The 53,920-nt window shown below is 70.4% G+C and carries 59 protein-coding genes (1 of these 59 cut by a window edge); 17 read left to right on the top strand and 42 right to left on the bottom strand.

From position 1 onward, the window contains the following. The 17 genes from AB0I15_RS20015 to AB0I15_RS19935 all read right to left on the bottom strand — a co-directional run. Nucleotides 1-391, bottom strand: the 5' portion of a protein-coding gene (locus AB0I15_RS20015; protein WP_358097232.1) for a hypothetical protein. The gene continues 62 nt to the left of window position 1, outside the view; only the first 391 of its 453 coding nucleotides appear in the window; its start codon is at nucleotides 389-391; its stop codon lies off the left edge, out of view. A 277-nt stretch (nucleotides 392-668) separates the two neighbouring features. Next, a complete protein-coding gene (locus AB0I15_RS20010; RefSeq protein WP_358097229.1) occupies nucleotides 669-1,034 on the bottom strand; it encodes a hypothetical protein in 366 nt (121 codons plus the stop codon). Next, entirely contained in the window at nucleotides 1,031-1,525 is a 495-nt protein-coding gene (locus tag AB0I15_RS20005) for a hypothetical protein (RefSeq protein WP_358097227.1), read from the bottom strand. Before AB0I15_RS20005 ends, AB0I15_RS20010 begins: the two co-directional genes overlap by 4 nt. Then, a complete protein-coding gene (locus AB0I15_RS20000) occupies nucleotides 1,522-2,127 on the bottom strand; it encodes a hypothetical protein (protein ID WP_358097224.1) in 606 nt (201 codons plus the stop codon). Before AB0I15_RS20000 ends, AB0I15_RS20005 begins: the two co-directional genes overlap by 4 nt. Continuing rightward, nucleotides 2,114-2,770, bottom strand: coding sequence for a hypothetical protein (locus AB0I15_RS19995; protein ID WP_358097221.1), 657 nt, complete (start codon nucleotides 2,768-2,770; stop codon nucleotides 2,114-2,116). The genes AB0I15_RS20000 and AB0I15_RS19995 overlap by 14 nt, the downstream gene beginning before the upstream one ends. Then, the gene (locus AB0I15_RS19990; RefSeq protein WP_358097218.1) at nucleotides 2,770-3,039 is read right to left on the bottom strand and encodes a hypothetical protein; all 270 of its coding nucleotides are present in this window, start codon (nucleotides 3,037-3,039) and stop codon (nucleotides 2,770-2,772) included. Before AB0I15_RS19990 ends, AB0I15_RS19995 begins: the two co-directional genes overlap by 1 nt. Next, entirely contained in the window at nucleotides 3,036-3,335 is a 300-nt protein-coding gene (locus AB0I15_RS19985; RefSeq protein ID WP_358097216.1) for a hypothetical protein, read from the bottom strand. The genes AB0I15_RS19990 and AB0I15_RS19985 overlap by 4 nt, the downstream gene beginning before the upstream one ends. After that, nucleotides 3,332-3,784: a hypothetical protein gene (locus AB0I15_RS19980; protein ID WP_358097213.1), complete on the bottom strand. Its 453-nt coding sequence runs from the start codon at nucleotides 3,782-3,784 to the stop codon at nucleotides 3,332-3,334. The genes AB0I15_RS19985 and AB0I15_RS19980 overlap by 4 nt, the downstream gene beginning before the upstream one ends. Next, nucleotides 3,777-4,550 (bottom strand): hypothetical protein, encoded by a 774-nt coding sequence (locus AB0I15_RS19975; protein ID WP_358097210.1) that lies wholly within the window; start codon nucleotides 4,548-4,550, stop codon nucleotides 3,777-3,779. The genes AB0I15_RS19980 and AB0I15_RS19975 overlap by 8 nt, the downstream gene beginning before the upstream one ends. Beyond that, entirely contained in the window at nucleotides 4,547-4,948 is a 402-nt protein-coding gene (locus AB0I15_RS19970) for a hypothetical protein (RefSeq protein WP_358097207.1), read from the bottom strand. The genes AB0I15_RS19975 and AB0I15_RS19970 overlap by 4 nt, the downstream gene beginning before the upstream one ends. Beyond that, complete coding sequence (locus tag AB0I15_RS19965; RefSeq protein WP_358097204.1) at nucleotides 4,945-5,205, bottom strand: hypothetical protein; 261 nt, start codon at nucleotides 5,203-5,205, stop codon at nucleotides 4,945-4,947. Before AB0I15_RS19965 ends, AB0I15_RS19970 begins: the two co-directional genes overlap by 4 nt. Before the next feature lie 83 nt (nucleotides 5,206-5,288). Further along, entirely contained in the window at nucleotides 5,289-5,456 is a 168-nt protein-coding gene (locus AB0I15_RS19960) for a hypothetical protein (protein WP_358097201.1), read from the bottom strand. 16 nt (nucleotides 5,457-5,472) lie between these two features. After that, a complete protein-coding gene (locus AB0I15_RS19955; protein ID WP_358097199.1) occupies nucleotides 5,473-5,607 on the bottom strand; it encodes a hypothetical protein in 135 nt (44 codons plus the stop codon). Next, nucleotides 5,604-5,927, bottom strand: coding sequence for a hypothetical protein (locus AB0I15_RS19950; RefSeq protein WP_358097197.1), 324 nt, complete (start codon nucleotides 5,925-5,927; stop codon nucleotides 5,604-5,606). Before AB0I15_RS19950 ends, AB0I15_RS19955 begins: the two co-directional genes overlap by 4 nt. Further along, nucleotides 5,924-6,769 carry a hypothetical protein gene (locus tag AB0I15_RS19945; protein WP_358097195.1) on the bottom strand — a complete coding sequence of 282 codons (846 nt, stop codon included), beginning with the start codon at nucleotides 6,767-6,769 and terminating at the stop codon, nucleotides 5,924-5,926. Before AB0I15_RS19945 ends, AB0I15_RS19950 begins: the two co-directional genes overlap by 4 nt. Beyond that, nucleotides 6,766-6,945 (bottom strand): hypothetical protein, encoded by a 180-nt coding sequence (locus tag AB0I15_RS19940; RefSeq protein ID WP_358097193.1) that lies wholly within the window; start codon nucleotides 6,943-6,945, stop codon nucleotides 6,766-6,768. The genes AB0I15_RS19945 and AB0I15_RS19940 overlap by 4 nt, the downstream gene beginning before the upstream one ends. Next, on the bottom strand, nucleotides 6,942-7,181 hold the full coding sequence (locus AB0I15_RS19935) for a helix-turn-helix transcriptional regulator (RefSeq protein ID WP_358097191.1): 240 nt from the start codon (nucleotides 7,179-7,181) through the stop codon (nucleotides 6,942-6,944). The genes AB0I15_RS19940 and AB0I15_RS19935 overlap by 4 nt, the downstream gene beginning before the upstream one ends. A gap of 212 nt (nucleotides 7,182-7,393) precedes the next feature. Here AB0I15_RS19935 and AB0I15_RS19930 point away from each other — a divergent pair, with 212 nt between their 5' ends. Both AB0I15_RS19930 and AB0I15_RS19925 read left to right on the top strand, forming a co-directional pair. Beyond that, nucleotides 7,394-7,882, top strand: a complete 489-nt coding sequence (locus AB0I15_RS19930; RefSeq protein ID WP_358097188.1) for a hypothetical protein — start codon at nucleotides 7,394-7,396, stop codon at nucleotides 7,880-7,882. Between the two features lie 221 nt (nucleotides 7,883-8,103). Continuing rightward, on the top strand, nucleotides 8,104-8,508 hold the full coding sequence (locus tag AB0I15_RS19925) for a hypothetical protein (protein WP_358097186.1): 405 nt from the start codon (nucleotides 8,104-8,106) through the stop codon (nucleotides 8,506-8,508). A gap of 762 nt (nucleotides 8,509-9,270) precedes the next feature. Here the strand turns inward: AB0I15_RS19925 and AB0I15_RS19920 are convergent. From AB0I15_RS19920 to AB0I15_RS19895, 6 genes are all read right to left on the bottom strand, one after another. Continuing rightward, nucleotides 9,271-10,725, bottom strand: coding sequence for a recombinase family protein (locus tag AB0I15_RS19920; RefSeq protein WP_358097183.1), 1,455 nt, complete (start codon nucleotides 10,723-10,725; stop codon nucleotides 9,271-9,273). Continuing rightward, on the bottom strand, nucleotides 10,685-11,134 hold the full coding sequence (locus AB0I15_RS19915) for a ComEA family DNA-binding protein (protein ID WP_358097180.1): 450 nt from the start codon (nucleotides 11,132-11,134) through the stop codon (nucleotides 10,685-10,687). The genes AB0I15_RS19920 and AB0I15_RS19915 overlap by 41 nt, the downstream gene beginning before the upstream one ends. A gap of 1,226 nt (nucleotides 11,135-12,360) precedes the next feature. Beyond that, on the bottom strand, nucleotides 12,361-13,143 hold the full coding sequence (locus tag AB0I15_RS19910; protein WP_358097177.1) for a DegV family protein: 783 nt from the start codon (nucleotides 13,141-13,143) through the stop codon (nucleotides 12,361-12,363). A gap of 419 nt (nucleotides 13,144-13,562) precedes the next feature. Continuing rightward, on the bottom strand, nucleotides 13,563-14,771 hold the full coding sequence (hutI, locus tag AB0I15_RS19905; protein WP_358097174.1) for an imidazolonepropionase: 1,209 nt from the start codon (nucleotides 14,769-14,771) through the stop codon (nucleotides 13,563-13,565). Nucleotides 14,772-15,225: 454 nt separating this feature from the next. Next, entirely contained in the window at nucleotides 15,226-16,638 is a 1,413-nt protein-coding gene (gene hflX / locus AB0I15_RS19900) for a GTPase HflX (protein WP_358097171.1), read from the bottom strand. 87 nt (nucleotides 16,639-16,725) lie between these two features. Then, nucleotides 16,726-17,418, bottom strand: coding sequence for a DUF4097 family beta strand repeat-containing protein (locus AB0I15_RS19895; protein ID WP_358097168.1), 693 nt, complete (start codon nucleotides 17,416-17,418; stop codon nucleotides 16,726-16,728). Between the two features lie 155 nt (nucleotides 17,419-17,573). Between AB0I15_RS19895 and aceB the strand changes: the two genes are divergently transcribed. Genes aceB through AB0I15_RS19870 form a run of 5 tightly spaced genes read left to right on the top strand, consistent with a single transcriptional unit; the run spans nucleotide 17,574 to nucleotide 23,743 of the window. Further along, on the top strand, nucleotides 17,574-19,151 hold the full coding sequence (gene aceB / locus AB0I15_RS19890) for a malate synthase A (protein ID WP_358097165.1): 1,578 nt from the start codon (nucleotides 17,574-17,576) through the stop codon (nucleotides 19,149-19,151). 27 nt (nucleotides 19,152-19,178) lie between these two features. Next, entirely contained in the window at nucleotides 19,179-20,615 is a 1,437-nt protein-coding gene (locus tag AB0I15_RS19885) for an FAD-linked oxidase C-terminal domain-containing protein (RefSeq protein WP_358097163.1), read from the top strand. A gap of 8 nt (nucleotides 20,616-20,623) precedes the next feature. Continuing rightward, nucleotides 20,624-21,790: an FAD-binding oxidoreductase gene (locus AB0I15_RS19880; RefSeq protein WP_358097161.1), complete on the top strand. Its 1,167-nt coding sequence runs from the start codon at nucleotides 20,624-20,626 to the stop codon at nucleotides 21,788-21,790. A 1-nt stretch (nucleotide 21,791) separates the two neighbouring features. Further along, entirely contained in the window at nucleotides 21,792-22,994 is a 1,203-nt protein-coding gene (locus AB0I15_RS19875) for a heterodisulfide reductase-related iron-sulfur binding cluster (RefSeq protein WP_358097158.1), read from the top strand. Further along, nucleotides 22,991-23,743: an IclR family transcriptional regulator gene (locus AB0I15_RS19870; RefSeq protein WP_358097155.1), complete on the top strand. Its 753-nt coding sequence runs from the start codon at nucleotides 22,991-22,993 to the stop codon at nucleotides 23,741-23,743. The genes AB0I15_RS19875 and AB0I15_RS19870 overlap by 4 nt, the downstream gene beginning before the upstream one ends. Here AB0I15_RS19870 and AB0I15_RS19865 read toward each other — a convergent pair. Next, nucleotides 23,718-24,458 (bottom strand): VOC family protein, encoded by a 741-nt coding sequence (locus tag AB0I15_RS19865; RefSeq protein WP_358097153.1) that lies wholly within the window; start codon nucleotides 24,456-24,458, stop codon nucleotides 23,718-23,720. The genes AB0I15_RS19870 and AB0I15_RS19865 overlap by 26 nt on opposite strands. Before the next feature lie 46 nt (nucleotides 24,459-24,504). Here AB0I15_RS19865 and AB0I15_RS19860 point away from each other — a divergent pair, with 46 nt between their 5' ends. The 3 genes from AB0I15_RS19860 (at nucleotide 24,505) to AB0I15_RS19850 (ending at nucleotide 27,441) form a co-directional block, all read left to right on the top strand. Then, nucleotides 24,505-25,245 (top strand): IclR family transcriptional regulator, encoded by a 741-nt coding sequence (locus tag AB0I15_RS19860; RefSeq protein WP_358097150.1) that lies wholly within the window; start codon nucleotides 24,505-24,507, stop codon nucleotides 25,243-25,245. A 3-nt stretch (nucleotides 25,246-25,248) separates the two neighbouring features. Beyond that, nucleotides 25,249-25,461: a DUF2277 domain-containing protein gene (locus AB0I15_RS19855; protein WP_237103634.1), complete on the top strand. Its 213-nt coding sequence runs from the start codon at nucleotides 25,249-25,251 to the stop codon at nucleotides 25,459-25,461. Nucleotides 25,462-25,524: 63 nt separating this feature from the next. After that, a complete protein-coding gene (locus tag AB0I15_RS19850; RefSeq protein WP_358097146.1) occupies nucleotides 25,525-27,441 on the top strand; it encodes a hypothetical protein in 1,917 nt (638 codons plus the stop codon). An 18-nt stretch (nucleotides 27,442-27,459) separates the two neighbouring features. Here AB0I15_RS19850 and AB0I15_RS19845 read toward each other — a convergent pair whose 3' ends face one another. Further along, nucleotides 27,460-27,879 (bottom strand): hypothetical protein, encoded by a 420-nt coding sequence (locus AB0I15_RS19845; RefSeq protein WP_358097143.1) that lies wholly within the window; start codon nucleotides 27,877-27,879, stop codon nucleotides 27,460-27,462. A gap of 92 nt (nucleotides 27,880-27,971) precedes the next feature. Between AB0I15_RS19845 and AB0I15_RS19840 the strand changes: the two genes are divergently transcribed. The 3 genes from AB0I15_RS19840 to AB0I15_RS19830 are packed head-to-tail and all read left to right on the top strand — an operon-like array spanning nucleotide 27,972 to nucleotide 30,301. Continuing rightward, entirely contained in the window at nucleotides 27,972-28,649 is a 678-nt protein-coding gene (locus AB0I15_RS19840; RefSeq protein WP_358097141.1) for a response regulator transcription factor, read from the top strand. Continuing rightward, on the top strand, nucleotides 28,646-29,893 hold the full coding sequence (locus AB0I15_RS19835; RefSeq protein ID WP_358097138.1) for a HAMP domain-containing sensor histidine kinase: 1,248 nt from the start codon (nucleotides 28,646-28,648) through the stop codon (nucleotides 29,891-29,893). The genes AB0I15_RS19840 and AB0I15_RS19835 overlap by 4 nt, the downstream gene beginning before the upstream one ends. Nucleotides 29,894-29,950: 57 nt before the next feature. Further along, nucleotides 29,951-30,301 carry a PepSY domain-containing protein gene (locus AB0I15_RS19830; protein WP_358097135.1) on the top strand — a complete coding sequence of 117 codons (351 nt, stop codon included), beginning with the start codon at nucleotides 29,951-29,953 and terminating at the stop codon, nucleotides 30,299-30,301. 133 nt (nucleotides 30,302-30,434) lie between these two features. On the opposite strand, the gene AB0I15_RS19825 is transcribed toward AB0I15_RS19830, so the two are convergent. Genes AB0I15_RS19825 through AB0I15_RS19800 form a run of 6 tightly spaced genes read right to left on the bottom strand, consistent with a single transcriptional unit; the run spans nucleotide 30,435 to nucleotide 38,953 of the window. Next, nucleotides 30,435-31,217, bottom strand: coding sequence for an endonuclease/exonuclease/phosphatase family protein (locus AB0I15_RS19825; RefSeq protein WP_358097132.1), 783 nt, complete (start codon nucleotides 31,215-31,217; stop codon nucleotides 30,435-30,437). A gap of 38 nt (nucleotides 31,218-31,255) precedes the next feature. Beyond that, nucleotides 31,256-31,927: an HNH endonuclease family protein gene (locus tag AB0I15_RS19820; protein ID WP_358097129.1), complete on the bottom strand. Its 672-nt coding sequence runs from the start codon at nucleotides 31,925-31,927 to the stop codon at nucleotides 31,256-31,258. Between the two features lie 60 nt (nucleotides 31,928-31,987). Further along, nucleotides 31,988-35,128, bottom strand: coding sequence for a 2Fe-2S iron-sulfur cluster-binding protein (locus AB0I15_RS19815; RefSeq protein WP_358097126.1), 3,141 nt, complete (start codon nucleotides 35,126-35,128; stop codon nucleotides 31,988-31,990). Continuing rightward, nucleotides 35,125-35,367: a sarcosine oxidase subunit delta gene (locus AB0I15_RS19810; RefSeq protein WP_358097123.1), complete on the bottom strand. Its 243-nt coding sequence runs from the start codon at nucleotides 35,365-35,367 to the stop codon at nucleotides 35,125-35,127. The genes AB0I15_RS19815 and AB0I15_RS19810 overlap by 4 nt, the downstream gene beginning before the upstream one ends. Next, nucleotides 35,367-36,569: a sarcosine oxidase subunit beta family protein gene (locus AB0I15_RS19805; protein WP_358097120.1), complete on the bottom strand. Its 1,203-nt coding sequence runs from the start codon at nucleotides 36,567-36,569 to the stop codon at nucleotides 35,367-35,369. The genes AB0I15_RS19810 and AB0I15_RS19805 overlap by 1 nt, the downstream gene beginning before the upstream one ends. After that, nucleotides 36,566-38,953, bottom strand: a complete 2,388-nt coding sequence (locus tag AB0I15_RS19800) for an FAD-dependent oxidoreductase (RefSeq protein WP_358097119.1) — start codon at nucleotides 38,951-38,953, stop codon at nucleotides 36,566-36,568. The genes AB0I15_RS19805 and AB0I15_RS19800 overlap by 4 nt, the downstream gene beginning before the upstream one ends. Before the next feature lie 140 nt (nucleotides 38,954-39,093). On the opposite strand from AB0I15_RS19800, the gene AB0I15_RS19795 reads away from it, so the two are divergent. Further along, nucleotides 39,094-40,095, top strand: a complete 1,002-nt coding sequence (locus AB0I15_RS19795) for a helix-turn-helix domain-containing protein (protein WP_358097116.1) — start codon at nucleotides 39,094-39,096, stop codon at nucleotides 40,093-40,095. A gap of 87 nt (nucleotides 40,096-40,182) precedes the next feature. Here AB0I15_RS19795 and AB0I15_RS19790 read toward each other — a convergent pair whose 3' ends face one another. From AB0I15_RS19790 to AB0I15_RS19765, 6 genes are all read right to left on the bottom strand, one after another. Next, nucleotides 40,183-40,941: an SDR family oxidoreductase gene (locus AB0I15_RS19790; protein WP_358097113.1), complete on the bottom strand. Its 759-nt coding sequence runs from the start codon at nucleotides 40,939-40,941 to the stop codon at nucleotides 40,183-40,185. A 264-nt stretch (nucleotides 40,942-41,205) separates the two neighbouring features. Continuing rightward, nucleotides 41,206-43,518 carry a tetratricopeptide repeat protein gene (locus tag AB0I15_RS19785; protein ID WP_358097110.1) on the bottom strand — a complete coding sequence of 771 codons (2,313 nt, stop codon included), beginning with the start codon at nucleotides 43,516-43,518 and terminating at the stop codon, nucleotides 41,206-41,208. Beyond that, a complete protein-coding gene (locus tag AB0I15_RS19780) occupies nucleotides 43,502-44,257 on the bottom strand; it encodes a hypothetical protein (RefSeq protein WP_358097107.1) in 756 nt (251 codons plus the stop codon). The genes AB0I15_RS19785 and AB0I15_RS19780 overlap by 17 nt, the downstream gene beginning before the upstream one ends. 48 nt (nucleotides 44,258-44,305) lie before the next feature. Continuing rightward, nucleotides 44,306-45,118 carry a diaminopimelate epimerase gene (gene dapF / locus AB0I15_RS19775; RefSeq protein ID WP_358097104.1) on the bottom strand — a complete coding sequence of 271 codons (813 nt, stop codon included), beginning with the start codon at nucleotides 45,116-45,118 and terminating at the stop codon, nucleotides 44,306-44,308. Between the two features lie 9 nt (nucleotides 45,119-45,127). After that, nucleotides 45,128-46,033, bottom strand: a complete 906-nt coding sequence (gene miaA, locus AB0I15_RS19770) for a tRNA (adenosine(37)-N6)-dimethylallyltransferase MiaA (RefSeq protein WP_358097101.1) — start codon at nucleotides 46,031-46,033, stop codon at nucleotides 45,128-45,130. A gap of 12 nt (nucleotides 46,034-46,045) precedes the next feature. Then, nucleotides 46,046-46,579 (bottom strand): methylated-DNA--[protein]-cysteine S-methyltransferase, encoded by a 534-nt coding sequence (locus AB0I15_RS19765; RefSeq protein WP_358097900.1) that lies wholly within the window; start codon nucleotides 46,577-46,579, stop codon nucleotides 46,046-46,048. 1 nt (nucleotide 46,580) lies between these two features. Between AB0I15_RS19765 and AB0I15_RS19760 the strand changes: the two genes are divergently transcribed. Next, the gene (locus AB0I15_RS19760; RefSeq protein ID WP_358097098.1) at nucleotides 46,581-47,495 is read left to right on the top strand and encodes a ribonuclease Z; all 915 of its coding nucleotides are present in this window, start codon (nucleotides 46,581-46,583) and stop codon (nucleotides 47,493-47,495) included. On the opposite strand, the gene AB0I15_RS19755 is transcribed toward AB0I15_RS19760, so the two are convergent. The 5 genes from AB0I15_RS19755 to miaB form a co-directional block, all read right to left on the bottom strand. After that, nucleotides 47,471-48,154, bottom strand: a complete 684-nt coding sequence (locus tag AB0I15_RS19755; RefSeq protein WP_358097096.1) for a hypothetical protein — start codon at nucleotides 48,152-48,154, stop codon at nucleotides 47,471-47,473. The two genes, AB0I15_RS19760 and AB0I15_RS19755, sit on opposite strands and share 25 nt — an antisense overlap. 34 nt (nucleotides 48,155-48,188) lie before the next feature. Beyond that, nucleotides 48,189-48,941, bottom strand: coding sequence for an isocitrate lyase/phosphoenolpyruvate mutase family protein (locus AB0I15_RS19750; protein ID WP_358097094.1), 753 nt, complete (start codon nucleotides 48,939-48,941; stop codon nucleotides 48,189-48,191). Nucleotides 48,942-49,023: 82 nt separating this feature from the next. Beyond that, the gene (locus AB0I15_RS19745; RefSeq protein WP_358097091.1) at nucleotides 49,024-49,620 is read right to left on the bottom strand and encodes a hypothetical protein; all 597 of its coding nucleotides are present in this window, start codon (nucleotides 49,618-49,620) and stop codon (nucleotides 49,024-49,026) included. A gap of 267 nt (nucleotides 49,621-49,887) precedes the next feature. Further along, nucleotides 49,888-50,127, bottom strand: coding sequence for a hypothetical protein (locus AB0I15_RS19740; RefSeq protein WP_358097088.1), 240 nt, complete (start codon nucleotides 50,125-50,127; stop codon nucleotides 49,888-49,890). Nucleotides 50,128-50,527: 400 nt separating this feature from the next. Next, nucleotides 50,528-52,024: a tRNA (N6-isopentenyl adenosine(37)-C2)-methylthiotransferase MiaB gene (gene miaB, locus AB0I15_RS19735; RefSeq protein ID WP_358097086.1), complete on the bottom strand. Its 1,497-nt coding sequence runs from the start codon at nucleotides 52,022-52,024 to the stop codon at nucleotides 50,528-50,530. 138 nt (nucleotides 52,025-52,162) lie between these two features. On the opposite strand from miaB, the gene AB0I15_RS19730 reads away from it, so the two are divergent. Both AB0I15_RS19730 and AB0I15_RS19725 read left to right on the top strand, forming a co-directional pair. Next, nucleotides 52,163-52,918: an amino acid ABC transporter ATP-binding protein gene (locus tag AB0I15_RS19730; protein WP_358097082.1), complete on the top strand. Its 756-nt coding sequence runs from the start codon at nucleotides 52,163-52,165 to the stop codon at nucleotides 52,916-52,918. A gap of 18 nt (nucleotides 52,919-52,936) precedes the next feature. Then, nucleotides 52,937-53,815 carry a glutamate ABC transporter substrate-binding protein gene (locus tag AB0I15_RS19725; protein WP_358097080.1) on the top strand — a complete coding sequence of 293 codons (879 nt, stop codon included), beginning with the start codon at nucleotides 52,937-52,939 and terminating at the stop codon, nucleotides 53,813-53,815. The last annotated feature ends 105 nt before the right edge of the window (nucleotides 53,816-53,920 follow it).

The raw sequence follows: 53,920 nt of genomic DNA, 5'->3' as shown, positions 1-53,920 counted from the left end.
CCTGGGCGCCATTGACCCGAGCGAGCCACGCGGCCTGGTCCGCCTTGTCGTTGCAGGAGACGCCAACCCCGTCGTCGGGGGTGCCGTCCCGGCTCGGGGTGACCGCCCACTCCTCGCGCTTCTCCAGCGCCTCGAAGCCGGCGATCCGCTCGCGGGCGGCGGTCAGGTCAGCGATCAGGCCGGGCACGTCGTGGCCGATCAGCTCCCGCAAGTCCTCCATGTCCTGCTTGTCGTCCTCGCGCACCAGGCCAGAGGGCGGCAGGAGCGGCTCCAGCCTGGCCAGACGCTTCTCAACGTCGTCCAGGTTGATCGGGACCACGCCCGGCGCCCACCGCTCGTCCTCGTCCGGCTCTCGGTCGTTCGGCTCGTACAGGTCATCGACGTACGTCATGGGAATCTCCTGGGGGTTTAGGCGGGCAGGTGTTCGGTCATGAGCGCGACGACAAGCAGCAGGACAGCGAGGACGACCCCGCCCAAGCCGAGAGCCAGAGCAACGAATCCGCCTCGGCCCCTGTCGGGCTCAGGGCTCGGTGTCACGGCTTGCCTCCTACGCGGCGAGGTAGAGGACGGCGGTCACGATGACGGCGACGATCGCGACGGCGACCAGGGCGGCCAGGACGACGCAGCCGTTGGGCCACTTGGTGTGGGGCATGAACACGGGGCGTCTCCTAGGCGGGACAGTCAGAGTCGGAAGGGCCGTACAGGGATGCGTCCCGGCGTCGAGCCGCCTCTGCCTCACGGCGGGCGAGATCCATCGCCTGCAGATCAAGGTCCGTACGGCAGATACCGCACCGGTCGAGGCGGGTCGGGTCCTCACACCGGGGCTCCTCGGTCCGGCACGTGTGGCCGGCGGGCCGCTCCTCGCGACACCACTTGCAGAACTCCATGCCGAGCACCGACGCGATCAGCTCAGGGTCGACTTCTCGCGGCGTACCGCAGGACAGGCAGCCCAACTCCTCGCCGTTCCACCGGTAAGGACCGTCCGCTCCGCACGCCGGGCAGTCGTCCTCCCACGTCAGGACGTCGATGTTCACGACGCCTCCCGCGAGTTCTCCGCATGCCACCGGTCCATCGCGTCACGCCGGTCAGCGGCAACCTCCGCGTACGTCCGCCGGTCCCACTCGTGGACGAGCAGGTTCAGCTCGTACCCCCACGCCGGCTCCTCGGTAAGTTCTCCGTTATGGCGGCGGCACGTTGGAACGGCGTTGTCCTGCTCCGTGATCGACCCACCGCGAGCCCTGGTGAGCGGTTCGTGGAGATCCTCAGCCCACCTTCCGCACCATGGGACGATGCACGGAGGCGTGCCGTCCGGGAACATCTCGTTCTTCATGGCGCGGCGTTCGCGGTTCTCTCGCTGGCGCTTCTTCGACTGCTTGGGCAGGTCCGTCTTCCGGCTGAGGTTGCCCGAGGCTTGGAAGCCCTCGCCGCGAGGCATCTCCGTCTTCCGCACGATGGGGCCGCTCGGAGGTAGCGGCGTCTTGTTCCGCAGCGGCTTCTTTCTGGGAGGCAGCGAGGAGTAGGTCACTGACCCTCACCCGCCTCAAGGGCGGGGCGGAGCAGGTCTGTGATCGACAGTTCTCCGGTCTGCCAGGCGTTCGCGATCCGGTCACGGCCGTTTGGCTTGCCCTTGCCGGCCCGCTCGAAGGAGAGCACGAACGCGCCGGTAGGTGCCTCCGTGTTGGCCTCGCGGACCTTGACCACTTCGCCCGTGGTCTCGTTGACCAACTCGCCGTCATCCGTGATCTCCGTGAGGAGCTTCGTCCGGTAGGCCGGGCGGATCCGCGACGACACCAGATCGGGGTGCAGCTTGCGGACGTAAGCCGCCACGTCAGGCTTGGACAGGGCTGCGGTGGAGACGGTCTGTTCGATCTCCTCCGGGCAGTTTGCTTCCACCCACTTCAACAAGGCGGCCTCGTCGATGATGATCGACTCCTCGCCTGCCTTGATGGACACCTTGCCGACCGTTTCACCGGACGGCAGCTTCATCTCCACCTGGGGAAAGCCAGCTTCGTGCGCGACGGCGAACAGCGGCTCCGCTTCCGTGCGGGCCGCAGCGAGGGCAGCGCTGACACGCTTCGACAGCGTGTCCAGCACGGCCACCCGGAACGCGGCCTCACGCGGCGTCATCGGTGGCCTCCCCCGCCATTGCCTGCCGCAGCGCCTCAGCGAGGGCGGCGGCGGGATCCTCGGATCTGGTCAGCGGGTCGAGCTTCTCGATGAGCTGCTGCGCCTGGGCGTTCGTCAGTTCCTTCGTCGACGACACGGTCACGTCGATCAGCGCGCCGATCGTCATCAGCCCCTCGTCGCGGCCAACCACGCCGAGCGCTGCGAACTGGCGGCCAAGGCGGGCCAGCAGAGCCTTCGTGACGAGCTGCTCGCCAGGGTCCTGCCACTTCGGCTCGCGCGGCTGCTCCCGCTCCGCCTCGCGGTTACGGATCTCCAGCGATGTGGCGATGCCCTTCTTGGTGTCCGCGGCGAACGCGGCCACCAGAGCCCGGCCCCACGCGCTGGTCTCGGCGTTCATCAACTCCGAGTCGCGAGTGAAGCTCGTCTTGCCGGGGAACTGCTCCCACGCGACGCCGATACCCGGCCGCGGGTCGTCCGACGTCCGGTAGAACGCGGCCGTGTAGACGATGAACGACTTCTCCCCGATGGTCTCGATCCGATAGGGGGTCGCCGGGTCGTACGGCTGAAGGACTCCGTCCGGGTACTTCTTGCGCGCCTCGACGATGCGGGCCGCGACCTCGTTGTAGTTGGAATCGATCGCCATCAGACGCTGTCTCCCTTAACTTTGCGGGTGGTTCCGGCCCGGCTTCTGCGGCTCGCGGGCCGCTTCGTCTTGCTGGCGTTCAGCCAGGCGATGTGGTCGTTCACGGACCGCTCCAGCACCCGCGTGTGCTCGTGGGAGTCCTCGACCCGGAGGCCTGACCGCCCAGTGCGTCTACTGAGGCCACGCACCTCGGTGATGCCGTACAGGACGCCGGTCTCGGTCCAGATGCGGGTGATGGTGGCGTTAACCGTCATCCAGTCGCCGATCACGTGACCGCCTCCGCCTGTCCGATCGCGTCAGCGAGGATCCTGATCAGCGGCGGGTACTCCAGCGGCGCGAACCGGTGTACGTCGGCCACCTCCTCGACCGCAGCGTCCAGGGACGTCCAGGAGTCGTTGACGCACTGCCATCCGGTGGCGGGCTCGTACCGGTAGGCGGCGAACGTGGTCGTCGCGCGTCCGCGCCGACGCCCCTGGTAGGAGACGACCACGTAGACCGTCCCGCCCTCGCGAGGCAGGTACTTCGCCACCTGGTAGGCGTTCGTGGTCAGGCTCGTGGTGCTCATGACGCACCGTCCCGAGCCGCCTCAAGGGCGATCACCCAGCACACCCGGTCACCCGCGAGGACGTAATGCTCGATCGTCAGCTTCTCGCCGTAGCAGGTGCGCTCGAAGTTCAGGAAGACACAGGTGGACTTGCCGCCGTCCCGGGCGGACGCCTGGTCGGGAGCGGTGGTGGACACCCCCCACACGCCGTAGGTGTCGCACACCCACACGTGCCCTCGCGGCGTGCCGTCGTCGTGCGGCGACGTTTCGACGCTGATTTTCTCGGCGACCATGCTGGCCCGCACTTCGGCGCGCAGGCCGAACGCCTCGTTGGTCGCCACCCACGTGTACGGCTGGCCGTTGCCGATCATCATCTTGATGCGGCTGACGACCTCGTCGAAGTTGTCCAAGGCGAGGAAGCCGTACCAGTCGTGGCCGTTGATGAGGCGTTGGAGATCGCGCCTAGGCATGCGCCACCTCCGCCTTGTCGGCGGACTTCGCGGCGTCGTACTGCCGGATCGCCCACGCGATCGCGTGGCAGCACCACAGGAACCAGTAGCCGGGATCCTTGAAATCCCAGTCCCATGTGTTACAGAACTCGAAGTCAGGCCGCTTCTCCGGGTCGTAGCGGTCGTCCGGGTTGTCGTAGAAGTCGAACGAGTTCAGCGCGTTACGTGCCTCGTCCTCGTACTCGACGTTGTACTCGGCCCAGAACCCGTCGATCGTCTTGTCGAACGCCTCGCGGACGGCCTTCATGTGGGCGGCGGTCGCCCTGGCGCACTCCTCAGCAGCAGCCTTGGGCAGAGCGTCCAGGTTGTCGCCGTCAAGGCCGAGTTCCTTCAGCTTGACGACAGCACGTTCGAAGGCGTCGTCTTCCGCATGGGCGTCGAAGTACTCCGCCACACGCTGACGGAAACGGTCCGCCGAGTACGACCGGCAGCCGTCACGCCCGCCTTCGGTCTTCTCCGCCCAGTAGCCCGGGTTGATGGTGTCGTTGTGGCCGGACCTGCGGAAGAACTCGAACATGTCCGTGGTGCGGGTGAAGATGTAGCCGCCGTCGATGTCTCCCCGGATGGCGAGACTGCCCGGCCACGTGACGATCTCGAACCAGCAGTTGCCGCTCTTGGGCTTCTGGAAGCGCAGGTGCCGGTGAAGGCCCTGGTCCAGCAGGACCGTCATCTCGTGCCCGGCGGTGTCGCGGGCGAACGCCTCAGCGCTTTCTCGGTAGTCGCTCATGCACTAGCTCCCGCCTTCTCGGCGAGACCGGCCACCGACGCGGACACGGCGGTCCACCGCCACGACCCGTAGTGCCGCACCTGCTCGTAGGCCACGTACACGACCGGCGCCGACCTCAGCAGTCGTGCCGCCTCATGCCAGGCATCGCGGTCCAGCCGGAGGCGCCCGTTCCGGACACCTCGCAGCGACCCGTACCAGCACGGCACCGCACCCCACGCGATGGCGTCCCGGTTGCCGGGGACGACCGCCCACCACTCGATGTCGGGCAGCGGCGTCTCGTACTCGCGCACCCCGAACAGGTGCTCCACGACAGCGACCGAACCGGCGGGCAGGTGCAGGACGGCGACCTCAAGCACGGACGGGCGGGCAACGACCTGGAGTCTCGTCTCGACGTTCACGCAGGCACCTCTTCGCCCATCTCGGCGGCCAGAACCGCACGACGTGCTTCCTTGATGAGCCGCTCAACCTCGTTGCCGGCCTCACGGACCCGCGAGTCGAAGGCGTCGTAGCGGGCGAGTGCGATCGCCTCGCCGGGGTCGACCTCGTGGCGGTCCACCAGGACTGCGGCCAGCAGCGCCGTCCTCAGGTGGCCTCCGCCCGTGTCCAGCGCGTTGGCCTGGGTGTAGGCGGCGAGGGTTTCAAGTACCTTGGTCACTGACTCTCCTGCTCTCTCGATCAGTCGTTCTCGAGCGGGTTGGTCTCGGCCTCGTCGGGTTCCGTCCGGCGGGGCCTCTTACGTCAGGGCTTGCGGGACGCGGTCTGCTTGCTGCTCGCGGTGCCGCTCTCGCGGTAGGCGCGGGTGCGCTTCTTCGGCGTGCGAGCGTTTCGCTCCTCCGCCTCCCAGCGCTTCTCCTCGCGGACGGTCTTCATGTAGCCCTTGTGGTGGGCGCCGTTGAAGCGGTACATGGGGGCTCCTTGCAGGTCAGGGGGTAGGCGTGCGCTGCGGAGGGACGAACCAGTCCGTGTAGTCGGCGGCGTCAAGAGCATCGAGTTCGGAGACCCGCACCGACAGGCCGGCCGTCATGTAGGCGGCGGTCCAGCGCTCGGCGGCGGTCACGGCGCGCCCTCGCTGAATCTCTTGAGCGCCTGCTCGGCCATCGCCTGAGCGAGCGTCAACTCCAGGTGGTCCAAGCTGTTGCGCCGGGCGTACAGGCGCAGTTGCATCGCCTCAGTGCGGACCACCGAGCACAGCCAGCTCTCCAACAGGGAGATCCAGTCCAGTGACAGCACCTCATCCGGGGTCTCGCCACGGGCCTCAGCGATCTGCTCGATGAGCGGCAGGATCTCGCTGGTCCTGCCGGAAAGATCGGCGGGCACCTTGTACGAGCCGTCCTGGGATCGGCCGAACATGAGGGCGATGTGGTCGTTGACGTTCAAGACGCACCGCCGTCCAGCAGGGTCAACTCGCCAGGCCGCTCGTACTCGTCGGCGTAGTAGAGAGCCCATGCCTTGTCGAAGACGGGCAGGTCGCGCTTCGTCCAGGCGAGCGTCTCCCGGATCGCCCCGGTGGGCGTCTCCTCTGGCCGCTTGCCGGGCTTGCGCCCGTGCTCCATCTCGTAGACCTTCGCCACGCGCCGACCGAACCAGGACTGAACGGACTTGATCTGGTCCTTGTTCAGGCCCTTGGCCTTCAAGTAGTCCGGCACGTACAGCGGCACATCGGCGGGGTCGATCTCGGGCTGCTCGCCGAGTCCACGCGCGATGACCACCTTCGTCTTGGAGCCGAGCCACTCGGCGTCCACGAGGCCGGTCGCGGCCTTGAGCATCTTGATCTGCTCGCGGCTGACAACGGCACGTTCCACAGCCTCATTGCGCTGCTCCGGCGACGACAGCTCCTCGACGTCGAGGAGGTAGGTCCGCACGGCCTTTGCGATCGGCGAGTCTGCGAGCAGTTGTCCGACGTTGAGGACCGTGCGTCGGGTGAAGATGGTGATCGATCGAGCGTTAGAGTTTGCGATCTTCGTATTGACGGTCGCGAACTCGCGATACTCATCACCCTTGAGGACGCGCAGCCCGTTGTTGGTCAGCTCTTCGCGATTGCGACGGATGACGCTGTCGATCGTGGACGTACTGACCTCGTAGTACCGCGCCACCGTCGGGATGTCCGCGTGGATCCCGTCCGGCAGGAGACTGACCGCCTTGACCTTGTCGAGTACTTCGACGCGGTCGGCGTACTGAGCCCGGAGGGACGGGGACTCGGTGAGAGCAAGCTCGTTCATGCTGCTTCCCCTGGCGTCTTGCGCTGGGCAACCTCGCGGTCGAGGCGGCGTTGGACGGCTTCGACCAGGCCAAGGATGCGGATGACAGTGCGGAACTGCTCGGCGCTCGGCTGAGGGATGAGCTCCTTCAAGGGACGGGAGAGCCCTCTTCTTTCAGGTGAGTTGTCGCTGGTCATGCCGCCCCCCTTGCGGGGGTTGATTCGCGGCTGATTGCGGCGGTGTCAACCCGGAGTGCACGAGCGAGGAGATTGAGCTTGACGTGTGAGATGGGCCGCCGTTCCAGCTCGACATTCCGCAGGGACTGCGGGTGCATGTCGACACGTGCGGCGAGTTCTTCGACGCTAAGTCCGTCCTTCTCGCGGAGGGCGCGGATCGCTGGGCCGTGCTGTCGAGTGTTCTTGGTTGGTGGCACGTGGACACACTATGACTCAGTTACGCTTCACACAACCCATCTCTATGACTCACTTGATGTCAAAATCCGAGTCGTGACTCGATGTGACTCCAGATGCACGTGTGGCAACCCGGTCTGGAGGTGGGGTGACATGGGTTAACGTTGCAGAGTTGACTAGTCCTACTGAGTCCGCCACGCTCAACAAAGCACCCCCCTGACGAGAGGTGTCAGAAGTGGATACGCATACGCACAAGGCGTGGACTCGCCTCGGCGAGCTGCTCTTGGGGCGACGCGTTGAACTCGACGTCAGATACCGAAACCGCAGGACCTTCGCGGCGGAGGTCGGCCTCGACTACCGAGTCCTTTACGACATCGAGAGCGCTCGACGAACCAACTTCTCCGACACAACCAAGCGAGCCATCGAGCAGGCATACCGGCTTAAGGCCGGCAACCTCGACCAGGTCCTCCAAGGCGGCGACCTAGATCCGAGCGAGCCCATCCTTAATGCCGATCGCTCACAGCCCCCCGCCACTCTTCCTGAACCAGAACGCGTCTATGAAGACGACGCCGAGCAGCACCTATGGGAGACTCCCGCCCTCAGCGACACGGAGCGGCGCCAACTCATCTATCACCTGCAAGCAATGCGCCGGGCGCAGGAAGCACCAGAGCGCAACCGCCCCCAAGCCGAGATCCGAGAGTTCCGGCGGCGCACGGGCGGCTAGAACGGACAATGTCCCGGGATGGCCTTGCATGCCGGGACTTTTTATGTTCGAACCCTGCTACACCAGGGCATGCCAGGGCACTAGACGTCACGATACGGTCACGACCGTTAACGCCCTGTAGACGCTAACGGAACTGAGGCGTCCAATTACCTGAGGAACACTCGGGGCGAGGGGGAAGTGCGGCATCCATTGGGGTGCCGCTTTTACGTCGAAGGATGATCGTGATCAGAAAGACCACCAAAGGGGCCTCGGAACGTCAATTGATCGAACACGTCCTAGCGGTCATACAGGATCGACTATCGACGGGAAAGCAGCTCGGCCCAACATCATTTCAAGACGCCGACTTCATCCAGCGGCGCTTCCAGGAAGTACTCGACGATCTAGCATTAGCACACGACACGATCGCCGACTTGACGAGCCAGCTCTACGGCAGCGAGGACTGCCCCGTACCGGACAAGCTCGCCAACGCGCTCAGATGTCACGGCACCACCCTCCAGCCCGTCCGCCTGGACGTCGGCGGCATCCCGCGAACCTTCATGGTTCCGCCACAAGGGAGAGACGATCCCGCCGCCGCCGCCCGGTTGTGGCGCCAGCTTCGGCAGCGTTACGGGGAGGCCGGGGCATGAAATGGCCACGCATCATCGAGGTTAAGGATGCCGTGATACCCGCCGTCGCCTACGAGGACGACGACGGCGAACTGATCGTCGAGGTGGATGAGACGCTCAAGGGAAAGGAACGATCCACCGCGATCGTCAGTGCGGTCCGCTCCCACAAACGCAACCTCGGCTCACTCGTACTGTTGCCGATCGCGTTATACGCCTGGGAGCCGATCAAGAATGTCACCCGAAATCACCCAGGGGCGGCATTAACAACGACAGCCGCAAGCGTGGGATTGATCGCAACCGCCATCACATTGCCCCTGGGCAGGGACGACGGCCCGTCCCCGGAGGCGGCGCCCGACAGAACCATCGTCGCCAGCGCCTTCTCCCCCACGTCAAGCCGATCGGTTACCACCTCGCCCACAGGGGGACGGGTGCCACGCACACCTCGAACGAGTGCGCCTGCGCGAGCAGCAGTCACGACCAGGCCGCCCACGATTGAGGGCGGTCGCCGGCCGGAACCGCGACCTGAGCCTGGACCAAGCCGAACGCGGGAGCCGACGCCGAAGGCCAAGTCGACAAGGTCGAACTCGCCCGGTCCGGAACCGTCGGCGGGCGCTGCGATAGAGGAGCCGGTCCCCACACCTCTGCGCTCGCCGGAGGCCACGACAACGGGGGCGGCCAGTGCAGAACCGGTCGAGGAAGACTCGCCGTCGGGCGCCCCGGAGCCGCCTGCCACGTCCACGCCGAAGGACGGCTGCCTGCTGGGAGTTGAGCTTGATCCACTGCTCAAGGTGTGCGTGGGGTAGAACGAGGCACCACTCGGTCAGGGTCGAAGCGCCGCGGCTTGTCCTTCGGGTGAGGCAGCACATCGAACCCGTTCGGCAAGAGCGCGAACACCACGTCGCGCCGCTCCTTGGGGGTGAGGTCGTCCCATCCCTCTGCGACATCACCCTCAAGGAGCCGCCGCAGCACGCGCGGCACCGACCCCAAGGTGAAGAGGCGGGCGTTCTTGATCCGGTCCTCGATGATGCCGCGGGCCTCGGTGTACTCCGCGAGGGTGATGCGGCGTGTGGCCCACATGCGGGCCAGTTCTTTCAGTTGGGCTTCGTCCTCCGCAAGCTGGCCCCGAACCTGGTCCGACGATCCTTCCGTCACTGCGGCCAGGACGCCGGCTTGAAGGATGTCGCCGTCGGCGAGGTACTCGACCACGCGTTGACCGATCAGGTCTTCGGCGGCCAGCGCGGTGATGGCGATCTTCCCGCAACCTCCGCGTGGGGTGGGGCACCAGTACCGCGGACCCACCCGCTGAGTGGCAGCGGCTCGGGCCAAGGGGAAGCCGCACAGCGAGCACCACAGGCTTCCGGTCAGCCACCCGGTGAGCTGGTTGCGGTGGCCGGTGGCGCGGTCGGAGATTTTCGCTTTCACGGCCTCCCAGGTTTCGCGGTCCAGGATCGCCGGCCATGTCGCCTCGCCCACCACGGCGCCGCGGAACCGGCGCAGACCTGCGACGCGCGGGCCGGTGAGAATGGACCACACGGACCTGGAGTTCCATCGTTCGGCTTGCACGGGCGACACGCCGCGCTCGTTGAGTTCGTTCGCGATGGTGTTGAGCCCTGCGCCGTCCATGATCTGCTGGGCCATCCACGTGACGATTTCGGCTTCGCTCTGGCGGAGTGTGGAGCCGTCGCTTTCGTAGCCGAAGGCTCGGATCCCTCCGCCTCCCGGACGACCCGACACGGCCAACTCCTCGTGTTTGCGTGCGACCCGGCGGGCGGTGTCACGCGAGCTCTTGTTGGCGACCGCCACCATGACACGAGCCATGGTCACGTCGGCGTCGTTGGCCAGGCGCAACGATCCGGACACCGACTCGACGGGGATGCGGTGGTACTTGGACTCCACGACGTCGATCAGGTCTTCGAGGTCGCGGGGGTCGCGGGCTACCCGGTCGAGGTCGTAGGCGAGCAGCCCGTCAGCGTTGCCGTCGGCCAGCATGTCGAGGCCGCGGCGGAAACCCGGCCGCACTGTCCGCAAAGCGATCGCGCCGTCGGGGAGACGGATCTTGCGGCGCTTGAAGGCGCTCGTGTCGTTCTCGATGATCACGTGAGTCTCTTCGGGGCCGATCATCCAGCCGAGGCGTTCGGCGAGCCGGCGTCCATCTTCGGCTTGCCGGGTGACGCCGGCGGCTTCGCCGCTTTTGTCCTCACTGATGCGCAGCAGAAGGATGGCGCGTAAGGGCTTCATGAGACGACAGCTTAATCTTCTTTGTCAGCTTCGGAGGACCGATTCCGCTCACTTCGCGAAGCTGCTCAATGGAGGTGAAGCCGCCATGGGTGTTTCGGAACTCGGCGATGCGGGCTGCGAGGACCTCGCCCACTCCTGGGAGTTGTTCCAGTTGGTCGGGTGTCGCGGAGTTCAGGTCGAGCATGGCAGTGGCCGGGTCCAGGAGAGGCGAGCCGGGGGCCGCAGGGGCGGTGGTGGCGCCTACGACGATCTGCTCGCCGTCGATCAAGCGTCTGGCCAGGTTGAGTACGCCGATGGAGGCGCCACGCGAGACGCCGCCCGCAGCCGTCACCGCGTCGGTGACCCTGGCGCCTGAAGGGAGGAGGTAGACGCCTGGGTTGCGAATCTTGCCGGCGACGTGGACGGTCACCTTGGTGGCGGTGCGGGACGGGGTTCCGGGGGCGATGGGGGTGGGTGGTGGCGGGAGGGGTTGTGGTGAGGGCTGCGATCGCCAGACGAAGAAGACTGCCACCGCTGCTGCGAGGGCGCCTACGGCGAGTAGGACGCGCAGGCCGGGCTTACCGGGGTCTAGGGCAGGGCTCTGTGCGGTGAGGGCTCTGCGGAATGCCTGGAAGGAAGGGGGTGTGCGGGCGCTCTTAGGCAGGGGAAGTGATTCTGGTGGGTGTTGGGGGGTGGTGAGATTGGGGTGGGGTCGGTCGGGCGCGGGCGTGGACTCGATGAGGTCATTGCCGTTGGGGTCGTTGCTGTTGGGGCTCCTTGTGGGGGTGTCTCTCCTGTGTGTGGCGGTGCCATAGGTGTCCTGGTCGGGCTTCTTCCTAAGTTCGGTTTGAGCGGTGTGGGCTTTCCCCCGACGGGTTTCGGTGGATTGTTCGCCTGTGCCCCAGGCAGGGCGGCCGAGGAGACGGCGGGGGCGGCGGGCAGGGGCGGTGATCGACCGTAGCCGGGATTCGGCTATGACGCGCTCTGCCGTTGGGTCGGGGGTTCGCACGCCAGCGACGGTACGGCCGTGGGCGTTACGGCGGCTGACCCGAGCCGGATTCTGTGGATAGTGGCGGGGTCGGAGGCTCGGTTGTGGATGACGAGGTTCTGTAGGGGCGGACCTGCAGGTCGGTACGTCTGAGGCGACCGTGCCCTCAGCGGGGTGGTCTGGGAGCCGTAGGTTCTGCGGCGACCAGGACGGTTCGGGCATTCTTGTTTCGGAGGGCTTGAGGTCTCGAAGGCTTGAAGGGCTGAGGCAGGGGCTCTGGGTTCCAGGACTGCTGTCAGCCAGGGCGGGTGCGGTTGGCATAGACAAGCACCACGCGGTGGTCAAAGCTGCTCTGAGTTCCGGGCGCTGGATCCCGGGCGCTGGATCCCGGGCGCTGGATCCCGGGGCGCTGAGTCCGGGGCGCTGGGTCCGGGGGATTCGATCCCGGGCACTGGACCTCATGCACTGGACCTCAGGCACTCGGTCCTGAGCGCTGAACCCTAGGCCCATGGCCCTCGGCACTCGACCCCGGGCGTTGGACCCCAGGCACTTGGTCCGAGGCGCTGGGCTCCGGGCATTTGGTCCCGGGTGCTGGGTCCCGGAGAGTTGGACTCAGACGCCGGAAGGGGTGAACGCGTAAGAAGCGGACGCTGGAGGGGCCGGGGTTGTTACGGGTCAGAGGGTGTGACGGTCAGGCCGAGCATGCCTGGGCCCACGTGGGCGCCGATCACCGCTCCGACCTCCACCACCCGGAGTTCCACCAGCCCCGTCACCCGCTTCGACAGTCGCTCCGCCAGGGCCTCGGCGCGGTCCCTTGCTCCAAGGTGCTGTACCGCCACCTCCACCGGCCCCTCCCCCGCCGCCCGGACCGCCAGGTCCTCCAGGCGGGCGATGGCGCGGGATGCCGTGCGGACCTTCTCCAGGAGGGAGATGCGGCCGTCCACGATGTGCAGCAAGGGCTTGATCATGAGGGCCGAGCCGACGAGGGAGGCCGCCGTGCCTATGCGGCCGCTGCGGCGCAGGTAGTCGAGGGTGTCCACGTAGAAGAACGTGCGTGTGGTCTCTATGCTGCGGCGGGCGGCCGACGTCACCGCCTCCAGGGACGCGCCGCGGGCGGCGGCTCTGGCGGCGGCCAGGACCGGGTAGCCGAGGCCCATCGCGATCGAGCGGCTGTCGATCACCTCCACCGGTACGGCGGCGTCTCCGGCCGCCGCTCGGGCGGACTCGATGGTTCCGGAGAGCTCGCCCGACAGGTGGATCGAGACGATGCCCGTGGCTCCGGCGGCGGCCAGGGCGGCGTAGCAGGAGGCGAAGCTGGCGGGTGAGGGGCGTGAGGTGGTGGCGGAGCTGAGGTCTCCGGTGTAGGAACCTTCGTCGAAGGACGCGCCCCCGAGGATGGGGCTCTCACCAGGAGAAGCCCCACCGGGCGAAGAAGCCCCGCCGGACGACACCCCCTCCGAAGAAGAAGCACGACCGGACGAAGCACCGTCCGGAGAAGACGAACCCCCGTCGTACGAAGCACCGCCCCTTGGAGAACCTCCGCCGGCCGACGGCCCCTCCGTCGAAGAGCCCGTCCCCGACGACCCCTCCCCCAGCGAAGGACCCTCACCGCCCAAAGCGTCACCCGCCGAAGCACCCAGCCCCGAGAAGCCCGCCACAGGGTCCAAGCCGAACGAAGCCCCTCCTAAGGAAGCCCCCCGGCCCGACGACGGCCGGCGCCCCACGGACGTGTCGTCAAGCCCCGAGGTACGCCCCCCACCCCCGTACACCACCACCTGTACGGGCACCACCACGACCCCAGGCACAGAACCCAGATAAGCAGTCGAATCCGTGACAACGGCAACCAAGGGCGGCATGACCGAAAGGCTAACTACTGGACCGGCGTCCCACCCCGCCACACCCGCCGTGGCTTGAGGCCGAAGGACCACGCGAAGGCGCCCTCGTGGTCGGCGTCCCATTGCACGATGTCCGCCAGCCGCCCAGGAGCCAGCACCCCACGGTCGGGGGCGCCGAGGACGGTGGCGCCGCCCAGGGTGGCGGCCCGGAGCGCGTCGTTGACGCTCATCCCGAACGCCGACACCGCCATGGCGATCACCAGGGACATCGAGGTGATGCCGCAGTAGCCGGGGTTGTGGTCGCTGCCGAGGGCGATCTGGACGCCGTGCTTGATCATCTGGCGGACGGGCGGCAGGTGGCCGCGCTGCAGGGCGGTGGCCGGGCAGACGACCGCCGGGACGCCGTAGCGCGACATGATGGCGATGTCCTCGTCGGACATCTGGTGCAGGCCGTCGGCCGAGGCGCAGCCGAGTTCGGCGGCCAGTTGGACGGCGCCGCGGCGGCTGAAGATGCCGGCGTGGATGCGCGGCAGCAGGCCGACGTTGCGGCCCGAGGCGAGGACCCAGCGGGATTCCTCGGTCGTGAAGTGGCCCTCGTCGCAGTAGACGTCGACGCTGTCGGCGCCCGCCGCGGCCGCGTCGGCGCACCAGGCGCCCACGGCCTCGACGTATTCGCGCTGCCTGCCGAAGTATTCGGGCGGCACCACGTGCGCGGCCAGGAACGTGACGTGCACCCGCGGCATCATCGGCTCCTTCTCCAGCTCGCGCAGGAGCCGCACGTCGGCGAGCTCGCCGTCGCGGGTGAGGTGGTAGCCGGTCTTGGCCTCGACCGTGGTGGTGCCGCTGAGCAGCCAGCCGCGCAGCCGCTCGCGCACGCCGTTGCACAGGGTCCACGGGTCGGTGCCGCGGGTCACGGTGACGGTCGAGCCCACGCCGCCGCCCGCCGCGGTGATCGAGGCGGAGGTGGAGCCCCCGGTGCGGATGGCCAGCTCCGCGTAGCGGTTGCCGGCGTAGACCGGGTGCGTGTGGGCGTCGATGAGACCGGGCGTGACCAGGGCGCCGCCCAGGTTTTCCACGTGGTCGACGTCGACGATGTCGTCGACGACTCCGGGCACGCTCTGCGGAAGGTCGGGCGCGCGCCCGACCCACGCGATGCGGTCGTTGTGCACGAGGATGGCGGCGTTGCTGAGGACCTCGTTGCCGGTCCAGAGTCTGCCGATGTTGGTAAGGAGTCGAACGGTCACCGCATCACCACCCCGCATGACCCCCCGCACGTGCGCAGAGCACAGCGCACGGCCTGTGCCGCGCCCATTGAGTCCGCTCCGGGTCCGGACGACATGGGGGGTCTCCTGCTCTCATCCGCATCAAGTGGTGCGGTGACCGTATCGCCGGACCCATGATCCGGCGATTTCAGTTCAGTTACGTTATTTCACATGCCGGGCCGCTGTACAGGGTTATTCGGAAGAAAGACCATTCATCCCAACCGTCACCCAGCCCCGCCTTGTCCCCACGGCCCCCGCTGACGACTTGAACACCTGCAGCCATCATCCGAAACCCAAAACCAGACCAACGTTAGGTCTGGCCAATCCTAGCAATCCCAGGGTTCGGGGACCACTGCCGCTTTTGGGCAGCTCTGGCCGCGTTTGCGGCGAGAGCTGCCCAACCATACCGGTCGCTACCGGTACGTACGAACGGTCGTCAGGATACGCGTTCGACCGGCTTGCCCACCCGCAGCAGCTCCTGCGACAGGCTGGGCAGTACGCGGGCGTGCAGAATCGTTCCGTCCTCCACGTGCTCCACCGAGAGCACCTCGCCCTCCTTGTGGGCCCGGGAGATCAGGTCGCCCCTGTCATAGGGCACCAGCAGGTGGACCTCGTGATCCAGCCGCGGCAGCCGCTCCTCGATGAGCGCCAGCAGCTCGGGGATGCCCTTGCCCGTGCGCGCCGAGACCACGATGCTGTCGCGTTCGCGCCTGGCGATCCGGTCGAGCACCTCCTGGTCGGCCGCGTCGGCCTTGTTGATCACGACGATCTCGGCCACCCCGTCGGCGCCCTCGATGTCGGACAGCACCTCGCGGACCGCCGCGAGCTGCCCCTCGGGGTCGGGGTGCGAGCCGTCGACCACGTGCAGGATCAGGTCGGCGTCGGCGACCTCCTCCAGCGTGGAGCGGAACGCCTCGACGAGCTGGTGCGGCAGGTGCCGGACGAAGCCGACGGTGTCGGCGATCGTGAACAGCCTGCCCTCCGCCGTGCGCGCCCTGCGCACGGTCGGGTCGAGGGTGGCGAACAGCGCGTCCTCCACCAGCACGCCCGCGCCGGTGATGCGGTTGAGCAGCGAGGACTTGCCGGCGTTGGTGTAGCCCGCGATGGCCACGGCCGGGACCTCGCGCCGCTGGCGCTGGTAGCGCATGGTGTCGCGCGAGGTGGACATGCCGCTGATCTGCCGGCGCAGCTTGGACATCCGCTCGCGGATGCGCCGCCGGTCCAGCTCGATCTTGGTCTCACCGGGGCCGCGGCCGCCGATGCCGACGCCGCCCGCGGCGCGGCCGCCGACCTGCCGGGACAGGTTGCCACCCCAGCCGCGCAGGCGGGGCAGCAGGTAGGAGAGCTGTGCCAGCTCGACCTGGGCCTTGCCCTCACGGCTCTTGGCGTGCTGGGCGAAGATGTCGAGGATCAGCGCGGTGCGGTCGATGACCTTGACCTTGACCGTCTCCTCGAGCTGGCGGAGCTGACCTGGGGTCAGCTCGCCGTCGCAGATCACGGTGTCGGCGCCGGTGGACTCGACCACGTCGCGCAGTTCCAGAGCCTTGCCCGAGCCGATGTAGGTCGCGGGGTCGGGCTTCTGACGGCGCTGGATCAGCCCGTCGAGCACCTCGGATCCCGCGGTCTCGGCCAGGAGCTTGAGCTCGAGGAGGGAGTTTTCGGCATCGTCGACCGTGCCGGAGGTCCAGACGCCGACGAGGACGACCCGCTCGAGCCGCAGCTGCCGGTACTCGACCTCGGAGACATCCTGGAGTTCGGTGGAGAGGCCCGCCACGCGCCGCAGCGCCTGGCGCTCCTCAAGGTCCATGTCGCCGGTCTCGAACTCGTCGAGCGCGGTGTATTCGTGCATTCGTGTCATCTCTATTAGGGAACGTCTGGACACCTCGGTGTCTTCCCACGATGGTGGCATGACATCCCAGGCGCAATCACCTGGTTATCAGCCGTACGCCAACGTGATGTCGCCCGAGCCCGCGGTCAGCGAGATCTTGTTCGGCGAGGAGCCGTCGGACTTGACCGAAACATTCGCGTCACCGGATCCCACATCAGTAACGACGTTATAAGCCCCATCAGGGACATTAAGCTCTATATCCCCCGAACCAGCCTTCAACTGGGCGCTGGCGGGAGCCGTCGTGTACGTGAGCTCGATGTTGCCCGACCCCGCCTCGGCGTACACCTCCTTGCCGGCCAGCCCGCTGGCGTCGAGGTCGCCGGAGCCCACGGTGGCGTCGATCTGCCCGGTCAGCCCGCGGAGCGTGATGTTGCCCGAGCCGCTGTCCAGGTCCACCGACAGCCCCTTCGGGATCTCGATCTTGTAGTCGACACTGCAGCTCCCCCAGCTCGAGGCGCAGTCATAGGTGACGAGCAGGACACCACCCTCGACCGAGTGCTCCGGCGTGGGCTTCTCGTCACCGCGCCAGCGCAGGGTCTCGACGACGCGTACGGCACTGCCGCCGGTCTCGGTGATCACGGCCTCGCCGGCCTGGCTCTTGACCAGGAGCTTGGTGACCTTGTCGGTCACCTCGTAGGACGCGGTGTCCTCGCTGCTCGGGCCGGCGATGCTCGCGAGTCCGCATCCGGACAACAGTACGGCGGAGGCCAGCAGACCACCCGCGATCGCAATCGTCTTCATACCGACAGATCCTTCCGCTCCACGCCCGCGCCCACATCAGGGATGCCCCCGAAGACCCTCCGGGGTAACCCCAGCCTTTGACCCCGGAACCGCTGGAAGGGTACCTTCGCTTCCACAATCCAGAACTCATTTTCCACATCGCGGAAAGAGGACCCATGGAGATCACCGGCCCGATGCACGACCGGTTCGACGAGATCCTCACGCCGGAGGCGCTCGCCTTCGTGGCGGCTCTCCAGCGGGAGTTCGGCGCCAGACGACTGGAGCTGCTCGAGGCCCGCCAGGCGCGGCAGCAGGAGCTGTCGGCCGGCGGCATGCTCGACTTCCTGCCCGAGACCAAGGAGATCAGGGAGGGCGACTGGCAGGTCGCGCCCCCGGCGCCCGGCCTGGAGGACCGCCGGGTCGAGATCACCGGGCCGGTCGACAAGAAGATGACCATCAACGCGCTCAACTCCGGCGCCAAGGTGTGGCTGGCCGACTTCGAGGACGCCAACTCCCCGCTCTGGGACAACTGCGTGAGCGGCCACCTCAACCTGCGCGACGCCCTCGACCGCACGATCGACTTCGAGACCGGCGGCAAGACGTACGCGCTCAAGCCCGACGCCGAGCTCGCCACTGTCGTGGTCCGCCCGCGCGGCTGGCACCTGGACGAGAAGCACGCCCAGGTCGACGGCCGGCCGGTGGCGGGGTCGCTGTTCGACTTCGGCCTCTACTTCTTCCACTGCGCCCAGCGGCAGATCGACAAGGGCAAGGGCCCGTACTTCTACCTGCCCAAGATCGAGTCCCACCTCGAGGCCCGGCTCTGGAACGACGTGTTCGCCAAGGCCCAGGAGCTGCTCGGCGTCCCCCACGGCACGATCCGCGCGACCGTGCTCATCGAGACCTACCCGGCCGCGTTCGAGATGGAGGAGATCCTCTACGAGCTGCGCGAGCACTCGGCGGGGCTCAACGCGGGCCGCTGGGACTACCTGTTCAGCGTCATCAAGAAGTTCCGCACCCGGGGCCGGGAGTTCCTGCTGCCCGAGCGGAACGCGGTGACGATGACGGCGCCGTTCATGCGCGCGTACACCGAGTTGCTGGTGCGCACCTGTCACAAGCGCGGCGCGCACGCGATCGGCGGGATGGCGGCGTTCATCCCCTCGCGCCGTGACCCCGAGGTGAACGCGGTGGCGCTGGAGAAGGTGCGGGCGGACAAGACGCGCGAGTCGGGCGACGGGTTCGACGGGTCGTGGGTGGCGCACCCGGACCTGGTGCCGATCTGCCGCGAGGTGTTCGACGGCGTGCTCGGCTCGCGGCCCAACCAGCTCGACCGGCTGCGCCCGGACGTCAGCGTGTCGGCCGCCGAGCTGCTGGCCGTCTCCGAGACGCCGGGCGACATCACCGAGACGGGGCTGCGCAACAACGTGGACGTGGCGCTGCGCTACCTGGCCGCCTGGATGGGCGGGCTGGGCGCGGTGGCCATCCACAACCTCATGGAGGACGCCGCCACCGCCGAGATCTCGCGCTCGCAGATCTGGCAGTGGATCCACAACGACATCACGCTCGCCGACACGGGCGCGCAGGTGACGAAGGAGCTCGTCGAGCGGATCATCACCGAGGAGCTGGCCAAGATCTCCGAGGAGCCCGGCTACGACAAGGAATTGTTCACCCAGGCGACAGCGCTGTTCAAGGAGGTGGCGCTCGACGATGACTTCGCCGACTTCCTGACTCTTCCCGCATACGCCCAGATGCCGTAAATAATCGGGAACGGAGGTGATCGGGTGATGGACACGCTGATAGCGGCTCTGCGGTCGGTGCTGCCCCCAGACTCGGTGATCACCGATCCGGTACGCCTGCGCACCTACGAGTGCGACGGCCTGACCTACCACCGGGCGACCCCCGGCGTCGTCGTGCTGCCCGGCACGGCCGAGCAGGTCGCCCGTGTGGTACGCCTGTGCAACGACTTCGGCGTGCCCTTCGTCGCCAGGGGCTCGGGCACCGGCCTGTCAGGCGGGGCGCTCCCCCGCGAGGACGGCGTGCTCATCGTCACCTCCAAGATGCGCGCGATCCTGGAGATCGACCTCGACGATCGCCGGGCCGTGGTCGAGCCCGGCGTGACGAACCTGGCCATCACCGAGGCCGTCCGCGACCGGGGCTACTACTACGCCCCCGACCCCTCCAGCCAGCAGGTCTGCTCGATCGGCGGCAACGTCGCGGAGAACTCCGGCGGCGCCCACTGCCTCAAATACGGCTTCACCGTCAACCATGTCGAAGCCTGCGAGATCGTCACGCCCGACGGCGACCTGGTCACGCTCGACCGCATGGACCCCGGCTACGACCTGCTGGGCGCGTTCATCGGCTCGGAGGGCACGCTGGGCATCGCCACCAAGATCACGGTACGGCTCAGCCGCGCTCCCGAGGCCGTGACGACGGTGCTGGCCGCGTTCGAGAGCATCGAGCAGGGCGGGCAGGCGGTGTCGGCGATCATCGGGGCGGGAATCGTACCGGCCGCGATCGAGATGATGGACGCGCTGGCCATCGCGGCGGCCGAGGCGGCGGTGGCCTGCTCCTACCCCGAGGGCGCGGGGGCGGTGCTGATCGTCGAGCTGGACGGGCCCGCCGCCGAGGTGGAGCGGCAGTTCGCGCAGCTCACGGAGCTCTGCTCCGGCGCGTTCGAGCTGCGCGTGGCCGCCGGCCCGGCCGAGCGGGCGGCGATCTGGAAGGGCCGCAAGTCGGCGTTCGCGGCGGTCGGGCGCATCAGCCCGGCCTACATCGTGCAGGACGGCGTGGTGCCGCGCACGTCCCTGCCGGCCGTGCTGGCCGCCATCGACCGGCTCTCGCGCGAGCACGGCATCAAGGTGGCCAACGTCTTCCACGCCGGCGACGGCAACCTGCATCCGCTGGTGCTGTTCGACGACGCGGAGCCGGGGGCGGGCGAGCGGGCGGAGGTGGTCTCCGGCGCGATCCTCGACCTGTGCATCGAACACGGCGGCTCGATCACCGGCGAGCACGGGGTCGGGGTGGACAAGGCCCGCTACATGCCGCGGATGTTCACCGAGGACGACCTCGACACCATGCAGCTCGTCCGGTGCGCGTTCGACCCCCAGGGGCTGGCGAACCCGGGCAAGGTGTTCCCCACCCCAAGGCTGTGCGGAGAGGTGCCGGGCGTGCGCAAAGGCGTGCATCCGCTGGTCGAGTCGGGGAAGGCGGAGCAGTTTTGATCGGCGGGGTGACCACCAGGCAGGCGGGCGCGGACGACGCGGTGAGCGGGGTGCTCCCTCGCCGGGTGGCGCTGCCGGAGAGCGTCGAGGAGGTCGCGGCCGTGCTGCGGGCCTGCTCGGAGCAGGATCTGGCGGTGGTGCCGGCGGGCGGCGGCACGAAGCTGCACTGGGGCCTGCCGCCCGCGCGGTGCGACGTGCTGCTCGACATGTGCTGCATGAACGAGATCCTGGAGCACGCGGCCGGCGACCTCGTGGTCCGCGCGCAGGCCGGGGTGACGATGGACGCCCTGGCCGCCGCGCTCGCGGACAAGGGCCAGGAGCTGGCGCTCGACGTGCCGTTCCCCGAGGACACGACGGTCGGCGGCACGCTGGCCGCCGCGCTGCCCGGACCGCGCGCCTTCCGCTACGGCACCGCCCGCGACCTGCTCATCGGCATCACGGTCGTGCTGCCCGACGGCACGATCGCCAAGTCCGGCGGCAAGGTGGTCAAGAACGTCGCCGGCTACGACCTGGGCAAGCTCTTCACCGGCTCCTACGGCACGCTCGGCGTCATCGCGGAGGCCACGTTCCGCCTTCACCCACTGCCGCCCGACAGCCGCTGGGTCGTCGCCGAGGTCTCCCGAGCCGAGCTGCCGCCTGCCGCGGCCGCGCTGGCCGCCTCGCAGGCCGAGCCGAGCGCGGTCGAGGTGGACTGGGCGGACCCCGGCGGACCGCTCACCCTGGCCGTGCTCGTGGAGGGCGCGGCGGCACCGTCCAGGGCCGAGGCGCTGCGCGCGCTGATCGGCAAGGGCTCCGTGACCGATGAGCGGCCGTCGTGGTGGGGGCTGATCCAGCGTGACGAGGTGCTGGTCGAGGTGCGGTTCCCGCCGTCCGCCACGGCGGCCGTGCTGGACGCCGCCGCCGGGACCGGGCTGGCGCTGCGCGGCTCCCCCGTCTCCGGGCGGATGCTGCTGGAGGCGTGGCACACGGTCGGCGAGGGTGAACTGGCCGCCCTGGTGTCCCGGTTGCGGGAGCGGGTGGAGGCGGCCGGGGGGCGGGTGCACGTGCTCGCGGCCCCGTACGAGAGCCTCGACCGGTGGGGGCACGTGAGCGCGCTGCCGTTGATGCGGCGGGTCAAGGAACGGTTCGATCCCGGGCGCAGGATGTCTCCGGGCCGGTTCGCGGGAGGCCTGTGACATGGATCCGAAACTGATCAACGACTGCGTGCACTGCGGGTTCTGCCTGCCGACCTGCCCGACGTACGCGCTGTGGGGCGAGGAGATGGACTCGCCGCGCGGGCGCATCCACCTCATGAAGCAGCACGTCGAGGGCACGCCCATGACGCCCGAGATGGCCGGGCACTTCGACGCCTGCCTCGGGTGCATGGCCTGCGTCACGGCCTGCCCGTCCGGCGTCCAGTACGACCGGCTGATCGAGTTGACCCGGGTGGAGGTGGAGCGGCAGCACGAACGAGAGCCGCAGGAACGCGCCGTGCGCGGGATCGTGTTCAGCCTGTTCCCCTACCCGCGCCGGCTGCGGCTGCTGCGGCCGACGATGTGGCTGTCCGCGCGGATGGCGCCGTTCCTGGGGCGGGTGCACCCGAGCCTGGGCGCCATGGCCGCGCTCGCGCCGAAGGTGGAGCACCGGCAGCGCATGCCCCGCGTGGTCAAGGCCAGGGGTGAGCGCAGGGCCGTGGTCGGAATGCTCACCGGGTGCGTGCAGGGTGAGTTCTTCCCGCAGGTCAACGCGGCCACCGCGCGGGTGCTCTCGCTGGAGGGCTGCGACGTGGTCATCCCGCGCGGCCAGGGCTGCTGCGGGGCGCTCAGCGTGCACGCCGGGCGCGACGACCAGGCCAGGCGGCTGGCGCGCGGCACGGTCAGGGCGTTCGAGCGGGCCGGGGTCGACACCGTCGTGGTGAACGCGGCCGGCTGCGGCTCGTCCATGAAGGAGTACGCCGAGCTGCTCGGCCGCGAGCCCGGGTTCAGGGTCGTGGACCTGTCGGAATATCTGGCCGAGCTGGGGCCGGTGGCCAAGCGGCATCCGCTGCCGCTGACCGTGGCCTACCACGACGCCTGCCACCTGGCCCACGCCCAGGGGGTGCGGGCCCAGCCGCGCGAGCTGCTGAGCGCGATCCCCGAGCTGGAGCTGCGGGAGATACCGGAGTCGGCGATCTGCTGCGGGTCGGCGGGCACGTACAACCTCCTGCAGCCGCAGGCGGCGCGTGACCTGGGTGACAGGAAGGCCGCGGCGGTCGGCACGACCGGCGCCGAACTGCTGGTCTCCGCCAACCCGGGCTGCACCATGCAGATCGTCGCCGCCATGCGGCGCGGCGACGCCGACATCAGGGTCGCCCACACGGCCGAGGTGCTGGACGCCTCGCTGCGCGGGGTCACCCTGTGAGCGTTCAGTCGGTCGAGCGAGCGCTCGACGTGCTGGAGGCGCTGGCCGAGCACGGGGGTGAGGCGGGCCTGTCGGAGATCGCCGCCAGGACCGGGCTGCCGTACGGCACCATCCACCGGCTGCTGCAGACCCTGCTCGCCCGCGGCTACGTGCGTCAGGAGTCCGACCGCCGCTACGCGCTGGGCGGCGGGCTCGTGCGGCTGGGCGGGATCGCCGAGAGCATGGTCGGCGTGTGGGCGCGGCCCTACCTCACCAAGATGGTCGAGCTGTCGGGCGAGACCGCGAACCTGGCCGTGCTGGAGGGCGACTTCATCGTCTATGTGGCCCAGGTGCCCTCGCCGCGCAGGCTGCGGATGTTCGCCGAGGTCGGGCGGCGGGTGTTGCCGCACAGCACGGCCGTGGGCAAGGTGCTGCTGGCCGGGCGGCCCGCGTCGGAGGCGGTCGCGGTGTTCGAGCGCACCGGCATGCCGCGCCGCACGCCGAACACGATCACCGACCTGACCGCCATGCTGACCGAGCTCGACACCGTCAAGGGCCGTGGTTATGCGATGGACCTGGGCGAGGAGGAGCTCGGCGTGCACTGCCTGGCCGTGCCCGTGTGGGGCGGAGCGCGGGTGGTGGCCGCGATGTCGGTGTCGGGGCCCGCCGAGCGCATCGACGCCCTCGACCGCGACGACCTGGCCGCGGGCATGCGCAGGATCGCCCTCGACTTCGGCAACGAGCTCAGCCCGGTGGCCGGCGCAGGCTGAAGAACCCGCCGCCCGCCGGATGGTGGACGACCGCGAGGCGGCCATGGGGCGAGTCGAACGGCGGCACCGGCACCTCCGCGCCCAGTTCGGCCGCCCTGGTCACGGCGGCGTCGAGGTCGGCCACGTCGAAGTAGACCATCCAGTGCGGGGCCACCCCCTCCCAGAGCCGATCCATCTGCAGCCGCCCGCAGACCGGCTCGCCGCCCGCGTCGTAGACGGCGTAGTCGATCGGGCCGGGCACCTGGCGCACGTCGTAGGGGAACAGCGCGCCGTAGAACGCGTCGGCCGCCTTGCCGTCGGGCACGTTGACCTCGGCCCAGCTCATCGCTCCCGGCTCGGCCACCACCCCGGCCCCGGCGAACGCGGCGCCCGGCTGGTAGAGGGCGAACCTGGCCCCCGCCGGGTCGGCCGCCAGCGCGTAACCCGCCGCCGGGCCCTCGATCAGCGTGCCCTCCGAGGCGTCGAGCGCGGCCAGGGCCGCCTCGAGGTCGGCGGTCGCGAGGTAGACCGTCCAGGCGGCCGGGTCGGCGGCGTCGGGATCGGGGGTGATGGCGGCGACGGGACGGCCGTCGAGGCAGGCCATCGTCCAGCCGCCCTGATCGCGGCACTCCCAGCCCAGCAGCCCGGAGTAGAAGCGCTCTGCGGCGACGGCGTCTCGCGTGAGGAGCTGCGCCCAGCAGGGCGCGCCGTCGGCGTAACCGGTTCTCTCTGCCATGCTCGCGAGCCTGCCACACGGCTCCGACAAAGTATGGTGTTGCGCTATGAGCAACAGCACGACGGTTCAGTCGGTCGATCGTGCCATCGCGATCCTGGAGATCCTCGCCCGTGACGGGGCCACCCGGGTGACCGACCTCGCGGTGGAGCTCGACGTGCACAAGTCCACCGCGTTCCGGCTGCTGGCGGCGCTGGAGCAGGGCGGGCTGGTCGAGCAGACCGGCGAGCGGGGGCGCTACCGGCTCGGGTTCGGCGTCGTACGGCTGGCCGGCGCGGCCACGGCCCAGCTCGACCTGTCGCGGGAGAGCAGGCCGGTGTGCCTGCGCCTGGCGGAGGCGGTCGGCGAGACCGTCAACATCGCGGTCGCGCGCGGCGGCGACACGGTCAACATCAGCCAGGTCCGCGGCCCCGCCGCGATCAGCGGCCACAACTGGGTGGGGCAGCGCACCCCCTCCCACGCCACCTCCAGCGGGAAGGTGCTGCTGGCCTTCGGCGCCCTGCGCCTGCCCGCCGAGTTGGAGCGCTACACGCCGAAGACCGTCACCTCGGCGGCGGAGCTGGGGCTGGCGGAGGTCAGGGAGCGCGGCTGGGCGGCCACCGAGGAGGAGCTGGAGGTGGGGCTCAACGCGGTGGCGGCCCCGATCAGGGGCGCCGACGGCTCGGTGGTGGCCGCGGTGAGCGCCTCCGGGCCCTCCTACCGGCTCACGCCCCGGCGGCTGCCCGAGGTCGGCGCGCTGCTCGTGGAGGGCGCCCAGGAGATAAGCCAGCGCATCGGCTATTACGGTTAGGGCATGTGTAGAAGCATCAAAACCCTCCGGCCCCCGTACACCGAGAGCGTGACCGAGGAGGACGTGCGGGCCGCGGCGTTGCAGTACGTCAGGAAGATCTCCGGTTTCCGCGCGCCCGCCGCGCACAACGCGGAGGCGTTCGACCGGGCGGTCGAGACGATCACCAAGGCGTCCGAGGAGCTGCTGGCGGCCCTCCAAGTTCGCGGGAGTCGTTGACAGGGCCTGTCTCTGGGAGAAGTGTTCCCGCATATAACCCCAGCGATCCCCCAGGGAGCTGCCATGATCAGCGGGTTGTACGAGGGACAGGACGGCGACTCGCGGCTGGCGCTCCGCGTCGACGTCGACGGGGCCAGGCCGACGGGGCGGGTGAGCGGCGACCTGTTCACCGTGGCCGGCGCGACGACCTCCTATGCCGGCTCGTTCGTGGTCAACGCGCCCACCGTGCAGGCCGAGGGTGACGAGGCACGGATCCAGGGGCACGGGGCCTTCACGTTCGGCACCCCCGTGCGGGACGTCAACGTCACGATCGCCCACGGGTCGGGGACGGCCGCGGTCGCGGGGCGCACGTACCAGGTGTCCTTCGTCTCCCCGTACTTCCGCAGCGTGCTGCTCGAGGTGGACTCGGTGACCGGGAGCGTGCCGTTCGTGGCGTACCCGACCGGGTCGCTGCCCGCGCCGACCGGCTCGCCGGCCAGGGAGCTGACGGTGGCGGCGGCGTACGCGGAGGCGGGCATCGAGCTGACCCTGGCCCAGCCGGGGGTGATCCCGGTGGAGGGGTCGGGCGCGGACCTGGCGTGGGACGACGCCGAGCTGCACCACGCGATGACGCGGCACTTCACGGCGTTCGGCGACGCGCCCGCCTGGCGGTTGTGGCTGCTGGTGGCCAGCAAGCACGTGGGCGGCTACCGGGGGATCATGTTCGACTACAACGACGCGCACCAGCGGCAGGGGTCCGCGGTGTTCTACGACGCGATCAAGGGGACGACGCCGCAGGCGCAGCGGGCGCAGCTCCGTACGTACGTGCACGAGCTCGGGCACGCCTTCAACCTGCTGCACTCCTGGCAGAAGAACCTGGCCAGACCGCCCCAGCCGCTCGGCCCCGACGGCGGCTTCGGCGATCTGTCGTGGATGAACTACGTGCACAACTACCGCCCGGGCGGCGAGCAGGGTTACTGGGCGGCGTTCCCGTTCCAGTTCACCGACCCCGAGCTGGTGCACCTGCGGCACGGCTTCTACCGCGACGTGGCCATGGGCGCGAACGCGTTCGGCACCGGGGCCGCCGAGATCGACCCGTTCGAGCAGCCGGTCGAGGACCACTCGGGGCTGCGGCTGGAGGTGCGCGCCAAGAAGTCGTTCGAGCTGGGCGAGCCCGTCGTCGTCGAGCTCAAGCTGTCGTACGCCGGCGAGCCCCGCGCCACGCACGGGCACCTGCACCCCGACACGGAGTTCACCCAGGTGTCGATCACCCAGCCGGGCGGCAGGACCGTGCTGTACCGGCCGATGATGCGGCACTGCGTGGACACCTCACCGGAGATCCGGCTGGACGCGGGCAACCCGGCGATGTACCGCAGCGCGTACATCGGGCACGGGCGCGACGGCCACTACTTCCAGCAGCCCGGCGAATACCACGTCCGCGCCCAGTACATCGCGGCCGACGGCTCCCGCATCGTCTCCCCCTCCTGCCTGGTCAGGGTGCGCTTCCCGGTCGGCAAGGACGACCACCAGGTGGCGGAGCTGATGCTGGGCGAGGAGCAGGGCCAGTTGTTCTCGCTGCTCGGCTCCGACTCGCCGGCGCTGCGCTCGGGCAACCTGGCGCTGGACGAGATGATCGGCCGCTACGGCGACCACCCGCTGGCCGTGTACGCCCGGCTGGTCAAGGGGCTCAACGCCGAGCGGGAGTTCAAGGAGCTGACCCCCGGCAACCGGCTGCGCATCCGGCCGCCCGACCCCAAGCAGGGCATCGAGCACCTCACCGCGGTCGCCCGCGAGGCCAGCGTCGACAACATCACCCTGAACCTGGTCATGCGCCGCCTGGCCAGGGCCGAGGCGCGGCAGGGCGATCTGGGGCGGGCCAACGCGGTCATGGACGAGATGGTCGCCACGTTCCAGGCCAAGGGCGTCAACCCCGTCGTCATGGGACAGATCCAGCGTCAGGCCGAGCTGACGAAGGCGGCGCTGAGCGCCGAGGTCTCCTGAGCTCCCCGCCGAGCCACGTCACCGACCGCGGACGACGGGCCGGCCGCCGACGCAGACGATGGTGAGCTCGATCTCCTCGCCCTCGTCGGGCTCGAACTCGACCTTCGCCTCCAGCGCCGGCCCCGGCTCGACGCCGTCCACCGAGTAGTCCTGGGCGGGGCTCCACGAGCGCAGCGTCACCTGGTCGCCGGCGCAGGCGGCGATCACGGTGCCGCCGGCGCTGCGGATCAGCTTGCCCTGCGACGTCTGCGTGGGCGCGGCGCCCGGCGAGGCGACCGCGCGCGGGGTGGCGGTGGCCAGGGCCGCGCGCACCTCCTGCTCGCTGAGCACGTGGCCGGAGGTGCCGGTCAGGCCGTTGCCGAGCAGGCTGAGCACCGCCACGGCCGCGCCCGTGGCGGTGACGGCGGTGGCGGCCCAGGCCAGGACTAGTCTCTTCATCGCCCTCAGGTTCCCCCATGTACGGCTAACGCCAGGTTAAGGCGGCACTAAGGCTGCTCCTGGCATCACCACAAAGCGTCTACGTTCTTGGTATGGCCGACATTCTTCTCATCGAGGACGACGTGACGATCCGTACGGCGCTCAGCCGGGGGCTCCGGGAGCTCGGCCATGCGGTCTCCTCGTCGCCGACCGCGCTCGACGGGCTGCGGCTGGCCGTGCAGGACCGGCCCGACCTGATCGTGCTCGACCTGGGGCTGCCGGATCTCGACGGGGTGGAGCTGCTGCGGATGCTGCGGGCGGTCAGCCGGGTCCCGGTCATCGTGGCGACCGCGCGGGACGGGGACGCGGAGATGGTGCCGGTGCTGGACGCGGGGGCCGACGACTACGTGGTGAAGCCGTACAGTGCGGCGCAGCTCGACGCCCGGGTGCGGGCCGTGCTGCGGCGGGCGGGCGGGACCGCTCCCGAGGCGCTGACGGTGGGGGCGTTGCAGGTGGATCCGCGGGCGCGTACGGCGACGCTGGACGGGGCGGCGCTGGACCTGACGCCGCGCGAGTTCGACGTGCTGCACTATCTGGCGGCCCGGCCCGGCGAGGTGGTCACCAAGCGGGAGTTGCTCACGGAGGTGTGGCAGCTCCCGTACGGCGGCGCCGACAAGACCGTGGACGTGCACCTGTCGTGGCTGCGCAGGAAGCTCGGCGAGACGGCCGCCGAGCCCCGCTACCTGCACACGGTGCGCGGTGTGGGCGTCAAGCTGGTCGAGCCCTCATGAGGCGCTGGCTGGCGCTCCTCGTGGCGGCGACGACGTCACTGGTGCTGATCGCGCTGCTGGTGCCGATGGCGCTGCTGATCCGGGCCGTCGCCGAGAACGGCGCCATGAGCAGGGCCACCACCGCCGCCGAGTCGGTGGCGGTCGCGGTGGGCACGCCCGACCTGGCGCTGGCGGTGGAGCAGGTGTCGCGCCCGGTGACGGCGTTCCTGCCCGACGGCAGCACGGTGGGGACGGCGGCCGGCCGTTCCGACGCGGTACGCCTGGCCGCGACCGGGCGCAGCGTCACCGCCGATGCCGACGGAGGCAGGGAGGTGCTGGTCTCCGCGCAGTCGCCCGACGGCACGGCCGTGATCAGGGTGTTCGTCCCGGACGCCGAGCTGACGCGGGGCGTGGGGCCGGCGTGGCTGGCGCTGCTGCTGCTCGGGCTCGGCCTGGTGGTGCTGGGGATCGTGCTGGCCGACCGGTTGGCGCTGGCCGTGACCCGGCCGGTGGACGGGCTGGCGCGGGTCTCGCACCGGCTCGCGGGCGGAGACCTGACCGCCAGGGCGGAGCCGGGCGGGCCGCCCGAGGTGCGGTCGGTGGCGCTGGCGCTCAACCACCTGGCCGGGCGGATCGACGAGCTGCTCGTGGCCGAGCGGGAGTCGGTGGCGGACCTGTCGCACCGGCTGCGCACGCCGCTGACGGGACTGCGGCTGGACGCCGAGTCGCTGCGGGACCCGGAGGAGGCCGCGCGGGTGCAGGCCAGAGTGGACGCCCTGGAGCGGGCGGTGAGCTCGGTCATCACGGAGGCGCGCCGCCGCTCGGCCGACCGCGGCTCGTGCGACGCGGCGGCGGTGGTGCGCGAGCGGGTGCGGTTCTGGTCGGTGCTGGCCGAGGACCAGGGCAGGGAGGTGTCGATCACTCTGCCGGACGGGCCGCTGCCGGTCGCGGCGAGCGCGGAGGAGCTCGCGGCCTGCGTGGACGCGCTGCTCGGCAACGTCTTCGCGCACACGCCGGAGGGCGTCTCCATGGCGGTACGCCTCCAGCCGCGCCCCTCGGGGGTCCTGCTGGCGGTGGAGGACGCGGGGCCCGGGTTCGAGCCGGAGCTGCTGGAGCGGGGCAACAGCGGGGGCGACTCGACGGGGCTGGGGCTCGACATCGCCCGGCGTACCGCGGAGTCGTCGGGCGGGCGGCTGACCGTCTCCAGCCCTCCGGGGGGCGGGGCGCGCGTCGAGGTGCTCCTGGCGGCCCCCCGAACGGAATAAAGGTTGCTTAACCACCATTTAGCGTGCGATTACCTGGCATCGCGGTTTCGTGGAGTCATGCAGATCACGAAGAAGCTCATCATCGTAGGTGCCGGGATCGTCGTACTGGCCGGCGGCGGCGGCGCCGCGTACGCCGCCACCTCCTCCGCCTCCGCGGCCCCCGTCGCGCCCAAGGTCACGGCCGCGCAGGCCATCGACATCGCTCTCAAGCAGGTGCCGGGCGCGTGGGTCAGCGAGCTGGACTTCGACCTCCGCGGCCAGCGGGCCGACACGTGGGAGCTGGAGCTGACCAAGGGCGCCGAGCAGCACGAGGTGGCCGTGGACGCCACCTCCGGCAAGGTCACCGACCAGCAGAAGAGCCAGGACGACGACCGGGACGACCAGGACGACGACAACGACGACGACTGATCCCCACCGGGATTCGACGCCGGCCCGCCGATGGTGGGCCGGCGTCCCTGCGTTCCGGGGCCGACCGGTCAGCAGAGCGGGTCAGCGGGGCGGGTCAGCGGGGCGGGTCAGCGGGGCGGGTCAGCGGGGCGGGTCAGCGGGTCATCCTCATCACGATCGGCCGGTGGTCGGACAGCGTGGTCGACAGCACGGAGCCGCCGGTCGTGGTGACGCCGCGCGTGTAGACGTAGTCGATGCGGGCGGTGCCGTGGGTCGGCTGGTCGGCATAGCGGGCGCCGGTGTCCACCCAGCCGGCGCTGACGAACCGCTTGGAGAGCGCGTCCGTGGGCGGGGCGTTGAAGTCGCCGGTGAGGATCAGCCCGGTCCTGGAGCCGAAGTAGGCGAGGATCTTGGCGGCCTGGGCCTCGCGGCGCGTCACCGAGGGCGCCGTCAGGCCCGGCGACAGGTGGGTGGTGAAGACTCGCACGTCCACGCCGCCGCCGAGGTCGAGCCGGACTCCGGCCATGGACCGGTTGACCGGGCAGGTCGCGAAGTCCGTGAGCGGAATCGTGACCCGCTCGATGATCGGGAACCTGGACAGGATCGCGTTGCCCGCCTTGCCCGGCTGGGGATCGTCGCACGGGCCGACGTCGTCGCCCACGCCGAAGTGGGCGTTGGCGGTGATGTCCCAGCCCAGCGCGTCGGCCAGCTCCCGCACCTGGTCCGCGCCCGGCCTGCGGTGGACCTCCTGCAGGGTGACGATGTTGGCGCCGCTGTCGCGGATGACCTTGGCCATGGCGGGGATGTCGGCGCCCTCCCCGAAGATGTTCCAGTCGAGTACGACGACGTTCACGGTCCGGGCCTGCGCCGGGAGGGCTGCGGCCGAGGTGAGCAGGACGAGGGCGGCGATCACGGACGCCCGTCTTGTCGCAAGCATGGTCACGATTCCCAATTGATCATGACTTTTCCCATAGATCAACAGCCCCGGAGAATCGTCTCCATGGCGTCCTTCTCCGCCGACGTCACCCAGACCTCGTACTTGGCCTTCACGTCGACCTGCCGCGCGATGTACGCGCACCGGTACGCCTTGCGCGGCGGCAACCACGTCGCCGCGTCGGAGTCGCTCTTCTGGCCGTTCAGCGGCCCGTCCACGGCCAGCAGGTTCAGCGGGTCGTTGGCGAACTCCTTGCGCTTGGTCGCCGTCCACCTCTGCGCGCCCTTCTGCCAGGCGTCGGACAGCGGGATCAGGTGGTCGATCTGGACGTCCATGCTGGTGTCCTGGCCGCGCTCGAACTTGATGGTCTTGCCGCTGTACGGGTCGTGGAGGGTGCCGCTCAGGACGATGCAGTCGTGGGTGCCCGACTTGAACTTCTCGTTCTCCATGTCGCGCTTGAGGATGTCGTTGCGGGTGTCGCAGCCGTTGCGGTCGACGTCCGCCCAGGAGGGGCCGAACTCGTCGCGGTCGAAGCCGGTCTTCGGGGCACGGCCCTTGACCTCCAGTTTGGCCAGCTTCTTGCGGGCGTCCGAGACCGAGGCCGAGTCCGGCTTGCTCGTCTTGCCGCCGCCGGTGGACTGCGCTTCGAGCCCTCCGCAGCCGGTCAGCACCGTTACCGTGGCCAGACCGGCCATGAACGCCCGTATCCGCACGTCCGCCCCCAGACTTTCGTCGATGTTTTCGTAAAGTCTAGGTAATGCCCGGATATAGACCTATAACGCCTCAATGGCGTCGAGGAGCCACTCCGCCAGGTAACCGGTGAAGGACGACCTGACGTAGATCCGGTAGACGCCGGGCGCCGGCCGCTCCAGGATGACGGAGGTCTTGCCGAGCGGCGTCTGGGCGTGGCCGGGGAGAGAGTGCAGGTCAACGGGGCAGCCGGTGATCAGGACGTCGTCCGCGCGCGGGCCCGACAGCTCCAGGACCGTACGCTGTCCCGACACGTCCACCCACCCCGCCCGTGGCGTGATATTTCCGTACACGAGCCACCAGGACGGGCCCAGCCGCAGCCCCACCCCCGGGTCCGCGCCCCGCACCTCCCACATCGGCTCGAACGCCACCTCCCGCAGCCGCACACCAGGACCACCGGCCGCCTCGAACCGGGCGGCGAACGCGGCGGCCGGGCTCTCGGCGCGGCATTCGCCCCCGAACACGGGCGGCGCGGCGGTCAGCGGCTCGCCGTCGCGGCGGGCGTTCTCCGGGTCGTGGAAGACGGGCTCCACGACGGTCACCGGATGCGCCGCCCCGCCCGCCACCGCCGTGAGCCGGTCGCCGGGCGCGACGTTCCTGGCCAGCGCCAGGCAGAACGTACGCCCGAGCGCGGCACTGGCGTAACTGGAGGTCACGTGCCCGAGCATCGGCGACCCGTCGCCCGCGACGAGCTGGGCGCCCTCCTCCACGAGGACCGCCGGGTCGTCGGGCAGCAGGCCGACCAGGTGCTTGCGGTCGCTCCTGGCCGTGTCGGGGCGGGCGTGCGACCGCTTGCCGACGAAGTCGGGCTTGCGCTTGGAGATCAGCCACGACATGCCGAGGTCCTGCGGGGTGACGGTGCCGTCGGTCTCCTGGCCGACGATCGCGAACCCCTTCTCGGCCCGCAGCACGTGCATGGTCTCCGTCCCGTACGGCACCGCGCCGAGCGCCAGCACCGCCTCCCACAGCGCCCTGCCGTACGGCCACGGCACGTTGACCTCGTAGGCCAACTCGCCGGAGAAGCTGATCCTGAACACCCGGCCGGGCACCCCCAGCACCGGCGTGGCCGCGTAGCGCATGAAGGCCAGGCCGGCCGCCTCCGGCGCGATCGCCGCGACGACCTGCCTGGCGCGCGGGCCCGCGACGGCGACGGTGGCCCAGTGGTCGGTGACCGACGTGAACGCCACGTCCAGGTCCGGCCACTCCGTCTGGTGCCACTCCTCCAGCCAGTCGAGCACGGCGGCGGCGTTGCCCGTGGTCGTGGTCATCAGGAAGTGCTCCTCGGCCAGCCTGGTCGTGGTGCCGTCGTCGAACACCATCCCGTCGGCCCGGCACATCACGCCGTAACGGCAGGCGCCGACGGCGAGGGTGGAGTACAGGTTGGTGTAGATCCGGTCGAGGAACCCGGCGGCGTCGCGGCCCCGGATGTCGATCTTGCCGAGGGTGGAGGCGTCCATGGCGGCCACGGAGGTGCGGGCGGCGCGGCATTCGCGCAGCACCGCGGCCTCCATCGCCTCTCCGTCCAGCGGGAAGTAGCGCGGGCGCTTCCACTGGCCGACGTCCTCGAACACCGCCCCGAGGGCGAGGTGCGCCTCGTGCATGGCGGTGGTCCTGACGGGGTCGGACAGCGCGCCACGGTCACGCCCGGCCAGGGTGGCGAAGGACACCGGCGTGTACGGCGGCCGGAACGTGGTCGTCCCCACCTCGCCCGGAGCGGCTCCGAGCAGCGCCGACATGACGCCGACGACGACCGCGCCCGAGGTCTTGCCCTGGTCGGCGCCTGTGCCGGCGGTGGTGTAACGCTTGACGTGCTCCACCGAGCGCATGCCCGTCCCCGTGGCCCTGGCCAGGTCGGCCACGGTCACGTCCCGCTGCAGGTCGGCGAAGGCGGGCTCGTCCGAGGCCCCCTCGACCGTCCACAGGGCGGCCGGCGGGCGCGACGGCCGCTCGTCACACTCGGGCACATCGAACTCGGGCACACCGAACTCGGGCGCGACCGCCCCACCGTCCGCCGGCGCGAGCCTGGCCGCCTCGATCCCCGCCGCGAGCCTGGCCGCCTCGGCCCCCGCCGCGTAGCCGTCCTCGATGGCCTCGCGGGTGCCGTACAGGCCCCGGCAGGCACCGGCCGACCGCTCGGCCTGGGCCGACCTGCCGGGGACGAACGCCTGCGCCACCTCGTCGAACCGGACCCGCCCCTGCGACTGGCTGAACAGGTGCACGGCCGGGTTCCAGCCGCCGGCCACCGCCAGCAGATCGGCCTCCAGATACCGGGAGCCCACCTGAACGCCGGTCAGCACGCCGTCCGCGTCGCCCGTGGTGCCGGTCACCACCTCGCCGGCGACGCGCGGGTCCACGATCTCGACGATCTCCACCCCGGCCGCCGCCAGGTCCCTGGCCGCCTCGTAGCCGGAGTCCGCGCACGCGAACACCACCGCCCGCCGCCCGGCCGCCACGCCGTACCGGTTCGCGTAGGTCCGCGCCGCCGAGGCCAGCATCACGCCGGGCCGGTCGTTGCCGGGAAAGGCGAGCGAGCGCTCGTGCGCTCCCGTCGCCAGCACCACCCGGCGCGCCCTGAAGTGCCACAGCCGCTCGCCCCGCGCCCGCCGCTCCACCGCCACCACGTAGTTGTGGTCGTAGTAGCCGACGGCGGTCGTCCGCGTGAGCACCCGGCCGGGCAGGTCGAGCCCGTCCACCCAGTCCAGCGCGGGCGCCCCGTCCAGCGTCACCCGGCTGTCGAGCAGGTCGCCGCCGAGGCGGGGCCGCTCGTCCACGAGGATCACCCGCGCGCCCTGCCGCCCGGCCGCCACCGCCGCGGCCAGCCCCGCCGGGCCGCCGCCGACCACGAGCACGTCGCAGTGCAGGTAGCCCTTGTCGCGGCGCCGGTCGTCCACCTGGTCCATGGCGTCGAGGCCCACGCGGCCCTTGCCGCGCAGGCTCCACGCCTCCAGCCCGTCGTACAGCTCCACCGTGGTGGCCGCCAGCATGGGGTCGGCGCCCACGCGGACAAGCGCGTTCGGCTCCTCGGGACCGGCGGTGAAGATCCCGCGGGGCCGGCCGAGCTCCACGCTGCGGCCGACCACCCGCACGCCGTTGCGCAGCAGGGCGGCGGCCAGCGTGTCCCCGGGCTCGCCGCGCATCGCCCGGCCGTCGAACGTGAACCTCATGGCGCCTTCCGGAACTCGTGGGTGACCGTATGGCGCTCGGCCGTGAACCAGGTCCGGCAGCCGTGCGCGTGGAACCAGCGCTCGTGGAACCAGCCCTTGGGGTTGTCGCGCAGGAAGACGTACGCGGCCCACTCCTCGTCGGTGGTCTCGCCGGTGGGGCAGGCGATGCCGGCCTGGCCGCCGTACCGGAACTCGTCCTCGTCGCGGGGGCCGCAGTGCGGGCAGTCGATGAGCAGCATCAGTGCGCCACCGCCGCCGCGCCGTGCTCGTCGATGAGCGCCCCCGTCGTGAACCGGTCCAGTGCGAACGGCTCCGCCAGCGGATGCGGCCGGTCGTGGGCCAACGTGTGGGCGTACACCCAGCCGGAGCCCGGCGTGGCCTTGAAGCCGCCGGTGCCCCAGCCCGCGTTGATGTACAGGCCCTCCACCGGCGTGGGGCCGATGATGGGCGAGGCGTCCGGGGAGACGTCCACGATGCCGGCCCACGTACGCAGCACGCGTACCCGGCTGAAGATCGGGAACAGCTCCAGCGCCGCCGCCATCTGCGCCTCGATGACGTGCACGCCGCCGCGCTGCCCATAGGAGTTGTACGCGTCGATCCCCGCCCCCATGACCAGCTCGCCCTTGTGCGCCTGGCTGACGTACACGTGCACGGCGTTCGACATGACCACGCAGTCGAGCACCGGCTCCAGCAGCTCCGACACCAGCGCCTGCAGCGGGTGCGACTGCAGCGGCAGCCGGATCCCGGCCCGCTCGGCGAGCACCGAGGTGTGCCCGGCCGCCGCGAGCGCGACCTTCCCGGCGGCGATCCGGCCGCGCGAGGTCAGCACGGCCCGCACCCTGTTGTCCGTGATCTCGAACCCGGTGACCTCGCACCCCTGGATGAGGTCGATCCCGTACGCGTCCGCCCCTCGGGCCAGCGCCCAGGCCACGTGGTCGTGCTTGGCGATCCCGCCGCGCCGCTGCAGGGTGGCCCCCATGACGGGGTAGCGGGCCCGCTCGGACACGTTGATTATCGGGCAGAACTTCTTGACCTCGTCCGCGTCCAGCCATTCGGCGTCCACGCCGCTCCGCCGGTTGGCGTTCACCCTGCGCCTGCCCTCGCGCACGTCGCCCAGGTTGTGCGCCAGGTTGAGCACGCCGCGCTGGCTGAACCGCAGGTCGTAGTCGAGCGCGGCGCTCAGGCCCTCCCACAGTTTCAGCGAGTGCTCGTAGATGGCGGCGCTCTCGTCCCACAGGTAGTTGGAGCGGATGATCGTGGTGTTGCGCGCCATGTTCCCGCCGGCCAGCCAGCCCCGCTCCAGGACGGCGACGTTGGTCACGCCGTGGTTCTCGGCCAGGTAGTAGGCGGTGGCCAGGCCGTGCCCGCCGCCGCCCACGATGACCACGTCGTAGGACGGCTTGGGGTCGGGGTTGCGCCAGAGGAAGTCGGGGTGGGTCAACGTCTGATCTTCTCCATCCCGGGGTCGTACAGGGGCTCGGCGGCGACCTCCGCGGGGACGCGGCGGCCGAAGTAGGAAATTTCGACATGTGTCCCGGGTTCGGCCAGCTCGGCCGGCAGCCAGGCGTAGGCGATCGGGCGCTGGATGGTGTGGCCGTACGCGGCGCTGGTGACGTATCCGACCGTGCGGCCGCCGTGCCGTACGGGCTCCTTGCCCATGACCACCTCGGCGCTGAGCAGCGGCACCAGCTTGCGGGTGACCTCGATGGACAGCGCGTCACGGCCGATGAAGTCCTTGTCCGCCTTGACGGCGAAGGCCAGCCCCGCCTCGTACGGGTCGTGCTCGGTCGTCATGTCCACGCCCCAGAGCCGGTAGCCCTTCTCCACCCGCAGGCTGTTGAACGCGGCCCGGCCGCCCGCGACGGCCAGCCCGGGCGCCCAGAGCGTGTCCCACAGCTTGAGGCCCATGTCGGCGGTGGTGTAGAGCTCCCAGCCCAGCTCGCCGACGTAGGAGACGCGCAGCGCGAGCACCGGGACGTGCCCGATATATCCGGATCGGCAGTTGAAGTAGCGCAGGCCCTCGTGCGACAGGTCCATGTCGGTCAGCGGCTGCACCAGCTCCCTGGCCAGTGGCCCCCACACGCCGACGCAGCAGGTGGCGGGGGTCAGGTCGCGGACCCGTACACCGCCGGGGGCGTGCCTGGTCAGCCAGTCGAGGTCGAGGTTGCCGTTCGCGCCGACCTGGAAGGTGTGCTCGTCCAGCCGGGCCACCGTGAGGTCGGACCTGATGCCGCCCTTGACGTCGAGCAGCAGCGTGTAGGTGACCGAGCCGGGCTTCTTGTCCACATTGTTCGTCGTCATGCGCTGCAGGAACGCCGCCGATCCCGGCCCGGCGACCTCGATGCGCTTGAGCGGCGTCATGTCGTAGAGCGCCACCCGCTCCCTGGTCGCGTGGGACTCGGCGGCGGCGATCGGCGACCAGTACCGGCTCGCCCACGCGTCCCGCCGCGCCGCGCCCAGGACGGGCTCGGCGAGGCCCGCGAGGAGGGGCGCGTTGGCCTCGAACCAGTGCGGCCGCTCCCATCCGGCCGCCTCCAGGAAGCGCGCGCCCAGCTCCCGCTGCCGCGGATGGAACGGGCTGGTACGCAGCGGGCGCGGCGACTCCATCGGCTGCAGCGGATGGATGACGTCGTAGACCTCGACGAAGTTCTGCCTGCCCCGCTCCTCGATGAACGCGGGCGACAACTGCACCTGCTCGAACCGGTTGAGGTCGCACTCGTGCAGGTCGTACCCCGAGCGCCCGTCCACCAGCACCTCGGCCAGCGCCCTGGCGACCCCGGCCGAGTGCGTCACCCAGACGGCCTCGGCCAGCCAGAACCCGTCGAGGTGCGGGGCCTCGCCGATCAGCGGGAAGCCGTCGGGGGTGAAGGAGAAGACGCCGTTGATGCCGTCCTCGTACTTGGACTCGGCCAGCGCGGGCATCAGCTCCACCGCGTCGCGCCAGGAGGGGTCGAAGTCCTCCTCGGTGAAGGCCTGCACCGAGGGCATGGTGGTGGCCTTGGGGCCGATCTCGGCCTGGGTGACCGGCATGGGGCGGTGGGCGTACGAGCCGATGCCGACGCGGTCGCCGTGCCGGCGGAAGTACAGGTCGCGGTCCTGGTGACGGAGGATCGGGCCCTCCGGCAGGGCCGGCAGGGGGCCGGACTTGGCGTACTGGTGGGCCAGGGGCAGCAGCGGCACGGTCAGCCCGGCCATCGCGCCGATCGAGGGCCCCCAGAAGCCGGCCGCGCAGACCACCACGTCGGCGGGGATCGTCCGGTGCTCCCCCGAGGCCACCACCGCGACCCCGGTGACCCGGCCGCCCCGCTGCTCGACGCCGATCACCGTGTGCCCGCCCAGGAACCTGGCCCCACGCTCGGTGGCCCGCGCCGCCTGCGCCTCGCCGCAGTCCACGGCGGCGGCCAGCCCATCGCCCGGCACGTGGAACCCACCGAGCACCCGGTCCCGGTCGAGCAGCGGCCAGAGCCCGGCGCACTCGGCCGCGTCGACCAGGCGCGCCTCGACGCCCCACGACTCGGCCCAGCCGTGCTTGCGACGCAGGTCGGTCCAGCGTTCCGGGGTGGTGGCCACCTCCAGGCCGCCGACCTGGCGGAACACGCCCAGGCTCAGGTACTTGCGCACGGTGTAGGCGGCGAACTCGGTCATCGTCTTCGACGGGTTCGTCTGGAAGACCAGGCCGGGCGCGTGCGAGCTGGATCCTCCGGCGGCGAAGAGCGGCCCCTGGTCGACGACCGTGACGTCCGTCCACCCCCGCTGGGTGAGCTCGTCGGCGAGGGCGCAGCCCACGATCCCCGCTCCGATGATCACCAAACGGGGCCGACTCATGACGCCTCCGGTTGTTCCTCAATGCGCAACACGTGGCTCAGTACGCAACGAACATAAGCCTCCGCGCATCCCGGAACAAGAGCCTTCCCCCCGGTGGACCGCCGCCCGCGGCGCCCCATACGCTGATCGGGGATCATGGCATGTCAGAGAGAGGCGACATGGCGCAGCGGCGCTTGCTGGAAGGGCTCGGTGTGACCGTCGCCGAGGAGACCGCCTACCGTGCCCTGCTCAGGCACGGGCCGGCGACGTTGAGCCGGCTGGCGGCCGAGACCGGCTCGTCGGCCGCCGCCATCCGCCGCATGCTGCCCAGGCTGGAGGACCTCGGCCTGATCTCCCGGGTGGCGGGCCGGCCGCTGCGACTGGTCGCCACTCCCCCCAATGTCGCCATCGACATCCTCGTGGCGCGCCGCCAGGAGGAGATCACCCACAGCCGGGCCGCCGCCGCGCTGCTGGCCACCGAGGTCGCCGAGCGCAGCGGGCCGCATCCGGAGGAGGTGCTGGAGGTGGTGAGCGGGCGCGACGCCGTGGCCCGCCGGTATCTCCAGCTCGAACGCAACGCCACGAGCGAGATGCTGGTGCTGGTGCATCCGCCGTACGCGGTGGACATCAGCGACGACCAGGAGAACCGCCAGCGCGCGGCCCGCCAGGGGGCGCCCACTCGCGGCATCTACAGCCCGCAGGCGTTCGAGCACCCGGGCATGCTGGCCCACACCCGCCGCGCCATCGAGGACGGCGAGCAGGCCCGGCTCGGGCAGGTGCCGGTCAAGCTGGCCATCGCCGACGCCCGCACCGCCATCCTGCCGCTGGTCTCCGACGAGGACATGGCCGTGGAGAGCGCGCTCGTGGTGCATCCGTCCGCGCTGCTCGACGCCCTGGTGGGGCTGTTCGAGACGCTGTGGCGGGGCGCCGTGCCGCTCCGCCTGACGGCCGAGACCCTAGAGCCGGAGGCGTGGCCGCAGGCTCCCGACACGGAGGTGCTGGCGCTGCTCGCGGCCGGCATGAAGGACGACGCCATCGCCCGGCAACTCGGCCTGAGTCCGCGCACGGTGCAGCGCCGCGTGCAGGTCCTGTGCGAACGACTGGGCGCCCGAACCCGCTTCCACGCCGGCTTCCTCGCCGCCCAGCACGACCTGCTGACCTGACCGAGCAGAATCCCCGAGCTGATTGAGCAAATCCCCCCGGCCACCGGCTCGACCTAGGTGAGCGGAATCCCCCGGCCACCGGCCGGCCTAGGTGATCAGGATCCCGCCGTCCACCGGCAGCCTCACCCCGGTGATGTACGAGGCCGCGTCGCTCGCCAGGAACACCGCGGCCGCCACCAGCTCGTCCGGATCGCCCGGCCGTCCCATGACCACCCGCGACTCCACGATCGCCTCGAGGTAGCCCGGTTTGTACTGCTCGGTCATCTCCGAGGCGAAGAACCCCGGCTCCAGGCAGTTGACCCTGATGCCGCGCCGCGCGGTCCACTGCTGGGCGAGGTCGCGCGTGAGCCCGATGACCCCCGCCTTGGACGCGCTGTAGGCGGCCTGCGGCAGCCCGGCCGTGGTCTCGCCGAGCACGCTGCCGATGTTCACGATCGACGAGCCGGGCCGCATCACCCGCGCGCACGCCTGCGCCATCCAGTAGGTGCCGTGCAGATTGACCTCGACCACCTGACGGAACTGCTCGGGCGTTTCGCGGGTGGCGGGCACGGCGGTGCCGACGCCCGCGTTGTTGATCAGCACGTCGACGCCGCCCATGGCCTCGACGGCGGCGGCCACGAGCGCGTCGCAGTCTTCGGGCCGCGCCACGTCGGTCGGCACGGCCAGGCACCGGCGGCCGGTCTCCTCGACCAGCCGTCGCGTCTCCTCCAGCAGGTCCGCGCGCCGGGCGCCGATCACGACGTCGGCGCCCGCCTCGGCCAGGCCGCGGGCGAACGCCACACCCAGCCCGGAAGAGGCACCGGTGACGATCGCGACCTTGCCGTCAAGCCGGAAACGCTCCAGCATGCCAGTCCCCACCTTCCCACCGAACCCGAACCACCCGACCGAACCCGAACCACCCCAGCCCAACCCGAACCACCAGGCCGAACCCGAACCACCGGGACCGAACCCTCACCGCCCCGGACGGACGGCTCACCGAGCCGACCACCATCCCGACCGAAACCCCCGGTCCAAGGCCCACCGGCCAAGACCCGAAGACCTCAGCCGCCGGGACCAGGCCGTCCGGCACCCGGATGACACCGGTGCCGGAAAGCCCTGAAGCCGGGGATCCTAGAGGCCGTATTCCTTGACGATGCGCTCGTGCCGCTCGACCTCGACGTCGATCTCGCGAGCCAGGTCGAGCCAGGCCAGCGGGTGCACCCACCGCTCGGTGGCGTCGTCGAGCAGGGCGTCGACCTCGTTGGGCGACACGTTGGGCGGCACCGCGACCCAGCCGAACACCCCCGGCAGCGACTCTCCGCTGGTCGGGTGGTTGATCGTGTAGTTCTCGTCGCTGTAGACCCACATCGGCCAGCCGCGCTCGGCCATGACCTCGGTGAACTCCGCCCAGTCCTCCTCGCTCGGCGCGGCGCCGTCGAAGAAGTAGCTGGTGTAGCCGCCGGGCCGCAGGATGCGCACCGCCGCGAACGGCGGCACGAAGTTCTGCTGCTCCTGGGGGTCTTCCGGAACCGGCTCGAGGAGCTGCGGGTCGAAGACGACCAGGTCGCCGGCATTGTAGTCCATGCCGCGCGGCTGCGGCAGGGCCAGCCGGGCGGTGGCCGGGCCGGTGCGGATGGACAGCACCTGGCGCTGGCCGCCGTCGGGCGCGGGCAGGATGAGCCTGATGAGGCCCATCTCCTCCTCGATCGGGCCCTCCTTGGACTTGATCGGCATGCCGATCTTGGCCGCGCCCTTGCGCACGGTGTCCCAGTCCTCGGCCGAGGTGGCCATGACGATCATGCGCCAGACGTCCTCGTCGACGAGGTCGTCGAGCACTTCGAGCAGCACGCCGGCGGCCCTGTCGTTGTGGTCGAGCTGCTGGGCGGCGCCGGACAGCAGGCGGCGGGCCTCGAGCCCGGCCCCGGCGGCGACGGCGTGCTCGGCGGCGTCGAGCGTCTCCTGCCAGCGCTCGCGGGCGCTGTGGAGCCTGGCCAGCGTGAGGTGCTGGGCGGCGTGCGGCAGCAGGGCGGCCATCTGCTCGAGCCGCTCGTCCTGGCGGGCCTCGACGAGCAGCGTGGTCAGGTAGGCCACGTCGTCGGCGTCGGCGGTGGCGATGTCGCCGGAGTCGACGAGCATCTTCCAGTAGATGTCGGCACCGGTGGCCGGGTAGCCGAGGAAGCCCAGCGTGGTGGTGTGGCGGCGGGTGGCCTCGAGGTCCTTGCCGGACAGCGGCGCCAGCCAGCCGACCCACCGCTCCGGGTCGGCGTTGAAGCCGTCGGCGGCGTCGAAGAGGCCGACGGTCTCCTCCAGCGGGCCGGGCGCCTCGGGCTCCGTGGCGGACTCGGCGGCGGCCCGCAGGGCGGCGATGCGCTCGCCCAGGTCGCCGCTCTCGCGCAGCTCGGCGCTGCCGGCCTCGGCCACGTCGGCCAGCAGTCTCGCCTGCCAGACGCCCTGCCTGGCGATGGCCAGCTCGCCCGCGATCAGCGCGAGCTCGACGCGGGCGCGGTAGCCGCCCATCATGCCGAAGTAGTCCATCCACTGGCGCAGCACGCGGCCGAGCTGCCAGGTGTTGGTGATCTGCGAGGAGTCGGCCAGCTTGTTGACGGCCTGCGCCCACTCCACGAACACGCGCGGGTGCTCGCCGACCACGTCGAGGTCGGGCAGCGCGTCCACGGCCTCGGCGGTGCGGCCCAGGGTGGACAGGATCAGGGCCCGCCGCACGCCGTCGCGGTGCTCCTTGGCCACCGGGTCGTCGGCCTGGAACCCGGCCGCGGCCTGCAGCGCGGTGAGCGCGTCCTCGGCGCGGCCGGCGGCCAGCAGCGCGCGGGCGCTCTCGGCGCCGAGCTCCCAGCTCGCCTCGCGCCCGGCCACCCGCAGCCGCTCGACGGCGGACTCGGCGTAGCTCACGGCCTCGCCCGGCTTGCCCGCGTCGATGAGGGCGGCGACGTATTGCGTCGCGAGCCCGGTGAAGGCCGGCTTCTCCGGGCTCGTCTTCTCGATGTAGGCGCCCAGGGTCTCGAGGCGCTCGCTCGCGTAGCCGGGGCCGTCGGCGTTGGCCCACGTGATCGCCAGCGCCTCGACCGCCGCCGGAGTGGCCGGGCACTCCCGCACGTCTTCGCGCTGGGCGAACGTCAGAAGTTGCTGCGCGTCGTCTATGGCGACCGCGCCCTGGGCCCGATCGCCGACACGGCCGATCAGGTGCCAGTAGCGGGCGTAGAACTCGAGCCACGGCAGCTCGAGCGACTCCGCCTGCTGCGCGATGGCCGGGGCCATGACGTCGAGCTGCGGATATCGGCCCTCATAGGCCTGTGCAGGGAGGTCTCCCAGCGCCATGGCGAGGCCAACGTTGCCCGCCTCGGAAAGCTGCTGCTGGGTTTCGCCGACCCAGGCCCAGATGTCCACGTCCATGGGCAGCCAGTCTGCCAGGTCAACGAGCGTGCCCAAAACGCAGAAGCTCGATCAGCTCGTCCGATTCGCTGTCGTCGAGGACCGAAAATACCGGTGTCATGAGATCGTCGGTGGTCTCCTCCACGGCCGCGCGCCGCGCCACGACGTCGGGGCCGGGCGTGGCGTACGGCTCCGGCCAGGTGAAGAACTTGGCGATCAGCTCGCCGGCCGCGTGCCCGAACGGCGTGGCGTCGTGGCCGGTCGCGAGCGTGGCCTCCAGCGGGTGCAGGCCGGCCGCGATCACCGCGTTGGCGTGCAGGCCGCCGCGCAGCTCGCGTACGACGTGCATGAGCTGGACGGCCCTGGCGGCCGGGTCGTCCGGCAGGGGCACGGCCCGCCACCCGGCGAACAGCGGCGCCCCTACGGGCGAGGCCCGCCGGACGGCCTTCTCGAGCAGTTCGGCGAGCCTGGCGCAGCCGTCGTAGTGGCCCAGCTTGCGCCGGCCCCACGCCTGGCAGACCTCCGCGTAGAGCTCGACGGCGCGCTCGGCCGCGAGCTTGCGGCCGCCGTTCCAGCTCTCCTCGACGTGCGCGGAGGGGAAGAAGACGGCGACGGACTCGACCACGTCGGCGTCGCACTCGCCGAGGACGCCGCAGCGGCCTCTGAAATAGAACTCGCGGGCTCCGAGGCCGTACTCCTCGCAGACGGCCTTGGCCTCTCTGGAGATCATGAACCCGCCGCCGAACTGGCCGATAGGCGCCTTGACCTGGACAGCGGTGGTGCGTGGGTCAGCCATGTCCACCTCTCAGTTCGCGAAGTAGACTCAGGATCTCCTATCAGAACTTCATTCTGCAAGCATCAGTTCGCCGCTGGCGACGATGACCGCGGGACCGGACAGATAGCTCGTGTCCTCTTCGAGGATGACGGTCAGCGTGCCGCCCACCACCTCGATCGTCCACGTGCCGGTGGTGTCGCCCGACAGGTGGGCGGCGGCGACCGCCGTGGCCACCGCGCCGGTGCCGCAGGAGCGGGTCTCGCCGGAGCCGCGCTCGTAGACGCGCATGACGGCGCGGGCGGTGCCGACGGGGTTGAACAGCTCGATGTTGACGCCGGTGGGGAAGACCGTGGTGTCGAAGCCCGGCTGGTAGGCGAGCTCGAGCTGGACGACGGGGTCGCCGATGGCGCAGGCCAGGTGGGGGTTGCCCAGGACGACGTGGATCCCCGGGTATTCGGTGCCGTTGACCGTGGCCACGCTCTCGCCGTGGACGACGGGCTTGCCCATGTCGACCGTGATGTCGCCGTTGGCCTCCACGTGGATCCGGCGGACGCCGCCCCTGGTCGCCACCGAGAAGTCCGGCGCGTCGACCAGCCCGTTGTCGATCAGGTAGCGGGCGAACACGCGCATGCCGTTGCCGCACATCTCCGCCACGCTGCCGTCGGCGTTGCGGTAGTCCATGAACCACTCGCTCACGCCGGCGTGCTCGGCCACCTCGGGGGAGAGCTTCGTGGGCGCCACCCGGAGCACTCCGTCGGCGCCGATCCCGGCTCTCCTGTCACAGATCTTGGCGACCAGCACGGCCGAGATATCGACCTCGCCGTTCGGATCAGGAAGGATGACGAAATCGTTCTCGGTGCCGTGCCCCTTGAGAAAGCGCATTGTAGGAGTTTATGCGCATGGGTGTCCGGCGACTCGCGCGAGGGATCGCTCCAGCAGATCGGGAGCATCGTACGGCAGCCAGCACACCCGCGGATCCCGGCGGAACCACGACTCCTGGCGGCGGGCGAAACGCCTGGTCAGCCTGACCGTCTCGGCGAACGCCCGCTCCTCGCCCCACTCGCCGGTGAGGAAGCGGATGACCTGCGCGTAGCCGAGCGCGCGGCTGGCGGTGCGCCCCTCGGCCAGGCCCTGTCCCAGCAGCGCGCGCACCTCGTCCACCAGCCCGGCCTGCCACATGCGCTCGACCCTGACCTCGATCCGACGGTCGAGCTCCGGCCTGGGCACCTCGATGCCGATCTGGACGCTCGGATAGACGGCGTCGTAGGACGGCATGCTGGCCGAGAACGGACGCCCGGAAAGCTCGATCACCTCCAGGGCGCGCACGATGCGGCGGCCGTTGCTCGGCAGGATGACCTCGGCCGCGGCCGGATCCAGCTCGCGCAGGCGCTCGTGGAGAGGGGCCGGGCCGCGCTCGGCCAGCTCGGCCTCCAGCCTGGCCCTGATCTCCGGCTCGGTGCCGGGGAAGTCCAGCTCGTCGATGGCCGCCCGCACGTACAGGCCGCTGCCGCCCACCAGCACCGGCGTCTCGAGGCCGTCGATCACCGCCCTGGCCAGCTTCTGGTATTCGGCCACGCTGGCGGTGACCGTCACGTCCCAGATGTCCAGCAGGTGGTGCGGCACCCCGCGCTGCTCCTCCGGGGTGAGCTTGGCCGTGCCGATGTCCATGCCGCGGTAGAGCTGCATGGAATCGGCGTTGACGCACTCACCCCCCAGCCGGAGGGCGAGATCCACGGCGAGATCGGACTTTCCGGCCGCGGTGGGGCCGACGACGGCGATGACTGGCTGCTGGCGCACACGACAAGTGTGCTAGAGATCCAGCAATGTCGGTTGCAGGTAGCCCTCGTGGGTGAGCAGCCACCGCTTGGTCTCCACGCCCTCGCCACCGCTGAACCCGCCCAGCCCGGCGCCCGCCGCGATGACGCGGTGGCAGGGCACGATGATGGGGATCGGGTTGGAGCCCATGATCGAGCCGATGCCGCGGGCGGGCACGCTGGAGCCGCTGAGCCGGGCCAGCTCGCCGTAGGTGACGGCGGTGCCGTAGGGGACCCGGTGCAGGGCCTGGAGCACCTGGAGCCGCGAACCGGACATCAACCGCCAGTCGATGGGCGTCTCGAAGACTTTCAGCTCACCGGCGAAATACGCGTTGAGCTCGGCGACGGCGCAGGCCGTACGATCCGCATCATGAACTTCAGCCAGGCCGAGGCGCTCTGCCAGTCGCGCCCGGGAAGCCGTCCGGGCGCCCCAGCCCGACACGACGAGCCCGGTCTCGGTGATGCCCAGCACGAACGGCCCCACCGGCGTCGGCACCTCGGCGAAGGCGACCGTGGTCACCGTGGTCATCATGTCCTCTCGTGAACTCGTGGTGCTGGGCACCTCAAGCGCGGTGCCCACCCGACACCGTAACCACAACGGCTACCTCGTGCGCTGGGACGGTCAAGGCTTTCTCTTCGACCCAGGTGAGGGCACCCAGCGGCAGATGGTGCACGCCGGGCTGAGCGCGCACGACGTGCACTGGATCTGCCTGACGCACTTCCACGGCGACCACTGCCTGGGGGTGCCGGGGGTCGTGCAGCGCATCGCCCGCGACAAGGTCAGGCATCCCGTACGCGCGGTGTTCCCCGGCTCCGGCGAGACCTACTGGCGCAGGCTGCGGCACGCCGCCGCGTTCGCCGACACGTCGGTGATCTCCGAGCATCCGCTCTCCGGCGACGTGGCCACCGTCGGCCCGCTGACCGCGCGTCTGCTGTCCCACCCCATCGAGTCGTACGGCTACCGCCTCCAGGAGCCGCCCGGCCGCCGCATGCTGCCCGAGCGGCTGGCCGCCCACGGCATCAGGGGTCCGGAGATCGGCGAGCTGCAGCGCACCGGTTCCGTACGCGGGGTGACGCTCGACGAGTGCAGCGTCCCCAAGCCGGGCCAGAGCGCGGCCTTCATCATGGACACGCGGCTCTGCGACGCCGTGTTCGAGCTGGCCGCCGCGGCCGACCTGCTGGTGATCGAGTCCACGTTCCTGTCCTCCGAGAGCGCGCTGGCCAAGGAATACGGGCATTTAACGGCCTACGAGGCGGGGCTGGTGGCGGCTCAGACGGGCGTGCGCAGGCTGGTCCTCACCCACTTCTCCGAGCGCTACGGGTTCGACGACGAGCCCACGTTCACCCAGGAAGTACGCCGCAGCTTCGCCGGCGAGGTCGTCCTGGCCCGCGACCTGATGCGGATCCCCGTGCCGCGGCGTCAGGTCCACGACCCGGCGAAATAGCCGACCCCGTAGGGGGCCGCCCGCATCAGCAGCCGTCCCTCGAACGGTCCCGCGCCCGCCACGCCGGCCGCTCCCGCCAGCACCTGGAGGGCGGCCCGGCCGCTCACCCACAGCCGGTCCGCCTCGGCCGGGTCGAGGGCGGCGAGCGCCCCGGAGTCGGCGCCGGCGATGGCGTCCGCGATGCGGTCGTCGAACGGCCCGGCCGCGTCGTCGTGCTTGCCCGGCGCCCTGGGGCTGAGGCAGGCCGAGCCGTCGCCCACGACGAGCAGCGCCACCCGCTCCCCCGCGACCGCCAGCTTCGCCCCGAGCTCCAGGCACTCCAGGGCCGGCGTGTCGAAGGCCACGGACTGGAGCCCACCGGGATCGTGACCACCCGGGCCGCCCGCCGCAGATCCGTCCAGGAGCAGGCGGCCGACGGTCAGGGACAGCGGGAGCACGGGCTCGCCGTGCCCGGTGGCGACGTCCACGCCCCAAGGGCGCAGGGTGCCCGCCGCGGTGGCGTCGTACGTCCTGGTGGTCTCCGCGCCGCCCACGACGATCAGTGTGTCGGGCCGCGCCTCGCGCAGCGCGGCGATGGCGGTGTGGCAGGCGGAGCGGAGGTCGGGCATCTCGAGCACGACCAGCGGGGTTGGCGGGCAGACGGCCGCGGCGACAAGCACGAGCGCAAGCGTACGTAACACCCGGCCAGAAACGTCAGTAGGGGCTGCGGCCCTCCCGCACCTTCGCGAACAGGCTCCGCGCGTACGCGTGGGACGCCTCGTGCAGCCCGTGGCCGAAGCTGATCCGGGCCACCCCGAGCTCCGCCAGCCTGGCGAGCTCCGGCGCCCCCGGCCTGAACAGGATGTTCACCCGCCCGCCCAGCGCGTCGGCCAGGGCCGCGATCTCGTCCTCGTCCCCCAGCCCGATGGGGTACACGCAGTCGGCCCCCGCCTCCAGATACCGCCGCCCGCGCTCGACGGCCGCCGCACGCCCGGCAGCCGACAGGGCCCCGCCGCGCAGGTACAGGTCGATCCGGGCGTTGATCACGAGCGTGTCGCCGGCCGCGGCCCGCACCTCGGCCAGGAACTCGGCCTGGGCCTCGGGCTCGACCAGCTCGCCGTGCCCCGGCAGGGAGTCCTCCAGGTTGCACCCGACGGCCCCGGTCGCGGCCAGGCGTTCGGCCAGCTCGGCCGGCTTGAGCCCGTAGCCGCGCTCGACGTCGGCGGTGACGGGCAGGTCGACGGCCCGCACGATGCGGGCGACGGCGGCCATCATCTCCTCCACCGGCGTGTCCTCGCCGTCCTCGTAGCCGAGCACGCGGGCGACGGCGGCGCTGCCGGTGGCGATCGCGGGGAACCCGGCCTCGTGCACGGCCCGGGCCGAGGCGGCGTCCCAGACGTTGGGCAGGACGAGAGGGGTTCCCGGCACGTGCAGCGCGCGCAGCACGGCCGCTCTGTCAGTGGTCATGCCTCGACCCTAGGGAGCGGAGTGGCTCCTGCCACAGGTCCAATGCCGTCCATATCCGGCAAACCACTTCACCGCGGCAGGTCTAGCATCCCTTCGCCGAGCACTGGCCGCTGACCTCGCCCGCCGGGCCGTCCGCGGGGTTGTCCGCCGGGGTGCCGTTCCCCGAGGACTGCGGCGACTTGGTGGGGGACGTCGTCGCCGGCTTCTTGCCGGTGCCCGTCTGCTTGTTGCCCGTCGAGGGGTCGGTGCCGGTGGATCCGGTGCCCGGGTCGCCACCGCTCGTGACCGGTTCGCCGCCGCCCGTGCCGGGGTCGGCGACGTCGCCCGTGCCGCCGTCGCCGGGGTCGTCGGTGGACAGGTCGTCGCCGGGGTCGTCGGTCGTGGCGTCGCCCATGGTGGCGTTCTCGTCGTCCTGGAGGTCGTCGGTCCCGGCGGCCGTCTGGGTGGGCGCGGGCCCGCCGCCCTGCTGGGCGGCCGCACCGGGGTTGGAGGCCAGCATGTAGCCCACGCCGCCCGCCGTGAGCACGGCGACGAGCGCCGAGGCGACAATGAAGAGGATCTTGTTGTTGCTCTTCTTCTTCGGTGGCCTGTTTCCCGAGGGCCCATTTCTCGACGCCAGCCGAGTATCTCCAGGCCCGGACAGGATCTCGGGACGATCCGCCTCGTTCGGATCTTGCATGGTGGTGCAGCTCCCTGCGGTCGTATCGGGGAAAGCTCGCCGGCTTCCGCGGGTGATGGACCACACTAGCCGCAACAGCTGAATGCTCGCACACCAATCACAAAGGAATCACGACTTGTCCCCCCTTAGATCCATTTGGCCAGGTCGCCGCGCCAACCTGGCACCCATGGCCGGAGCAGCCGGGGTACTCGTCACAGCGACACTGGGAATATTCCTGGCATTCACCCAGACACCCCAACCAGCCCCGCGAACTTCTCCGGAATTCGATCAGGAAACACCGCTTTCCCCAAGATCGAATTCCACTCCGTCGCCACTCTCGGCATCGAACGGAACACCAACAGCGACCAAATCTCCCCGCGTGCCGACATCTTCCAGTGGACCGCTCCATTTCCCTTCGGCGTTCTCCTCGGCGCAGTCGGCGGACGCGCTCGGGCCCCTGCTGCCGCCGTGGATCGAGGCGGTGCCGCCCATGGTGCCGCCCATGGTGCCGCCCATGGTGCCGCCCATCTCGCTGGCCTCTCCGTCGGCGGTGCCCGCCCGCTCGGCGGGCCCACAGCCCAGGTCCGGGAAAGGGTCCGAGCGGCCGCCGAAGAGACGACCGGCCGTACCTCGTCCGCACGGCTCGCCGGCCCCGCAGCCGCCCCCTCAGGCACCCCCGCAGGCGCCGTCTCCGCCGTCCCTTCAGCCGGCTCCCCAGCCGTCCGTCGTCACGGAGCGGACCCTGCCGCCGCGGCGGCCGGGCCGCGGCATGCCGGACCCCTGCGCCACCTTCCACGACTTCCGCAGGCAGCCGTGTTACGACTTCCTGCAGCGCCTGACCCGCTGACGTCCGGCAGCGCCTGACCCGCTCACGCCGACGCGAAAAGGGCGGTGCCGGAGCACCGCCCTTTCGAGAACCGAACCCGTCTCAGTGCGCCGAGCAGCCTCCGGTGGAGGCCGGAAGCGGTGCGGGGCGGCCGATGGTGGGCATTCCCAGCAGCACTCCCGGCGCCGGAACCGAGCCGCCGGACTGGCGGGCCTGCCAGGCGTCACCCGCCCGGGTACGCCGCAGCGCGCGCACCTCGCCGTCGGCCACCAGGTGGTGCGGAGCCGCGTACGTCACCTCGACCGTCACCATGTCACCCGGCCGCGGCGTCTCGGACCCGACCGCGAAGTGCACCAGCCGGTTGTCCGCCGCGCGCCCCGACAGGCGGTGGGTGGCGTCGTCCTTGCGCCCCTCGCCCTCGGCCACGAGCACCTCGAGCGTGCGGCCGACCTGCTTCTTGTTCTCCTCCCAGGAGATCTCCTCCTGCAGGGCCACGAGCCGCTCGTAGCGCTCCTGCACGACCTCCTTGGGCACCTGGTCGGGCATGGTGGCCGCGGGGGTGCCGGGCCGGATGGAGTATTGGAAGGTGAAGGCGTTGGCGAAGCGGCTGCGCCGGACCACGTCGAGCGTGCCCTGGAAGTCCTCCTCGGTCTCCCCGGGGAAGCCGACGATGATGTCGGTCGAGATGGCCGCGTCGGGCATGGCGGCGCGCACCCGTTCGATGATGCCCAGGTAGCGCTCCGCCCGGTAGGAGCGCCGCATCGCCTTCAGCACCCGGTCGGAGCCCGACTGCAGCGGCATGTGGAGCTGGTGCATGACGTTGGGCGTCTCCGCCATGGCGGCGATCACGTCGTCGGTGAAGGCGGCCGGGTGCGGCGAGGTGAAGCGGACCCGCTCCAGGCCCTCGATCGTGCCGCACGAGCGCAGCAGCTTGCCGAAGGCGAGCCGGTCGCCGAACTCCACGCCGTAGGTGTTGACGTTCTGGCCCAGCAGCGTGACCTCGAGCGCCCCCTGCTCCACCAGCGTCCGCACCTCGGACAGGATGTCGCCGGGCCGGCGGTCCTTCTCCTTGCCGCGCAACGACGGCACGATGCAGAAGGTGCAGGTGTTGTTGCAGCCGACCGAGACCGACACCCACGCGGCGTAGGCGGACTCGCGCTTGGTGGGCAGCGTCGAGGGGAAGACCTCGAGCGACTCCTTCAGCTCGACCTGCGACTCGCCCTCGATGCGGGCCCGCTCCAGCAGCACCGGCAGCGAGCCGATGTTGTGCGTGCCGAACACCACGTCGACCCACGGGGCCCTGCGGACGATCTCGCCCTGGTCCTTCTGCGCCAGGCAGCCGCCGACGGCGATCTGCATGCGCGGGTTGCTCACCTTGGCGGGCCTCAGATGGCCGAGGTTGCCGTAGAGGCGGTTGTCGGCGTTCTCCCGCACGGCGCACGTGTTGAACACGACCACGTCGGCCGTCTCGCCGTCGTGAGCGGGCACGTAACCGGCGTCCTCCAGCAGGCCCGACAGCCGCTCGGAGTCGTGGACGTTCATCTGGCACCCGTATGTGCGCACTTGGTAGGTGCGGGCGCCCTCCTGGGTCACAGTCATGGCACGTTCAAGGGTAGTCGTTGTGTGGCTTGCGGCGGTCCGTACCGATCTAAAAGACCAGCTTGATGGCATGATGTGATCGGATCGGTACCGCTCGGTTAGTGACCAGCGCTCTTACGCCCTCTACCGTTTTGGTCCATGACGGAGAACGGCGACGTCACTCCACTGGTTCGGATGGAGAACGTCAACAAGCACTTCGGGGCGCTGCACGTCCTGAAGAACATCAACTTGACCGTCTCTCGTGGCGAGGTTCTGGTCGTCATCGGCCCGTCGGGCGGTGGGAAGTCCACGCTGTGCCGGACGATCAACCGGCTGGAGACGATCAACGACGGCAAGATCATATTTGACGGCCAGGAGCTGCCCGCGGAGGGCAAAGGCCTGGCCAGGCTGCGTTCCGAAGTCGGCATGGTCTTCCAGTCGTTCAATTTGTTCGCCCACAAGACCATCCGCGAGAACGTCACGCTGGGCCCCATCAAGGTTCGCGGCAAGGCCCGCGACGCCGCCAACAAGCAGGCGATGGAACTGCTCGAGCGGGTGGGCATCGCGGCGCAGGCGGACAAATATCCCGCCCAGCTCTCCGGCGGCCAGCAGCAGCGAGTCGCCATCGCCAGGGCACTGGCCATGGACCCGAAGATGATCCTGTTCGACGAGCCGACCTCCGCACTGGACCCCGAGATGGTGCAGGAGGTGCTCGACGTCATGATCGGGCTGGCCCGCGACGGGATGACCATGATGGTCGTCACGCACGAGATGGGCTTCGCCCGCCGGGCGGCCAACCGGGTCGTGTTCATGGCCGACGGGCAGATCGTGGAGGAGAACACCCCCGACGAGTTCTTCACCAACGCGCAGACCGACCGGGCGCGTGACTTCCTTTCGAAGATCCTCACGCACTGATAATTGAGGCAGGTACACATGCACATGCGTCGAATGGGAGCGGTGCTCTCGATAGCGGCCCTGGCCGCAGGTCTGACCGCTTGCGGCGGTGGCGGCGCCGGGGGCGGCGGCGAGCAGAGCTTCGCCACCGTGGCCGACAAGGTCACGGGCGGCGGCACGATCGTGGTCGGCACCAAGTGGGACCAGCCGAGCTTGGGCCTGAAGATGGGCAACGAGCCCGAGGGCTTTGACGTCGACGTTGCCAAGGCCGTCCTGAAGGAGATGGCCGGCGGCAAGGACGTGAAGATCGAGTGGAAGGAGTCGGCCTCCTCCAACCGCGAGCCGTTCCTCCAGAACGGCACGGTCGACATCGTCTTCGCGACCTACTCCATCACCGAGGAGCGCAAGGGCAAGGTCAGCTTCGGCGGCCCCTACGTCGTCGCCCACCAGGACGTGATGGTCCGCAAGGACGACACCTCCATCAACACCCCGCAGGACCTCAAGGGCAAGAAGATCTGCAAGGCCGCGGGCTCCAACTCGTACAAGCGCATCACGGACCCGCCGCCGGACGGCGAGCTCGACATCGACGCCACCACCGTCGACGCGGCCAACTACTCCGAGTGCGTGCAGAAGCTCAACGGCAGCAACCTCGACGCGGTCACCACCGACGACCTGATCCTGGCGGGCTTCGCCAAGCAGGCCGGTGGCAACTTCAAGGTGCTGGGCCAGGGCTTCACGGACGAGAAATACGGCGTCGGCCTGAAGAAGGGCGACACCAAGACCTGCGAGGCCGTCAACACCGCGGTGAAGAAGCTGTGGGACAGCGGCACCATGAAGCAGCTGCTGGACAAGTGGTTCGGTGGCATCCAGGGTCTGAAGGTGTCGGACGCCGCACCGCCGGCCGAGGGTTGCGCCTGATCATGCCAGTGGCGGCGGCCGGCTGGCGTACCACCGGCGTGCGCAGACCGGGCGAGCCGAACGCCGCCGTGCCCTTCGGCGCCCACCCCGTCGTCACGACCTTCG

Source organism: Nonomuraea sp. NPDC050643, assembly GCF_040654715.1.
GTDB lineage: Bacteria > Actinomycetota > Actinomycetes > Streptosporangiales > Streptosporangiaceae > Nonomuraea.
This window is presented reverse-complemented; position numbering and strand designations above follow the sequence as displayed.

Excerpts from the sequence above, each read along its gene's own strand:
- AB0I15_RS19840 (WP_358097141.1), top strand. The coding sequence starts at position 27,972 with ATGGCCGACATTCTTCTCATCGAGGACGACGTGACGATCCGTACGGCG.
- AB0I15_RS19920 (WP_358097183.1), bottom strand. The coding sequence starts at position 10,725 with ATGAAGCCCTTACGCGCCATCCTTCTGCTGCGCATCAGTGAGGACAAA.
- AB0I15_RS20000 (WP_358097224.1), bottom strand. The coding sequence starts at position 2,127 with ATGACGCCGCGTGAGGCCGCGTTCCGGGTGGCCGTGCTGGACACGCTG.
- AB0I15_RS19995 (WP_358097221.1), bottom strand. The coding sequence starts at position 2,770 with ATGGCGATCGATTCCAACTACAACGAGGTCGCGGCCCGCATCGTCGAG.
- AB0I15_RS19960 (WP_358097201.1), bottom strand. The coding sequence starts at position 5,456 with ATGTACCGCTTCAACGGCGCCCACCACAAGGGCTACATGAAGACCGTC.
- AB0I15_RS19845 (WP_358097143.1), bottom strand. The coding sequence starts at position 27,879 with ATGAAGAGACTAGTCCTGGCCTGGGCCGCCACCGCCGTCACCGCCACG.
- AB0I15_RS19830 (WP_358097135.1), top strand. The coding sequence starts at position 29,951 with ATGCAGATCACGAAGAAGCTCATCATCGTAGGTGCCGGGATCGTCGTA.
- AB0I15_RS19730 (WP_358097082.1), top strand. The coding sequence starts at position 52,163 with ATGACGGAGAACGGCGACGTCACTCCACTGGTTCGGATGGAGAACGTC.
- AB0I15_RS19865 (WP_358097153.1), bottom strand. The coding sequence starts at position 24,458 with ATGGCAGAGAGAACCGGTTACGCCGACGGCGCGCCCTGCTGGGCGCAG.
- AB0I15_RS19780 (WP_358097107.1), bottom strand. The coding sequence starts at position 44,257 with ATGGCTGACCCACGCACCACCGCTGTCCAGGTCAAGGCGCCTATCGGC.
- AB0I15_RS19760 (WP_358097098.1), top strand. The coding sequence starts at position 46,581 with ATGTCCTCTCGTGAACTCGTGGTGCTGGGCACCTCAAGCGCGGTGCCC.
- AB0I15_RS19885 (WP_358097163.1), top strand. The coding sequence starts at position 19,179 with ATGGACACGCTGATAGCGGCTCTGCGGTCGGTGCTGCCCCCAGACTCG.
- AB0I15_RS19835 (WP_358097138.1), top strand. The coding sequence starts at position 28,646 with ATGAGGCGCTGGCTGGCGCTCCTCGTGGCGGCGACGACGTCACTGGTG.
- AB0I15_RS19745 (WP_358097091.1), bottom strand. The coding sequence starts at position 49,620 with ATGCAAGATCCGAACGAGGCGGATCGTCCCGAGATCCTGTCCGGGCCT.
- AB0I15_RS19765 (WP_358097900.1), bottom strand. The coding sequence starts at position 46,579 with ATGACCACGGTGACCACGGTCGCCTTCGCCGAGGTGCCGACGCCGGTG.
- AB0I15_RS19875 (WP_358097158.1), top strand. The coding sequence starts at position 21,792 with ATGGATCCGAAACTGATCAACGACTGCGTGCACTGCGGGTTCTGCCTG.
- AB0I15_RS19855 (WP_237103634.1), top strand. The coding sequence starts at position 25,249 with ATGTGTAGAAGCATCAAAACCCTCCGGCCCCCGTACACCGAGAGCGTG.
- AB0I15_RS19945 (WP_358097195.1), bottom strand. The coding sequence starts at position 6,769 with ATGAACGAGCTTGCTCTCACCGAGTCCCCGTCCCTCCGGGCTCAGTAC.
- AB0I15_RS19800 (WP_358097119.1), bottom strand. The coding sequence starts at position 38,953 with ATGAGTCGGCCCCGTTTGGTGATCATCGGAGCGGGGATCGTGGGCTGC.
- hflX (WP_358097171.1), bottom strand. The coding sequence starts at position 16,638 with ATGCACGAATACACCGCGCTCGACGAGTTCGAGACCGGCGACATGGAC.
- AB0I15_RS19860 (WP_358097150.1), top strand. The coding sequence starts at position 24,505 with ATGAGCAACAGCACGACGGTTCAGTCGGTCGATCGTGCCATCGCGATC.
- AB0I15_RS19725 (WP_358097080.1), top strand. The coding sequence starts at position 52,937 with ATGCACATGCGTCGAATGGGAGCGGTGCTCTCGATAGCGGCCCTGGCC.
- AB0I15_RS19980 (WP_358097213.1), bottom strand. The coding sequence starts at position 3,784 with ATGCCTAGGCGCGATCTCCAACGCCTCATCAACGGCCACGACTGGTAC.
- AB0I15_RS19740 (WP_358097088.1), bottom strand. The coding sequence starts at position 50,127 with ATGGGCGGCACCATGGGCGGCACCATGGGCGGCACCATGGGCGGCACC.
- AB0I15_RS19940 (WP_358097193.1), bottom strand. The coding sequence starts at position 6,945 with ATGACCAGCGACAACTCACCTGAAAGAAGAGGGCTCTCCCGTCCCTTG.
- AB0I15_RS19810 (WP_358097123.1), bottom strand. The coding sequence starts at position 35,367 with ATGCTGCTCATCGACTGCCCGCACTGCGGCCCCCGCGACGAGGACGAG.
- AB0I15_RS19750 (WP_358097094.1), bottom strand. The coding sequence starts at position 48,941 with ATGACCACTGACAGAGCGGCCGTGCTGCGCGCGCTGCACGTGCCGGGA.
- dapF (WP_358097104.1), bottom strand. The coding sequence starts at position 45,118 with ATGCGCTTTCTCAAGGGGCACGGCACCGAGAACGATTTCGTCATCCTT.
- AB0I15_RS19895 (WP_358097168.1), bottom strand. The coding sequence starts at position 17,418 with ATGAAGACGATTGCGATCGCGGGTGGTCTGCTGGCCTCCGCCGTACTG.
- AB0I15_RS19825 (WP_358097132.1), bottom strand. The coding sequence starts at position 31,217 with ATGCTTGCGACAAGACGGGCGTCCGTGATCGCCGCCCTCGTCCTGCTC.
- AB0I15_RS19790 (WP_358097113.1), bottom strand. The coding sequence starts at position 40,941 with ATGCTGGAGCGTTTCCGGCTTGACGGCAAGGTCGCGATCGTCACCGGT.
- AB0I15_RS19795 (WP_358097116.1), top strand. The coding sequence starts at position 39,094 with ATGTCAGAGAGAGGCGACATGGCGCAGCGGCGCTTGCTGGAAGGGCTC.
- AB0I15_RS19985 (WP_358097216.1), bottom strand. The coding sequence starts at position 3,335 with ATGAGCACCACGAGCCTGACCACGAACGCCTACCAGGTGGCGAAGTAC.
- aceB (WP_358097165.1), top strand. The coding sequence starts at position 17,574 with ATGGAGATCACCGGCCCGATGCACGACCGGTTCGACGAGATCCTCACG.
- miaB (WP_358097086.1), bottom strand. The coding sequence starts at position 52,024 with ATGACTGTGACCCAGGAGGGCGCCCGCACCTACCAAGTGCGCACATAC.
- AB0I15_RS19850 (WP_358097146.1), top strand. The coding sequence starts at position 25,525 with ATGATCAGCGGGTTGTACGAGGGACAGGACGGCGACTCGCGGCTGGCG.
- AB0I15_RS19975 (WP_358097210.1), bottom strand. The coding sequence starts at position 4,550 with ATGAGCGACTACCGAGAAAGCGCTGAGGCGTTCGCCCGCGACACCGCC.
- AB0I15_RS19815 (WP_358097126.1), bottom strand. The coding sequence starts at position 35,128 with ATGAGGTTCACGTTCGACGGCCGGGCGATGCGCGGCGAGCCCGGGGAC.